55 protein-coding genes (2 of these 55 running past the window's edge) are annotated in these 55,838 nt (G+C 63.7%); 14 read left to right on the top strand and 41 right to left on the bottom strand.

The annotated features are described in order from the left end of the window. The 4 genes from M5C56_RS28860 to M5C56_RS28845 form a co-directional block, all read right to left on the bottom strand. Window positions 1-93, bottom strand: partial view of an amino acid ABC transporter permease/ATP-binding protein gene (locus tag M5C56_RS28860; protein ID WP_103497275.1) — the 5' end (the start) only. The gene continues 1,449 nt to the left of window position 1, outside the view; 93 of the gene's 1,542 nt are visible here — the first part of the coding sequence; it begins with the start codon at window positions 91-93; its stop codon lies beyond the left edge, outside the window. 178 nt (window positions 94-271) lie between these two features. Next, window positions 272-1,060: an ABC transporter substrate-binding protein gene (locus M5C56_RS28855; RefSeq protein WP_103495248.1), complete on the bottom strand. Its 789-nt coding sequence runs from the start codon at window positions 1,058-1,060 to the stop codon at window positions 272-274. Window positions 1,061-1,102: 42 nt separating this feature from the next. Continuing rightward, window positions 1,103-2,161, bottom strand: coding sequence for a 2-oxoglutarate and iron-dependent oxygenase domain-containing protein (locus tag M5C56_RS28850; RefSeq protein WP_103495247.1), 1,059 nt, complete (start codon window positions 2,159-2,161; stop codon window positions 1,103-1,105). 12 nt (window positions 2,162-2,173) lie between these two features. Further along, a complete protein-coding gene (locus tag M5C56_RS28845) occupies window positions 2,174-3,025 on the bottom strand; it encodes a TIM barrel protein (protein ID WP_103495246.1) in 852 nt (283 codons plus the stop codon). A 333-nt stretch (window positions 3,026-3,358) separates the two neighbouring features. On the opposite strand from M5C56_RS28845, the gene M5C56_RS28840 reads away from it, so the two are divergent. From M5C56_RS28840 to M5C56_RS28825, 4 genes are all read left to right on the top strand, one after another. Next, on the top strand, window positions 3,359-3,934 hold the full coding sequence (locus tag M5C56_RS28840) for a YfiR family protein (RefSeq protein WP_103495245.1): 576 nt from the start codon (window positions 3,359-3,361) through the stop codon (window positions 3,932-3,934). After that, window positions 3,934-5,202, top strand: a complete 1,269-nt coding sequence (locus tag M5C56_RS28835; protein ID WP_103495250.1) for a diguanylate cyclase — start codon at window positions 3,934-3,936, stop codon at window positions 5,200-5,202. Before M5C56_RS28840 ends, M5C56_RS28835 begins: the two co-directional genes overlap by 1 nt. A 4-nt stretch (window positions 5,203-5,206) precedes the next feature. Beyond that, the gene (locus M5C56_RS28830; RefSeq protein WP_103495244.1) at window positions 5,207-5,710 is read left to right on the top strand and encodes an OmpA family protein; all 504 of its coding nucleotides are present in this window, start codon (window positions 5,207-5,209) and stop codon (window positions 5,708-5,710) included. A 162-nt stretch (window positions 5,711-5,872) separates the two neighbouring features. After that, the gene (locus tag M5C56_RS28825) at window positions 5,873-6,994 is read left to right on the top strand and encodes a GNAT family N-acetyltransferase (protein ID WP_103495243.1); all 1,122 of its coding nucleotides are present in this window, start codon (window positions 5,873-5,875) and stop codon (window positions 6,992-6,994) included. A 23-nt stretch (window positions 6,995-7,017) separates the two neighbouring features. Here M5C56_RS28825 and M5C56_RS28820 read toward each other — a convergent pair whose 3' ends face one another. Next, the gene (locus M5C56_RS28820; RefSeq protein ID WP_103495242.1) at window positions 7,018-7,893 is read right to left on the bottom strand and encodes a DMT family transporter; all 876 of its coding nucleotides are present in this window, start codon (window positions 7,891-7,893) and stop codon (window positions 7,018-7,020) included. A 100-nt stretch (window positions 7,894-7,993) separates the two neighbouring features. On the opposite strand from M5C56_RS28820, the gene M5C56_RS28815 reads away from it, so the two are divergent. The 3 genes from M5C56_RS28815 (at window position 7,994) to M5C56_RS28805 (ending at window position 10,441) form a co-directional block, all read left to right on the top strand. Then, window positions 7,994-8,779 (top strand): helix-turn-helix transcriptional regulator, encoded by a 786-nt coding sequence (locus tag M5C56_RS28815; protein WP_103495241.1) that lies wholly within the window; start codon window positions 7,994-7,996, stop codon window positions 8,777-8,779. Between the two features lie 84 nt (window positions 8,780-8,863). Then, on the top strand, window positions 8,864-9,229 hold the full coding sequence (locus M5C56_RS28810; protein ID WP_103495240.1) for a PsiF family protein: 366 nt from the start codon (window positions 8,864-8,866) through the stop codon (window positions 9,227-9,229). A 201-nt stretch (window positions 9,230-9,430) separates the two neighbouring features. After that, window positions 9,431-10,441, top strand: a complete 1,011-nt coding sequence (locus tag M5C56_RS28805; protein ID WP_103495239.1) for a hypothetical protein — start codon at window positions 9,431-9,433, stop codon at window positions 10,439-10,441. 152 nt (window positions 10,442-10,593) lie between these two features. Here M5C56_RS28805 and M5C56_RS28800 read toward each other — a convergent pair whose 3' ends face one another. Continuing rightward, window positions 10,594-11,859 (bottom strand): Hsp70 family protein, encoded by a 1,266-nt coding sequence (locus M5C56_RS28800; RefSeq protein ID WP_103495238.1) that lies wholly within the window; start codon window positions 11,857-11,859, stop codon window positions 10,594-10,596. Between the two features lie 309 nt (window positions 11,860-12,168). Here M5C56_RS28800 and M5C56_RS28795 point away from each other — a divergent pair, with 309 nt between their 5' ends. Together M5C56_RS28795 and M5C56_RS28790 are read left to right on the top strand one after the other, a co-directional pair. Next, complete coding sequence (locus tag M5C56_RS28795) at window positions 12,169-13,119, top strand: DnaJ C-terminal domain-containing protein (RefSeq protein ID WP_103495237.1); 951 nt, start codon at window positions 12,169-12,171, stop codon at window positions 13,117-13,119. A gap of 2 nt (window positions 13,120-13,121) precedes the next feature. Then, the gene (locus M5C56_RS28790) at window positions 13,122-13,427 is read left to right on the top strand and encodes a chaperone modulator CbpM (protein ID WP_103495236.1); all 306 of its coding nucleotides are present in this window, start codon (window positions 13,122-13,124) and stop codon (window positions 13,425-13,427) included. 15 nt (window positions 13,428-13,442) lie between these two features. Here M5C56_RS28790 and M5C56_RS28785 read toward each other — a convergent pair whose 3' ends face one another. Next, complete coding sequence (locus tag M5C56_RS28785; RefSeq protein WP_103495235.1) at window positions 13,443-14,582, bottom strand: HAMP domain-containing sensor histidine kinase; 1,140 nt, start codon at window positions 14,580-14,582, stop codon at window positions 13,443-13,445. Window positions 14,583-14,780: 198 nt separating this feature from the next. Between M5C56_RS28785 and M5C56_RS28780 the strand changes: the two genes are divergently transcribed. Next, a complete protein-coding gene (locus M5C56_RS28780) occupies window positions 14,781-15,035 on the top strand; it encodes a hypothetical protein (protein ID WP_103495234.1) in 255 nt (84 codons plus the stop codon). A 29-nt stretch (window positions 15,036-15,064) separates the two neighbouring features. Here M5C56_RS28780 and ureC read toward each other — a convergent pair whose 3' ends face one another. The 24 genes from ureC to cbiE all read right to left on the bottom strand — a co-directional run bounded on the left by ureC (window position 15,065) and on the right by cbiE (window position 39,257). Beyond that, window positions 15,065-16,765, bottom strand: coding sequence for an urease subunit alpha (gene ureC / locus M5C56_RS28775; RefSeq protein WP_103495233.1), 1,701 nt, complete (start codon window positions 16,763-16,765; stop codon window positions 15,065-15,067). A gap of 182 nt (window positions 16,766-16,947) precedes the next feature. Beyond that, a complete protein-coding gene (locus M5C56_RS28770; protein ID WP_100944249.1) occupies window positions 16,948-17,256 on the bottom strand; it encodes an urease subunit beta in 309 nt (102 codons plus the stop codon). Continuing rightward, entirely contained in the window at window positions 17,253-17,786 is a 534-nt protein-coding gene (locus M5C56_RS28765) for a GNAT family N-acetyltransferase (protein ID WP_103495232.1), read from the bottom strand. The genes M5C56_RS28770 and M5C56_RS28765 overlap by 4 nt, the downstream gene beginning before the upstream one ends. Before the next feature lie 5 nt (window positions 17,787-17,791). Next, on the bottom strand, window positions 17,792-18,325 hold the full coding sequence (locus M5C56_RS28760; protein ID WP_103495231.1) for a GNAT family N-acetyltransferase: 534 nt from the start codon (window positions 18,323-18,325) through the stop codon (window positions 17,792-17,794). Window positions 18,326-18,333: 8 nt separating this feature from the next. Then, the gene (gene ureA, locus M5C56_RS28755; RefSeq protein WP_103495230.1) at window positions 18,334-18,636 is read right to left on the bottom strand and encodes an urease subunit gamma; all 303 of its coding nucleotides are present in this window, start codon (window positions 18,634-18,636) and stop codon (window positions 18,334-18,336) included. Window positions 18,637-18,679: 43 nt separating this feature from the next. Beyond that, entirely contained in the window at window positions 18,680-19,519 is an 840-nt protein-coding gene (locus tag M5C56_RS28750; RefSeq protein WP_103495229.1) for an urease accessory protein UreD, read from the bottom strand. Between the two features lie 30 nt (window positions 19,520-19,549). Then, window positions 19,550-20,248, bottom strand: a complete 699-nt coding sequence (gene urtE / locus M5C56_RS28745) for an urea ABC transporter ATP-binding subunit UrtE (protein ID WP_103495228.1) — start codon at window positions 20,246-20,248, stop codon at window positions 19,550-19,552. A gap of 28 nt (window positions 20,249-20,276) precedes the next feature. Further along, on the bottom strand, window positions 20,277-21,137 hold the full coding sequence (urtD, locus tag M5C56_RS28740; RefSeq protein WP_103495227.1) for an urea ABC transporter ATP-binding protein UrtD: 861 nt from the start codon (window positions 21,135-21,137) through the stop codon (window positions 20,277-20,279). After that, window positions 21,134-22,213 (bottom strand): urea ABC transporter permease subunit UrtC, encoded by a 1,080-nt coding sequence (gene urtC / locus M5C56_RS28735; protein ID WP_103495226.1) that lies wholly within the window; start codon window positions 22,211-22,213, stop codon window positions 21,134-21,136. Before urtC ends, urtD begins: the two co-directional genes overlap by 4 nt. Next, complete coding sequence (urtB, locus tag M5C56_RS28730) at window positions 22,213-23,715, bottom strand: urea ABC transporter permease subunit UrtB (protein WP_103495225.1); 1,503 nt, start codon at window positions 23,713-23,715, stop codon at window positions 22,213-22,215. Before urtB ends, urtC begins: the two co-directional genes overlap by 1 nt. 159 nt (window positions 23,716-23,874) lie before the next feature. Further along, window positions 23,875-25,140 (bottom strand): urea ABC transporter substrate-binding protein, encoded by a 1,266-nt coding sequence (gene urtA / locus M5C56_RS28725; RefSeq protein WP_103495224.1) that lies wholly within the window; start codon window positions 25,138-25,140, stop codon window positions 23,875-23,877. 313 nt (window positions 25,141-25,453) lie between these two features. Continuing rightward, a complete protein-coding gene (locus M5C56_RS28720; RefSeq protein WP_103495223.1) occupies window positions 25,454-26,464 on the bottom strand; it encodes an iron ABC transporter permease in 1,011 nt (336 codons plus the stop codon). After that, window positions 26,461-27,411, bottom strand: a complete 951-nt coding sequence (locus M5C56_RS28715) for an ABC transporter substrate-binding protein (RefSeq protein ID WP_103495222.1) — start codon at window positions 27,409-27,411, stop codon at window positions 26,461-26,463. Before M5C56_RS28715 ends, M5C56_RS28720 begins: the two co-directional genes overlap by 4 nt. After that, window positions 27,408-28,196 carry an ABC transporter ATP-binding protein gene (locus tag M5C56_RS28710; protein WP_103495221.1) on the bottom strand — a complete coding sequence of 263 codons (789 nt, stop codon included), beginning with the start codon at window positions 28,194-28,196 and terminating at the stop codon, window positions 27,408-27,410. The genes M5C56_RS28715 and M5C56_RS28710 overlap by 4 nt, the downstream gene beginning before the upstream one ends. A 34-nt stretch (window positions 28,197-28,230) precedes the next feature. Next, entirely contained in the window at window positions 28,231-30,351 is a 2,121-nt protein-coding gene (locus tag M5C56_RS28705) for a TonB-dependent receptor (protein ID WP_103495220.1), read from the bottom strand. A 153-nt stretch (window positions 30,352-30,504) separates the two neighbouring features. Continuing rightward, a complete protein-coding gene (locus M5C56_RS28700; protein WP_103495219.1) occupies window positions 30,505-31,887 on the bottom strand; it encodes a PepSY domain-containing protein in 1,383 nt (460 codons plus the stop codon). 89 nt (window positions 31,888-31,976) lie between these two features. Continuing rightward, window positions 31,977-34,097, bottom strand: a complete 2,121-nt coding sequence (locus M5C56_RS28695; RefSeq protein WP_103495218.1) for a TonB-dependent copper receptor — start codon at window positions 34,095-34,097, stop codon at window positions 31,977-31,979. A gap of 97 nt (window positions 34,098-34,194) precedes the next feature. After that, the gene (locus tag M5C56_RS28690; RefSeq protein WP_103495249.1) at window positions 34,195-34,620 is read right to left on the bottom strand and encodes a DUF2946 domain-containing protein; all 426 of its coding nucleotides are present in this window, start codon (window positions 34,618-34,620) and stop codon (window positions 34,195-34,197) included. Between the two features lie 21 nt (window positions 34,621-34,641). Further along, window positions 34,642-35,136, bottom strand: coding sequence for a copper chaperone PCu(A)C (locus M5C56_RS28685; protein ID WP_103495217.1), 495 nt, complete (start codon window positions 35,134-35,136; stop codon window positions 34,642-34,644). A 48-nt stretch (window positions 35,137-35,184) separates the two neighbouring features. Beyond that, window positions 35,185-35,586, bottom strand: coding sequence for a DUF2946 domain-containing protein (locus M5C56_RS28680; protein WP_103495216.1), 402 nt, complete (start codon window positions 35,584-35,586; stop codon window positions 35,185-35,187). A gap of 146 nt (window positions 35,587-35,732) precedes the next feature. After that, window positions 35,733-36,056, bottom strand: a complete 324-nt coding sequence (locus M5C56_RS28675) for a transcriptional regulator (protein WP_103495215.1) — start codon at window positions 36,054-36,056, stop codon at window positions 35,733-35,735. A gap of 46 nt (window positions 36,057-36,102) precedes the next feature. Next, complete coding sequence (locus tag M5C56_RS28670) at window positions 36,103-36,834, bottom strand: cobalt-precorrin-6A reductase (protein WP_103495214.1); 732 nt, start codon at window positions 36,832-36,834, stop codon at window positions 36,103-36,105. Continuing rightward, a complete protein-coding gene (locus tag M5C56_RS28665; RefSeq protein WP_103495213.1) occupies window positions 36,831-37,928 on the bottom strand; it encodes a cobalt-precorrin-5B (C(1))-methyltransferase in 1,098 nt (365 codons plus the stop codon). The genes M5C56_RS28670 and M5C56_RS28665 overlap by 4 nt, the downstream gene beginning before the upstream one ends. Window positions 37,929-38,054: 126 nt before the next feature. Beyond that, window positions 38,055-39,257 (bottom strand): precorrin-6y C5,15-methyltransferase (decarboxylating) subunit CbiE, encoded by a 1,203-nt coding sequence (gene cbiE, locus M5C56_RS28660; RefSeq protein WP_103497802.1) that lies wholly within the window; start codon window positions 39,255-39,257, stop codon window positions 38,055-38,057. Between the two features lie 137 nt (window positions 39,258-39,394). Between cbiE and cobG the strand changes: the two genes are divergently transcribed. The 4 genes from cobG to cobJ are packed head-to-tail and all read left to right on the top strand — an operon-like array spanning window position 39,395 to window position 43,773. Then, a complete protein-coding gene (gene cobG / locus M5C56_RS28655; protein WP_247263411.1) occupies window positions 39,395-40,720 on the top strand; it encodes a precorrin-3B synthase in 1,326 nt (441 codons plus the stop codon). Then, complete coding sequence (locus M5C56_RS28650; RefSeq protein ID WP_100944274.1) at window positions 40,713-41,339, top strand: precorrin-8X methylmutase; 627 nt, start codon at window positions 40,713-40,715, stop codon at window positions 41,337-41,339. The genes cobG and M5C56_RS28650 overlap by 8 nt, the downstream gene beginning before the upstream one ends. After that, window positions 41,339-42,070, top strand: a complete 732-nt coding sequence (locus M5C56_RS28645) for a precorrin-2 C(20)-methyltransferase (RefSeq protein ID WP_103497799.1) — start codon at window positions 41,339-41,341, stop codon at window positions 42,068-42,070. Before M5C56_RS28650 ends, M5C56_RS28645 begins: the two co-directional genes overlap by 1 nt. Continuing rightward, window positions 42,067-43,773, top strand: coding sequence for a precorrin-3B C(17)-methyltransferase (gene cobJ / locus M5C56_RS28640; RefSeq protein WP_103497797.1), 1,707 nt, complete (start codon window positions 42,067-42,069; stop codon window positions 43,771-43,773). The genes M5C56_RS28645 and cobJ overlap by 4 nt, the downstream gene beginning before the upstream one ends. Window positions 43,774-43,831: 58 nt before the next feature. Here the strand turns inward: cobJ and M5C56_RS28635 are convergent, their stop codons facing one another. From M5C56_RS28635 to accB, 10 genes are all read right to left on the bottom strand, one after another. Beyond that, window positions 43,832-44,431, bottom strand: a complete 600-nt coding sequence (locus tag M5C56_RS28635; RefSeq protein WP_103497796.1) for a MarC family protein — start codon at window positions 44,429-44,431, stop codon at window positions 43,832-43,834. A 116-nt stretch (window positions 44,432-44,547) separates the two neighbouring features. Continuing rightward, entirely contained in the window at window positions 44,548-47,340 is a 2,793-nt protein-coding gene (locus tag M5C56_RS28630; RefSeq protein ID WP_103497795.1) for a hybrid sensor histidine kinase/response regulator, read from the bottom strand. A 99-nt stretch (window positions 47,341-47,439) separates the two neighbouring features. Beyond that, on the bottom strand, window positions 47,440-48,735 hold the full coding sequence (gene purD, locus M5C56_RS28625) for a phosphoribosylamine--glycine ligase (RefSeq protein ID WP_103497794.1): 1,296 nt from the start codon (window positions 48,733-48,735) through the stop codon (window positions 47,440-47,442). Window positions 48,736-48,887: 152 nt separating this feature from the next. Continuing rightward, window positions 48,888-50,495, bottom strand: a complete 1,608-nt coding sequence (gene purH / locus M5C56_RS28620) for a bifunctional phosphoribosylaminoimidazolecarboxamide formyltransferase/IMP cyclohydrolase (protein WP_103497792.1) — start codon at window positions 50,493-50,495, stop codon at window positions 48,888-48,890. An 81-nt stretch (window positions 50,496-50,576) separates the two neighbouring features. Then, window positions 50,577-50,897 (bottom strand): DNA-binding transcriptional regulator Fis, encoded by a 321-nt coding sequence (fis, locus tag M5C56_RS28615; protein ID WP_003186237.1) that lies wholly within the window; start codon window positions 50,895-50,897, stop codon window positions 50,577-50,579. Further along, on the bottom strand, window positions 50,894-51,907 hold the full coding sequence (gene dusB, locus M5C56_RS28610; RefSeq protein ID WP_103497791.1) for a tRNA dihydrouridine synthase DusB: 1,014 nt from the start codon (window positions 51,905-51,907) through the stop codon (window positions 50,894-50,896). The genes fis and dusB overlap by 4 nt, the downstream gene beginning before the upstream one ends. Before the next feature lie 176 nt (window positions 51,908-52,083). Continuing rightward, the gene (locus M5C56_RS28605) at window positions 52,084-53,397 is read right to left on the bottom strand and encodes a DUF3426 domain-containing protein (protein WP_103497789.1); all 1,314 of its coding nucleotides are present in this window, start codon (window positions 53,395-53,397) and stop codon (window positions 52,084-52,086) included. A gap of 30 nt (window positions 53,398-53,427) precedes the next feature. Further along, window positions 53,428-54,306 (bottom strand): 50S ribosomal protein L11 methyltransferase, encoded by an 879-nt coding sequence (gene prmA, locus M5C56_RS28600; protein WP_103497787.1) that lies wholly within the window; start codon window positions 54,304-54,306, stop codon window positions 53,428-53,430. A gap of 139 nt (window positions 54,307-54,445) precedes the next feature. Continuing rightward, window positions 54,446-55,804, bottom strand: coding sequence for an acetyl-CoA carboxylase biotin carboxylase subunit (accC, locus tag M5C56_RS28595; RefSeq protein ID WP_100944284.1), 1,359 nt, complete (start codon window positions 55,802-55,804; stop codon window positions 54,446-54,448). A 17-nt stretch (window positions 55,805-55,821) separates the two neighbouring features. Next, on the bottom strand, window positions 55,822-55,838 hold the 3' portion of the coding sequence (accB, locus tag M5C56_RS28590) for an acetyl-CoA carboxylase biotin carboxyl carrier protein (RefSeq protein WP_100944285.1). It continues 442 nt past the right edge of the window; the window shows 17 of its 459 coding nt (coding positions 443-459); its start codon lies beyond the right edge, outside the window — the gene reads right to left on this strand; it ends in the stop codon at window positions 55,822-55,824.

Genomic DNA, 55,838 nt, shown 5'->3' with positions numbered 1-55,838 from the left:
GGCCAGGGCGCTGAGCTCGACCACTGTGACGCAGGCTTGCCAGAAGGCCGGCATCGAGAACAGCGAAAAGAAATAGGGCCAATCGAATTGCATAGATACCTCGGTGTTGCATTGACGCTGTTACGGCCTCTCTGTTGCAACCCCGGTCTTGTAGGAGCAGGGCTTGCCCGCGAAGCTTTTGGCGGCCTTGAGGGCCTCTTCGCTGGCAAGCCATGCTCCTACAGTCCGTGTGCCTGCAGACAGCAATGGTCTACTCCAGAAACAGCGGTTTTTACTCCGCCGCTTCCAGGCTGTACTTGCTCAGTATGGCCGCGTATTCGCCGCTCTTCTTCGTCTCCTCGAATGCCTTGAGCAGCGCCTGGTACGTCGCGTCATTGCCTTTCTTCACAAAGATCCCGAGGGTCTGCGGATAGACCAGATGTTCGCTGGTCACCACCACCCGGCCCTTGGTCTTCTCGGCGATCAACTTGGCCGCGCCGGCAATTTCCACCTGCGCCTGGACGTTGTTGGACAGCAGCGCCTGGGTCACTTCCGGTGCCGAGGGATATTCATTCACGGTGATTGCGCCCTTGCCCTTGGGCACACAGTAGTCGGTCGACAGCTTCTGGAGCTGTGCGACCCAGGTGGTGCCCTGTTCAAGGCCGATCTTCAGCCCGCAGAGGTCCTCCGGCGTGCCCGGTTTCAGCGTGCTGGCGCTGGGCACCATGATCGCTGCGCCGGTCTTGGCATAGGCAATGGTCATGGCCTGGGTCTGGCGCTCGGGGGTGATGTACATGCCGGAAATGATTGCGTCGTAGTGCCCGGCATTGAGGCCGAGGATCAGGCTCGGGAACTTGGTGTCGACGAACTGCGCCCTGGCGTCCAGGTGCTTGGCCAGGGCCTGGGACAACTCGGGATCGGAACCGACCACGTTCTTGTCGGCGTCATAGGACTCGAAGGGCGGGTAGGTGATTTCCATCCCGACCTTCAATTGGCCAGGGGTGGCCGTCGAGGCGAAGGCGGCACTGCTGCACAGCAGGCCGGCGGCGATCAGGGTCAGGCTGGTTGTTTTCTTATACATGCTCGGTGGCTCCGATATGAAGGCTGGGGTGTGAGGGCTGGGTCAGGACGGCTGCGACTGGTTTTTCAAGTGGCCGAAACTCGACGGCTTGCGAGCTTTTTCCGGCAGGGCGATCTCGCCGTTTTCCACGCGCTTGCGCAGGTACTGGTAGGTTTGCAAGGCTTGGCCGTACATGTGCTCGCCAATGGCGATCTGTTCATAGTCCTGGCCTGCCTCGGCGAAGCCCGGCAGCGGCTGGATCAACGTGTGGAAGTCGCAGGCATAGAACAGCGGGAAGGAATACCGCTCCTCGCTCACCGTGCGCACCCGGTGCGCGGTGGCGACAAAGGCCCCGGCGCTCATCACTTCGAGCATGTCGCCGATATTCACCACGAAGGCTCCCGGCAGGGGCGGCGCATCGATCCACTGGCCCTGGTCGTTCATCACTTCCAGGCCCGGTTTATCCGCCAGCAGAATGGTGAAGCACTCGTAGTCGGTGTGGGCGCCGATGCCGGGGGCATCCTGGGCGGCACCGTCGAAGGGGTAGTGGATCAACCGCAGCTTCGATGGCGGTCGGGTGACCAGCGCATCGAAGGTGTTCTCTTCCAGGCCCAGGGCCAGGGCAAAACCGCGGAACAGCTTGCGACCGAGGGCGAAGACCGCCGCGTAATAAGCCTGCACCGCGTCCTTGAAACCGGGCAGGGTCGGCCAGTCATTCGGTCCCAGCAGCGGTGTGCCGGCCAGTACCAGCGGATCGTCCGCCGGTACTTCGAAGCCGATGTCGAAGGCTTCCTTGTGGTCCGGCTTGCCCTTGGCGTACACCTCTTCGCCTTCCGGGACAAAGCCCTTGTGGGATTCCGAGGTGCCGATGTAATGCCGCATCTTGGTTTCGAACGGCTGGGCGAAATAGTCCTTGGCCGCCTGGCGCAGGTTGTCGATCAACTGCGGATCGATCCCGTGCCCGGTGATGTAGAGGAAGCCCACTTCGCTGGCGGCGGCCCCCAGTTGCTCGGCCACCGCCAGCCGGTGTTCGAGCTCGACGCTGAACAGCCCGGCGATGTTCACCTGCGGAATGCTCTTGAAGTTGGCCTGGGCCGGGCTGTTGGGTGTGTTCTCAGGCATGACGCAAGCACCTCAGGGTTGGGTTGATTGGCTGAAACGCTGGAAATGTTCGCGTTCGGTCCGGGCCATCCAGACATTCAGCGACCACAGGTCGGCGACCGGCACATCGGTGAAAGGCAGGTGATGCAGGTAGCCGTCGGCACCGAACTCCGGGGTCAGCGTGGTGACCGTGTAGCCGCGTGCCTGCTGGGCCCGCCAGATGCTTTCCCAGTGGGCCTGGTGGAAGGCCAGCTCGCGGGCGTACTCCGGGGCGCCGGGGTGCGGCACCTGCGGGCCCTGGTCGTAGCCGACCCGCGCCTGGATATGGTGGACGCGTTCGACAAAGGCGCTGAGGTCATCGGCGGGATCGTCCAGCAGGCGTTCGCAGGTGACGATCCAGTGGCTGATGTCGCTGGTGAAGCGCAGGTCGGGCAGTTGCCTGATCAGTTCCAGGGTGACCCAGGGATTGAACAGCGAGCGCGAGCGATGGGTTTCAAAGGTGCAGAACTGGTCGTGACGTTTCGCCAGGGCCATGGCCTGGCCGAAGAATTCCACCTGTTGCGCCAGGGGCCAGCGGTCGTTGCCGGCCAGCACATTGACGAAACGCGGTTGCAGCTCGGCGGCCCAGGCCAGTTTGCGGTCCAGGTCCTGCAGGTGTTCGGCGGGCGCGGCGGCCTGTTGGGGGAGCACGTCGTAGGCGGTGAAAACGGTGCTGATATAGCCCAGGTGGTTGGCCCGCAGAAAGGCGGCGAACTCGCGGCGTTCAGCGGCGTCCAGCGGCAGCCGCGCCTCCAGGCCGTCGAAGCCGGCGGCCAGCAGTTCTTCAAGGGCCTGGGCCTTGCTCGCGGTATAACCCCAAAGGGTACGGAAAATCTCCAGTTTCATCGGTGCGCCTCAACGAAGCCTTGAACGGTTCGATGCGCGTCACGGTGTGAGGCCGGGACGAGCGGTTACGGCAGTAACAGAGGGCGTTCGTCTAGCCAGTTCTCTGCGGAGCCGGTCTGACATCAGATCAGGGGAGAGCCTTCTCCCCTGCAGGAGCGTGGTGTCGATCTTAGGCAGCCCATGGCACGCAGAAGAATAGGAAAGCTCAAATCCATACTTCAGAGTTTTGTAAACCAATAGTTGGCTATCTAGTGCTTGAGATCCATCCTGGCGATTCAGGGGGTATGCTATTGTTTCGGCTTTATTCCTACGTAGTTTTAAGAGAATTCCTGCATGAACGTGGCTGTCTCGACGACAGGGCGATTTGGGGGGTGGAAGCCGTTCTGCCTGTCTGCCCTTCTCTGTTTGTCGACGCACATCAGCTTTGCTCAGGACGCCGTGCCCAGCGCCGCGGCCGATCAGCGTGCCCAGGCGGTCACCCAGGTGGTGCTGGGGATTCTCAGTTATGCGCGCTGGCCGGTGGAGCCTGCGCAACTGCGCCTGTGCATTGTCGGTCCCACCGAGTACACCGACGATCTGGTCAAGGGCACCACCCAGGCGTCCGGGCGACCGGTGTTGGTCCAGCGCCTGCTGGCGAGCAGCCCGACCCTCGGCAGTGCCTGTGATGCCGTGTATATCGGCAAGCTGAGCAGCGAAGAACGCAGCCAACTCTTCAGTGCCCTGAACGGCCACGCGGTGCTGAGCATCAGCGAAGGCGGCGATCAGTGCACCGTGGGCAGCCTGTTCTGCCTGCGGGTCGCCGATAGCCAGGTGTCGTTCGAGGTCAACCTCGACTCGGTCGCCCGCAGTGGCGTGCGTATTCACCCCAGCGTGTTGCAACTCTCGCGACGCCGGAGTCCCCAGCCATGATCGGCTGGCTCAGGTCCGGCACGCGCCCCAGCCTGCGTTCGGTGCTCGGGCGTGGGCATCTGCTGGCGGCCATGGCCGCCGTTGGCCTGGTGAGTGTTTCGTTGACCTTTCTCGGTGTGCTGGCCCTGCGGGTCTACGCCGACCACAATCTGCACCTGATCGCCCGTTCCATCAGCTACACCGTGGAAGCGGCGGTGGTGTTCAACGACAGCAGCGCGGCCACCGAGGCCCTGGCCCTGATCGCCGAGACGGAGGAGGTGGCCGATGCCGAAGTCTTCGATGCCCGCGGTCAATTGCTGGCGCGCTGGCAGCGGCCGGAAACCGGCCTGCTCTCTGAAGTGGAAATGCAATTGGCGCGGGCCCTGCTGGAACAACCGATCCGCCTGCCGATTGTCCATCAGGATCGCGAGGTCGGCAGCATTCGCCTGACCGGCCATGGCGGTAGCCTGTTGCGTTTCCTGATCAGCGGTCTGCTCGGCATCGTCGTGTGCAGCGTCCTGGCGGCGTGGCTCGGGTTGTACCTGGCGCGGCGCCTGCTACGGGGCATTATCGGCCCGTTACGCAGCCTTGCCGATGTGGCCCACGCCGCGCGTGTCGAGCGTGCCTTCGACCGACGTGTACCGCCGGCGCAGATCGCCGAGCTGGACAACCTGGGCACCGACTTCAACGCCCTGCTCGACGAGTTGGAGTCCTGGCAGACCCACCTGCAGAGCGAAAATGAATCCCTGGCCCACCAGGCCAGCCACGACAGCCTGACCGGCCTGCCGAATCGGGCCTTCTTCGAAGGCCGGCTGATGCGCGCCCTGCGCAATGCCGCCAAGCAGGGCGAGCGGGTCGGCGTGCTGTTTCTCGACAGTGATCGCTTCAAGCAGATCAACGACAACTTCGGTCATGCGGCGGGCGATGCGGTGCTGGTCGCCGTGGCCACGCGGGTGCGGGCGCAGTTGCGCGAAGAGGACCTGGTGGCGCGCCTGGGCGGCGATGAGTTCGCCGTGCTGCTCACGCCGGTGCACAAGATCGAAGACGCCCAGCGCATTGCCGACAAGATCATTGCCAGCATGGACGCCCCCATCCCGGTGCCCGGCGAAGCCCAGGTGCTGACCTCGCTGAGCATCGGCATCGCGGTTTATCCCGATCATGGCGCCACCCCGGGCACCTTGCTCAACGCCGCCGATGCGGCCATGTACCATGCCAAGCGCCTCGCCCGAGGCGGGCAGCACACGGCGGGGTCGGAGCACTCCGCCGCCATTGTTCAGACCAGGAGTTGAACCCTTGTACACATTGACCCGTCGGACCCTGCGTTTTTTCACCCTGGCCCTGTTTACCGCGCTGCTGGCGCTGGCCGGCTGCCAGACCGCGCCGCCCAAAGGCCTGAGCGCGGCCCAGATCGCCGTGCTCAAGCAACAGGGTTTCGAGCTGACGGACGAGGGCTGGGCTTTCGGCCTGTCGGGTAAGGTGCTGTTCGGCAGTGACCTGGAAGTGTTGAACAAGGAAAGCCACGATATCGTCGAGCGCATCGCCAAGGCGCTGCTGGGCGTGGGTATCCAGCGGGTGCGGGTGGACGGGCATACCGATGCGTCGGGCAAGGAGTCCTACAACGAACAGCTGTCCATGCGCCGGGCCAACAGCGTGGCGACGGTACTCGAGCGGTCCGGCATGAAACACGAGAATATCCAGTTGCGCGGCCTGGGCAGCCGCGAGCCGGTGGCCAGCAACGACACGGTGGCGGGGCGTACCGAGAACCGCCGGGTGTCGATTGTGGTGATTGCCGACTGAGTGCCGCAAGTCGCGTGAGCGTTGCCCGGGCGCGGCCTTTGGCAACGTGGCGAACCGCGCGATAGCGGTTGAAATAATTGGCTTCCATCCTTTCTCGATGCACCTGCATGGGGGTATAAGGATGGGCCCTCTCAGGAGGGAGTCGACTGAGAGGATGTTTTAATGCTTCAAGTTCAATGGGCCAGCCACGCTGCGTCTGTTCCCGCCACACTGTGGGAAAGCTGTTTTAGCGGCGTCGAAGGTCGTTGGTGGTATGAAGCCCTGGAAGAGGGCGGGCTTGAAGACCAGTTCGAATTTGCCTACGCCATTCTGGAGAAAGATGGGCAGCTGATCGGCTTGGCGCCCACGTTCATCATGAACGTGCCCATGGAATTGGTCGTTCCGCCGGTGATTGCCAAGATGCTCCGGGTGATCCCGACACTGCGTTACCAGCGCACTCTGTTCGTCGGTTCACCCTGTTCCGACGAGGGCACCATCGGTTTGCTGCCGGGGTATTCGCTGGCGGATATCCTCGGGCCGCTGCAAGACGCGCTGAGCCTGCGGGCGAAAGCCAAGAACGCGGCGATGACTGTCTGGAAGGATTTTGGCGAAGCCCAGAAAGCGGCGTTTGAAGGGCTGTGCGCAACCCGCGGGCTGTTTCCCATGGTGAGTTTTCCGGGCACGGCGGTCGAACTGGCCCCGGGTGGTTTCGAGGGCTATCTCAAGACCCTCAAGAGCCGTCACCGTTATCTGCTGAAAAAGAAGCTCAAACACGGTCTGGTGCCAGGAGCCCTGACGGTCCAGGTCGTGCAGCAACCGGATGAAGCAACGCTGCAAGAGCTGTACAGCCTCTTTCTGCAAACCTACGAGAAGGGCAAGACCAAATTCGAAAAGCTCACCTTCGAGTTCTTTCGCCAGATCGCCCTCAAGCCAGAGTCGCATTTCATCCTGTTGAGCGATGAAAAGACCGGCAAGATGGTGGCGTTCATGCTCTGCTTCCTGCTCGGTGACAAGGCCATCAACAAGTTCATCGGCATCGATTACCAGGCGGGCAAGCAACTGCACCTGTATTTCCAGCTCTGGGAGCAGGCGGTGAAGTGGTCCTGCAGTGTCGGCGCCACGCGCCTGGACAGCGGCCAGACCGGCTACCGGGTCAAGCGTGAACTCGGCCATCACCTGGTGCCGCTGGACTGCTATTGCCGTCATCGCAACCCGTTGCTGCATCGGGTCTTCGGCGCGGTGGCCAAGGGCATCACCTGGCAAAGCCTGGACCCGGATCTGCAGACCATGGCCGAGGAACAGTAGGCGCGGTTGCTGGTATCTCCGCTTCAGGCGCGGCGCAACGCTGTGGTCCAGCGTTCCGAGAGGATCACCCCGCCGAGGGTCAGTGCCCCGCCCAGCAGGTGATACCACGCCAACTCTTCGTGCAGCACCGCGGCGGCAATCAGCGCGGTGATCAGCGGCAGCAGGTTGAAGAACAGCGTGGTCCGGCTCGGCCCGAGGGTGGCCACCGAGCGCATCCACGCCAGCGGCGCCAGCATCGACGCCAGCAGGCAGGCATACAGCACCAGCCCGGCGTTGTGCAGGTTCGGCCCGACCTTCGGCGACATCCAGAACAGCGGGAACAGCACCACCACCGCCACCAGCACCTGCAGGTACAGCAACACCAGCGGTGGCAGGCGCAGTTGCCATTTTTTCAGCAGGGTGCTGTAGACCGCATAGGCCAGGGTGGCGATCAGCATCATTGCGTCACCCAGGTTCACACCGTGGCTCAGCAGCGCCGTCAGGCTGCCGGTCGACACCACCACCAGCACCCCGGCAAACGACAGCACCGCCCCGGCCAAGGCACCGGCGGTCAGGCGCTGGCCGAGGCTGAGGATCGCCAGGGTCAAGGACATCAAGGGCATCAACGACAGGATGATGCCCATGTTGGTGGCCGAGGTCAGGGTCGCGGCGAAGTACGCCAGGCTCTGGTAGACCGCCATGCCGAGCACCCCGAGCACGAAGATCCGGCCCAGGTTCGGGCGGATCTGGCTCCAGTGGGCCTGCACCTGGCGAAACATGAACGGAGTGAACAGCAGGCCCGCCAGCAACCAGCGGTAGAAGCCGATCTCCGCCGGGAAGATTGCGCCGACCGCCATCTTGTTGACCACGGTGTTGCCGGCCCAGATAAAGATTGCCAGCAGGGGAAACGCGTATTGCATAAGGGTTACAACCAGAATCGTCAATGAGGAGGGATTATCCTCGTGTCTGGATGAAAGCCTATACTTCGATCCGGTCAATTTGCGTTGGAATCCGGACAGCATGGGCAAGCACTACATCGACATCCCCGATTTTCCCTCTTTGCCGGCCTCGGTGTACTTCCGCTATGCCGAATTCGGCCCCGATCGCCATGCGGCAGCCCATTGTCATCCCTGGGGTTCGCTCGACTATGTGTCCCACGGTGTCATCCACTACGAAGTGGCCGGCCGGCGCTTCATGTCGCCGTCGCGCTATGCCTTGTGGATACCGCCGAACACCGTGCACAGCTCCCATAACGCCCAGGCGATTGTCTACCGTTCGGTGTACCTGGCCGAGGAGCATTGCCGCGATCTGCCCGCCGAGGCGAGCACCCTGGCCATCAGCGATATTCTCAAGTCGATCCTCAATGACTTCGCCCGGCGCGATGTGAAAATCCCCGACTCCCCGGCGGATGTGCGCCTGGCGCAGGTGTTGGTGGACCAGTTGCACCAGGCCAGGGTGCAGCACTGTTACCTGCCGTATTCCGATGACCCGGCCTTGCTCAGGGTGCTGGAGGGCTTGCAGCAGGCCCCGGCGGACAACCGCCCGCTTGTGCAGTGGGCCGAGCAGTTGCACGTCAGTGAGCGAACCCTGGCCCGCCTGTTCGTCCGCGAGTTGGGGATCGGCTTTGGTGAATGGCGCCAGCGCCTGCGCTTTATCGGCGCGCTGCAGGCGTTGGAAACCAGTCGCGGCGTGCAGGAGATCGCCTTCGACCTGGGTTACAGCACCGCCTCGGCGTTTATCGCCATGTTTCAGCGCCAGGCCGGTTGTTCACCGGAGCAATACCGGCGTCAGGCGCGCATGGCCTAGCCTGGCCTCGCTGGATGTGTAACAGCGTTTGTCTACACTGAAAGCATGCCGTGCCCTTCGGTACGGTAACAAGGAGAACACTCCATGAAGATGCTCCGTATCCCATTGTTGTTGATCGGCTTGTTACTTTGTTCGCAGGGGTTTGCGGCGACGGCTCAGCAAAGCAAGATGAGCACTTGCAACGCGGACGCCAAGGCCCAGAATCTTGCGGGTGACGCGCGCAAGGCCTTTATGAGTAATTGCCTGAAAGCCGCGCCCGCCGCCACTCCCGCGGTCACCCCTGCCGCCACACCGGCCATGCCCGCGAGCAAGGCGGCGACCACGGCGGCACCGGCCAAGGTGCTGACCCCACAACAGCAGAAAATGAAGGACTGCAACGCCAACCGGCCCCAGGGGCTCAAGGGCGATGCGTACAAGACCTACATCAGCAATTGCCTGAAGAAGAAGTAGTTTTGACGCTCTACCGGAGCAGGGTTTGCTCGTGATCCGGGCAAGCCCTGCTGCCGCGAAATTTCATGATGCTGCGTCGCCTGCCTGTCACAACTCTTCATTAAGATGCCAGGCCACCGTCCTTCTGGCGCCTGCCGCTGGTCCTCCCAAGAGAAGGCTGGCAGACTGCCTGTCTTTTAGCGCCGTTCTTTTTGAGGCTGTATGTCAGCGTTTTCCCAGCGTTACGTAGTCCTGGCCAGTTTGATCCTTGTTTTCGGTGGGTTGTTGCTGGCATTGCCGTTGCGGCTGCTGCCCAGTCTGCTGGCCGGTTTGTTGGTCTTCGAGCTGGTCAATATGCTCACGCCCAAGCTTGAGCACCTGATTGCCGGACGGCGTGCGCGCTGGCTGGCGGTGGCGTTGCTGGGCACCTTGATCGTCAGTGTGCTGAGCCTGATCTTTGCCGGGGCCATCAGTTTTCTGCTGCACGAAGCAGAAAACCCCGGCGCATCCCTAGGCAAATTCATGGTGGTGGTGGACAAGGCGCGCGGGCAGTTGCCGCCGTTTATCGACGCCTACCTGCCGGCCAGTGCGGCGGAGTTCCAGGTCGCTATCGGCGAGTGGCTGACCAAGCACCTGAGCGAGTTGCAGCTGGTGGGCAAGGACGCGGCGCATATGTTCGTGACCCTGCTGATCGGCATGGTGCTGGGGGCGATCGTGGCCTTGCAGCATGCCTCCGACATCACCCTGCGCAAGCCCCTGGCGGCGGCGCTGTTCGACCGCCTGCGGCTGCTGGTGCAGGCGTTCCGCAATATCGTCTTCGCGCAGATCAAGATCTCGGCGCTCAACACCGCGTTCACCGCGATCTTCCTGGCGGTGATCCTGCCGCTGTTCGGGATCAAGCTGCCGCTGACCAAGACCCTGATCGTGCTGACCTTCCTGCTCGGGCTGTTGCCGGTGATCGGCAACCTGATGTCCAACACCCTGATCACCATCGTCGGCCTGTCGCTGTCGATCTGGGTCGCGGCGGCGGCGTTGGGCTACCTGATGTTTATCCACAAGCTGGAGTACTTCCTCAACGCGCGGATCGTCGGTGGGCAGATCAGTGCCAAGTCCTGGGAGTTGCTTATGGCGATGCTGGTGTTCGAGGCCGCCTTCGGCCTGCCGGGCGTGGTGGCGGGGCCCATCTATTATGCGTACATCAAGAGCGAGCTGAAGCTCGCCGAGTTGGTCTGAGGTTTGTCTATCGCAGCAAGGTATCGTGTGGCCATGAAACCTTGTGGGAACTGGCTTGTCGGGGCGCCGCATCGCAGCGATGCTGCCCGTGAGCCTTGCGGCGGCCATTTGGACGCCATCGCCGGCAAGCCGGGCTCCCACAAGGAAGGGTGTCAGCCGTAGCGCTTCTTCGCTTCGATCGCCAAACCGCTGCCGATGCTGCCGAAGATATTACCTTCCACATGCCGGGCATTGGGCAGCATCGCCGAGACGCTCTGGCGCAAGGCCGGAATGGCGCTGGAACCACCGGTGAAGAACACCGTGTCGACCTGCTCGACACCCACCCCGGCGTCGCCGAGCAACTGGGTGACGCTGTTGCGGATACGCGTCAGCAGGTTGTCGATGGCTGACTCGAACAATGCCCGGCTCAACTCCACGCTCAAGCCCGGCTCGACGCGATCCAGCGGCACATGGCGCTGTTCGGCATGGGTCAGTTCGATCTTGGTTTCCTCGATCTCCATCGCCAGCCAGTGGCCGGCACGCTGTTCGATCAGCTTGAACAGGCGATCGATGCCGCCGGTGTCCTCGATGTCGTAGCGCATGCTGCCCAGGGCCAGCTGGGTTTTCTGCGAGTACACCGAGTTGATGGTGTGCCAGGTCGCCAGGTTCATGTGGTGGCTGGTAGGCATATAGGCGCCACTCTTCATCCGGCTGCCATAGCCGAACAGCGGCATCACGCCGGCCAGCGAAAGTTGCTTGTCGAAGTCGGTCCCGCCGATGTGCACGCCGCCGGTGGCGAGGATATCGTCGTGGCGGTTGTCCAGGTCCCGGCGCTCCGGCGACAGGCGCACCAGGGAGAAGTCCGAGGTACCACCGCCGATGTCGACGATCAGCACCAACTCTTCACGGTCCAGGGTCGACTCGTAGTCGAAGGCCGCGGCGATCGGTTCGTACTGGAAGGACACTTCCTTGAAACCGAGCTTCTTCGCTACTTCCGCCAAGGTGTCTTCGGCTTCCTGGTCGGCGGCCGGGTCTTCGTCGACGAAGAACACCGGGCGGCCCAGCACCACTTGCTCGAACTCACGTCCGGCAGTGGTTTCGGCGCGTCGCTTCAACTGGCCGATAAACAGCCCCAGCAGGTCCTTGAATGGCATCGCGGTGCCGAGCACGCTGGTGTCGTGCTTGATCAGCTTGGAGCCCAGCAGGCTCTTGAGCGAGCGCATCAGTCGGCCTTCGTAGCCTTCCAGGTACTCATGCAGGGCCAGCCGGCCATAGACCGGACGGCGCTCCTCGAAATTGAAGAAGACCACCGACGGCAGGGTGATCTTGTCGTCTTCCAGCGCGATCAGCGTTTCCATGCCGGGACGTATCCAGCCGACGGTGGAGTTGGAGGTGCCGAAGTCGATACCGCAGGCACGGGCTGGAGAGGCGTTGTTCATGGTGTTCGGGTTCCGGTTGCAAAACGGCCGCGCAGTGTATGCCAGTCGCGCACGGATTCGAAGGCCGGCGATCCGTTAAATAGCGGTTCTTGTAACGGCTTGGACTTGAAAGGTGGGCAATCGTCCCCAAACTTGCACTCATTGGTTCTGCCTGTTGCCGTCGATGACAAGAAATTCCGGCAACGGCCGATAAACTTCTGCAGCGCCCCTGAGTCACAGCCTTGAGATCGGTCAATCTTTGTCGCGCCGATGCGCGCATGCTGTGTCTTGCCGAGCGGCGCGATATCGATAACGGATGGTGATCCTTAGATGGACTTCAAAGACTATTACAAGATCCTGGGTGTGGAGCCGACGGCGGACGACAAGACCATCAAGGCCGCGTACCGCAAGCTGGCGCGCAAGTATCACCCGGATGTCAGCAAGGAAAAGGACGCCGAAGCGAAGTTCAAGGACGCGTCGGAAGCCTATGAAGCGCTGAAAAGCGCCGACAAGCGCGCCGAATACGACGACTTGCGCAAATACGGCCAGCACGGCCAGCCGTTTCAGGGCCCGCCGGGTTGGCAGGGCCGTGGCGGTTTCGGTGGTGGCGGCGCGGACACAGGCGACTTCTCGGACTTCTTCAGTTCGATCTTCGGCTCGCGCGGCAACGGTTTTGGCGGTGGACAACCGGGCCGCAGCGCCGGCCGGCGAGGGCAGGACGTGGAGCTGGAACTACCGATTTTCCTGGAGGAAAGCCTCTCGAACGAGTCGAAGAAGGTCAGCTTCCAGATTCCGCAGCACAATGCCGCCGGGCAGCATGTCAGCAACACCAGCAAGAGCCTGAACGTGAAGATTCCGGCCGGTGTCACCGACGGCGAGCGTATCCGCCTCAAGGGCCAGGGCGCACCGGGTGTCGGCGGTGGGGCAAATGGCGACCTGTACCTGACGATTCGTTTCGCACCTCACCCCAAATTCGATGTCGAAGGAGAGAACCTGATCATCACCCTGCCGCTGGCGCCCTGGGAATTGGCGTTGGGCGCGGAGATCGCGGTACCGACCCTGACCGGCAAGATCAACCTCAAGGTCCCGGCGGGCAGCCAGAACGGCCAGCGTATGCGGGCCAAGGGCCACGGCCTGCTGAACAAGGCCGGGCAGCGCGGATATCTGTTCGTACAACTCAAGGCGGTGATGCCACGGCAGAACGACGATGCCGTCAAGGCGTTGTGGCAGGAACTGGCGAAAAAGGCCGCCTTCGACCCGAGAGAGCAATGGAGTAGCTAATCATGAGCAGCCCCTTGAACGTTCAACTGGATATGCAGGCTTTTTGTGAGGTGACCCAATTGCCGGTTGCCTACGTGATCGAAATCGTCGAACACGGCATTCTTGAACCTCAGGGGCGCTCGCCCGAGGCCTGGCGTTTTGGCGATGAAGCGCCGGGTATTGCCCGCCGCGCGGTGAAGCTGCATCGGGATCTTGAGCTGGAGTGGGAAGGCGTCGCCCTGGCGCTGGACCTGCTGGCGGAAGTGCAGCTGCTGCGGGCGGAGAACCAGATGCTGCGCCAGCGCCTGGGGCGCTTTGTGCACGAGTGAATACAGGCCTGGGCCCTAGGCCCGAGAGATTCTGGGCAGGACCACGGTAAAACGTGTGCCGTCTTCGGCGCTGGAGCTGACCTCTATCGTACCCTGATGGGCCGTCACCACTTCCTTGGCGATATACAGCCCCAACCCCAGGCTGGTGGCGGTACCCGGCTGGCCGATCTCTTCATCAGCGCCGCGCACCAACGGATCGAAGATCGTCGCCAGGGCTTCCTGGGGGATCGGCGTGCCGAAGTTGTGCATGGTCAGGCGAACCCTGTCCGTGCCGCCGTCCAGGCTCAGGGTCAGTGGCCGATGGTTGGCACCGTGCTGCAAGGCATTGCCGATCAGGTTTTGCAGCAGTTGCTCGATGCGCCCGCGATCCCAGACCCCATGGACATCACCTTCCACCTTCAGCAACGGCAGGCAATCCGGCTGCCCGGCCCAGGCTTCATTGATGGCGGCTTTCGCCGCACTGCTCAGGTCCATCGGTGCCGGGTCGATGGGCAGGCTGCTGCCCAGGCGGCTGCGGACAAACTCCAGCAAGTCGCTGATCATGCTGCTCATATGACGGGTGCCACTTTTGATATTGGCGACATAGACCAGGCCGTCGGCATCGAGGCGGGTCTTGCGCACCAGCATTTCGGTGGACATGGTCACGGCCTGCAAGGGCGCTCGCAGGTCATGGCCGAGGATGGCGAGGAAAATATCCCGTGAACGGTTGACCTGCTCGGCGTAGGCGGCGGTGGATTCGGTCAGGGCTTCGTCGATGGCTTCGTTGAAGCGAATCATCTCCTGGAAATGTGTCAGCTCCGGCGACACCAGGCTATTGACCCAGCGGCGAATCACGCAGGCGCGCAGGTGACGGAACTCCGAGGTCATCTGCATCAGGTCGAAACCAGCGGTGTGGCGCAGTTCGCCGTGGCTGGCCGCCGCGATGTCCAGGCCGGGGCTGCTGTCCAGGCTGTCGCCCTTGGACTTAGCGGTCTGTTGGCTGGTGCTCTGGCTGGTTTCCATATCCCGGGCGGCGGCCAGCAGGATCGATTTGGCGTGGTCACGCAAGGCGACCCGGCCCATGGTGTCCGCCGCCGGGGTCAGGGTCTTGGCGAACTGTTCCCACTCATCGACGATGCTGTCGACCTGCTGCACGATAAAGGTTGATAGGTGCATGCTTGTTGCCTCGAAGGGAGGATCGCTCTTTATGAGGGCTAGCTTAGCGCTTTTCAGTCCCTTTTGAGGGGTGGGTTTCAGGTGGCCTGACTCATCTATACCTGTCATTTCTGACAGTAGACGCTACCTCCCGGCAGGCTTAGTGTGAATTCGTGCTGTATTCACTCAAAGCAGTACCTCTTCAAAGGAGCGACTGTCATGAACAAAGCAGATCTGTTGAGCAACACCGAAAGCCAGATCAACCAGGCGGCACTGAGCATTGCCGACGGGAAAAAGGATATGGCCAACGACAATGCCGTCGGCAAATTATTGTTCCTGTGTGCCTTGCATCGTGTGCTGGACGGCAAGCCCCATCCGGGTGACCTCGGGATGATGGATGGGATCAATGACTGCCTGCAGCAGTTGGGGCTGGTCGAGACGTCGAAAACCTTCTTTGCCGCCATCCAACCCTGACGGCCAAGCCATCCATGGCTGGCCTGGGCTCAGAAGAGGAAGTAGCGCTGCGCCATCGGCAGCACGTCCGCCGGTTCGCACCATAGCAGTACGCCATCGGCCTTGACCTGGTAGGTCTGCGGGTCGACGTCGATCTGCGGCAGGTAGTCGTTGTGGATCAGGTCGGTTTTCTGCACATCGCGGCAGCCTTTGACCACCGCAATTTTTTTCTTCAAGCCCAGGCTCTGGGGAATCCCCGCGGCCTGCGCCGCCTGGCTGATAAAGGTCAGGCTGGTGGCGTGCAATGAGCCGCCGTAGCTGGCGAACATCGGCCGGTAGTGCACCGGCTGCGGCGTCGGGATCGAGGCATTGGCGTCGCCCATCAGGCTGGCGGCAATCGCCCCGCCCTTGAGGATCAGGGTCGGTTTCACACCGAAGAACGCCGGGCGCCAGAGCACCAGGTCGGCCCATTTGCCCACTTCGATCGAGCCCACTTCATGGCTGATGCCGTGGGTGATCGCCGGGTTGATGGTGTATTTGGCGATGTAGCGCTTGACCCGGAAGTTGCTGTTGCCGTCCCCGTCGCCCGGCAGCGGGCCACGTTGTTTCTTCATTTTGTCGGCGGTCTGCCAGGTGCGGGTGATGACTTCACCGACGCGGCCCATGGCCTGGCTGTCGGAGCTGATCATCGAGAACGCGCCGAGGTCGTGGAGGATGTCTTCGGCGGCGATGGTTTCCCGGCGGATACGGCTTTCGGCAAAGGCCACGTCCTCGGCGATGCTCGGGTCGAGGTGATGGCAGACCATCAGCATGTCCAGGTGTTCGTCGATGGTGTTGCGGGTGAACGGCCGGGTCGGGTTGGTCGAGCTGGGCAGCACATTGGGGAAACCGCAGGCCTTGATGATGTCCGGCGCATGGCCGCCGCCCGCGCCTTCGGTGTGATAGGTGTGGATGGTGCGGCCCTTGAACGCTCCGAGGGTGGTTTCGACAAAACCGGATTCGTTGAGGGTGTCGGTGTGGATCGCCACCTGCACGTCGTACTGGTCGGCCACGCTCAGGCAGTTGTCGATGGCCGCCGGCGTGGTGCCCCAGTCTTCGTGGAGCTTGAGGCCGATGGCGCCGGCCTCGACCTGCTCGATCAGCGGCAGTGGCAGGCTGGCGTTGCCCTTGCCGGTGAAGCCGATGTTCATCGGGAAGGCATCGGCGGCCTGGAGCATGCGCGCCAGGTGCCAGGGCCCGGAAGTGCAGGTGGTGGCGTTGGTGCCGGTGGCCGGTCCCGTGCCGCCACCGATCATGGTGGTGACGCCGCTCATCAGCGCTTCTTCGATCTGCTGCGGGCAGATGAAGTGGATATGGGTGTCGATGCCGCCGGCGGTGAGGATCATGCCTTCGCCGGCGATGACTTCGGTGCTGGCGCCGATGGCGATGGTCACGTCGGGCTGGATATCCGGATTGCCGGCCTTGCCGATGGCGGCGATGCGCCCATCCTTGAGGCCGACGTCGGCCTTGACGATGCCCCAGTGGTCGATGATCAGGGCGTTGGTGATCAGGGTGTCGACGACCTCGGCGGCCAGCAGCTGGCCCTGGCCCATGCCGTCGCGGATCACCTTGCCGCCGCCGAATTTCACTTCTTCACCGTAGGTGGTGAAGTCCTTTTCCACTTCGATCCACAGTTCGGTGTCGGCCAGGCGCACCTTGTCGCCGACGGTGGGGCCGAACATGTCGGCGTAGGCTTGTCTGGAAATCTTCATTGTGGGTCCTTAAAAAAGGGCGAGCATTCATCCGGTGTCAGGCGAATTGGTGATGGCGAACTTGAGTCCGTCTTCGCGGGCAAGCCCTGCTCCTACAGATTTATGTCGTACGCAGAATTTGTATTCGACGCAGAACTGTAGGAGCAGGGCTTGCCCGCGAAGGCGTCGGTACAGGCAACACCTCAGTCAAGGTCGCCCATCACCCGCCCGGCAAACCCGAACACCCGCCGCAACCCGGCCAACTCCACCAATTCAACGTCCCGGCTCTGCCCCGGTTCGAAGCGCACGGCGGTGCCGGCAGGGATATTCAGGCGCATGCCACGGCTGGCGGCGCGATCGAAGCTCAAGGCGTCGTTGGTCTCGAAAAAGTGATAGTGCGAACCGACCTGGATCGGTCGGTCGCCGCTGTTCGCCACATTCAGGCTGAGGGTGCGGCGACCGACATTGAGTTCGATGTCGCCGGGCTGGATCTGATATTCACCAGGAATCATTCGGGTTGTCCCAGGGTCTTGAAGTAAATGGCGGTGGCCTTGTAGCGACCATCCGGTGTCGCGCAGTAGTTCGGCAGTTCGCCGACCCGGGTGTAGCCCAGGGCGCTGTAGAAGGCTTCGGCTTCGGAGCCGGCCTCGGTGTCGAGATGCAGCAGGCCACGCTTGTGCTGTTTTGCCGTCTGCTCCAGGGCCTGGATCAGTTGCTGGCCGAGACCGCGATGGCGGGCCTCGCTGTACACCAGCAGCTTCTGGATTTCGGCGCGGTTCAGGCCGTTGGCCTTCTGGCACAGGCTCAGTTGCACGCTGGCCAGCACCTGTTCGTCACGCACCACCACCCAGAGCAGCAGGCTGCCGTCCTGCAGCGCGGTTTGCACCGTATCGAAGTAGTCGCGGGCCTGGCCGGCATCGAGATCGGCCATGAAACCTACACTGGCGCCGTGCCGAACGGCGTCAAGCAGCAAATCGATCAAACCCTGGCGGTAGTGCGCAAAGCTTTCGTTATTCACACGACGCAGTTGGGCGGCGTTCATGGCGGTTACTCCTGGTTGACGGCGGGCGGCAGGGCACCCGGATTCAGAGTCAGTTGCATAAAGGTCAGGTCCAGCCAGCGGCCGAACTTCACCCCCACCTGGGGCATCTGCCCGGTGATGGTGAAACCCTGGCGTTCATGCAGGCGAATGGAAGCGGCGTTACCACTTTCGATGGCGGCGACCATCACATGTTTGCCGCAGTCACGGGCGCGCTCGATCAGCACCGCCATCAGTTGCGGGCCGAGGCCATTGCCGCGCTGGTCGCTGCGCACATAGACCGAGTGTTCGACGGTGTGGCGGAAGCCCTCGAAGGGCCGCCAGTCGCCGAAGGAGGCATAGCCGAGGACGCTGTTGTGGCTGTCGACGATCACCAGGATCGGGTAAGCCTGGCCTTGCCGGGTGCTGAACCAGGCCTGGCGATTGCCCAGGTCCACCGGTTGTTCGTTCCAGATCGCCGTGGTGTTGAGCACCGCGTCGTTGTAGATGTCGCGGATCGCCGGCAGGTCGGCGTGGACGGCATCGCGGATTACGTAGGACATGCTCGGCCTCAGGCGATGGGTTGGTGGACGGTGACCAGCTTGGTGCCATCGGGGAAGGTGGCCTCGACCTGGATCTCCGGGATCATTTCCGGGATGCCTTCCATCACTTGTTCGCGGTTGAGCAGGGTGGTGCCGAAGTGCATCAGCTCGGCCACGGTCCGGCCATCGCGGGCACCTTCCAGCAGAGCCGCCGAGATATAGGCCATGGCTTCCGGATAGTTGAGTTTCACCCCACGGGCCAGGCGCCGTTCGGCCACCAGACCAGCGGTAAAAATCAGCAGTTTGTCTTTTTCGCGGGGAGTCAGGTCCATGGTTCGGAGTCCGTTGGCAGGCAGTAAAAGAAGGTTGGCATATTCATGTGTTCCAGATCCTCGGCGGCACGGCCTCGCGCCCCAGCAGGGCCGGGCGCAACAGCCGCCACAGCTCGATCAGCCAGGCACGGGCATGCAGGGCCTCGCCGGCCAGGCAGCGGGCCACCAGCAGGCCGGGCAGTTGGGTGAGGTCGCCGCGCACCCGGGTCGGCACTGAACGGCAGCGTTCGAGCAGCTCGCTGTCGATCTCGCCGGTCACCAGCAGGGTGGCGAAGACCGGCTGGCCGTCGAGGCCGATGGGCGAGTCGAGCAGACCGTCGTCGCCCTGGATGCGTTGGCGTTCGTGCCAGAGCAGTTGGCCGTCGCGACGGATATCCAGCTGTGACTGGAAATGCCCGCGATCAAAGCGTTCACCGCTGGCGGGGCGCCCGAGGGCGACCATATCCCAGTAGAGCAAGCGGGCGTCGCCTTCAAGGTCAATGCGGGTGTTCAACTCGGCCTGGGCCGCGCTGAAGACGATGGTTTCCTGGGGCAGCCATTCCAGGGTCGCGCCGGCGGCGACCTTCAGGTCCAGGGTCTGGTAGGCCGGCCCGTTGGCGCGATACCACTTCGCGGCGCCGGGGCTGGTCAGTTGCGCCCAGGCATCGGTTTCGACGCGGGCGCTGATGGCCAGCCGGTCACCGCCGGCAATCCCCCCGGGCGGGTGGACGATAATGTGCTGGCAGACTTGCGGACCTTCGGCATACAGGTGTTTCTGCACCCGCAACGGGCCCAGGTGGCGCCGGGTGACCGGGCGCGTGCAATCGCCGAAGCGGGCGTAGCCGAGTTCGAGCTCGGCGTGCCAGCTGGGGGTGAACAGGGCGTGAGTGACAGTTGAATTCATGGTTTCTAATTATCGTCGTGACGCTACAGGTTAGATCGTAACCAGTCCGCGCACACCTTCGGCTTCCATATTTTCTCCGCGACCTTGCTGGACAATCTCGCCCCGGGACATCACCAGGTACTGATCGGCCAACTCGGCGGCGAAATCGTAGAACTGCTCCACCAGCAGGATCGCCATATCGCCACGGGCGGCGAGTTTCTTGATCACCGCGCCGATCTCCTTGATCACCGAGGGCTGGATGCCTTCGGTGGGTTCGTCGAGGATCAGCAGGCGTGGGCGGCTGGCCAGTGCCCGACCGATGGCCAGCTGTTGTTGCTGGCCGCCGGAAAGGTCGCCGCCACGGCGTTGTTTCATTTGCAGCAGGACCGGGAACAGTTCGTAGATGAACGCCGGCACTTCCTTGGCTTCGGCGCCAGGGAAGCGCGAGAGGCCCATCAGCAGGTTTTCTTCCACGCTCAGGCGGCCGAAGATTTCCCGGCCCTGGGGTACGTAGGCAATGCCGGCGTGGACCCGTTGGTGCGGTTTGAGGTTGGTGATGGGTTTGCCTTCCCACTGCACCGCTCCTTCCTTGGCCGGCAGCAGGCCCATCAGGCATTTGAGCAGGGTAGTCTTGCCCACCCCGTTGCGGCCCAGCAGGCAGGTGACTTCGCCGACTTTCACGTCAAAGGACAGGCCCCGCAGGATGTGGCTGCCGCCGTAGTACTGGTGCAGTTTGTCGACTTGGAGCATGGTTGTGTTCCTGAGATGTGGGGTGCCTTCAGCGACCGAGGTAGACCTCTATCACTCGTTCGTTTTCCTGCACCTGCTCCAGCGAACCTTCGGCCAGCACGCTGCCCTGGTGCAGCACGGTGACATGGTCGGCAATCGCGCCGACAAAACCCATGTCGTGCTCCACCACCATCAGCGAATGCTTGCCGGCCAGGCTCTTGAACAGCTCGGCGGTGAACTCGGTCTCGGCATCGGTCATGCCCGCCACCGGTTCGTCGAGCAGCAACAGTTGCGGGTCCTGCACCAGCAACATGCCGATCTCCAGGAACTGCTTCTGGCCATGGGACAACAAACCCGCCGGGCGATTGACCGAGCCGGTCAGGCGAATGGTCTCCAGGACCTGGGCAATCCCGTCCTTCTGCTCACCGCTCAAACGCGCCCGCAGGCTGGCCCATACCGATTTGTCGGTCTTCTGCGCCAGCTCCAGGTTCTCGAACACCGTCAACGCCTCGAACACCGTCGGCTTCTGGAACTTGCGGCCGATCCCGGCCTGGGCGATCTGCACTTCGCTCATCGCCGACAGGTCGAGGGTTTCGCCGAACCAGGCCTTGCCATGGCTGGGGCGGGTCTTGCCGGTGATCACGTCCATCAGGGTGGTCTTGCCCGCGCCATTGGGGCCGATGATGCAGCGCAGCTCGCCGACGCCGATGTACAGGTTCAGGTTGTTCAGGGCCTTGAAGCCGTCGAAGCTGACGCTGATGTCTTCCAGGGTCAGGATGGTACCGTGGCGGGTGTCCAGGCCGTCGCCCTTGGCCTGGCCGAGACCCAGGGCGTCACGGCTGCTGCCGGCATCCTTGTTGGGTTCGAGGATCGGTTCGAGCATGAATTCGGCGGTCGCGGTGACTCTCATTGTTCGCCCCTTTTCTTCAGCAGCCCGATCACGCCCTTGGGCAGGTACAGGGTCACGACGATAAACAGTGCGCCGAGGAAGAACAGCCAGTACTCAGGGAAGGCCACGGTGAACCAGCTCTTCATGCCGTTGACCATGCCCGCGCCGAGCAGCGGGCCGATCAGGCTGCCGCGCCCGCCCAGGGCCACCCACACGGCGGCCTCGATGGAGTTGGTCGGCGACATTTCGCTGGGGTTGATGATCCCCACCTGCGGCACATACAGCGCCCCGGCCAGGCCGCACAACACGGCGCTCAAGACCCAGACGAAGAGCTTGAAGCCACGGGGATCGTAGCCGCAGAACATCAGCCGGTTTTCCGCATCGCGCAGCGCCGTCAGCACCCGCCCGAACTTGCTCCTGGCCAGGCGCCAGCCGCTGTAGAGGCTGGTCACCAGCAAGACCACGGTGGCGAAGAACAGCACCGCGCGGGTGCCCGGTTCGGTGATGCCGAAACCGAGGATGCTGCGGAAGTTGGTAAAGCCGTTGTTGCCGCCGAAGCCGGTTTCGTTGCGGAAGAACAGCAGCATCCCGGCGAAGGTCAGGGCCTGGGTCATGATCGAGAAGTACACGCCCTTGATCCGCGAGCGGAAGGCGAAGAAGCCGAACACCAGCGCCAGCAGCCCCGGCGCCAGCACCACCAGGCACAGGGCCCAGAGAAAGTGGCTGGTGCCGGTCCAGTACCAGGGTAGTTCGGTCCAGGACAGGAAGGTCATGAACGCCGGCAGCTCGTCGCCGGACGCCTGGCGCATCAGGTACATGCCCATGGCATAGCCGCCGAGGGCGAAGAACAGGCCGTGGCCGAGGGACAGCAGGCCGGCATAACCCCAGACCAGGTCCAGGGCCAGGGCGACGATGGCGTAGCAGAGAATCTTGCCCACCAGGGTCAGGGTGTAGGCCGAGACGTGGAACAGGTTCTCCGGCGGCAGCAGCGACAGCAGTGGCAAGGCCAGGAGCAGCGCCAGCACGATCGCGCCGACGGCAATGGTCAGGCCGGGCCCGGCTTTTTGGCTCGCGGTGAGCATCAGGGGCTGGTTCATCAGTCGATCACCCGTCCTTTCAGTGCGAAGAGTCCTTGCGGGCGTTTCTGGATAAACAGAATGATCAGCGCGAGGATCAGGATCTTGCCCAGCACCGCACCGATCTGCGGTTCGAGGATCTTGTTGGCGATGCCCAGGCCGAAGGCGGCCATGACGCTGCCGGCCAACTGGCCGACCCCGCCAAGCACCACCACCAGGAAGGAGTCGATGATGTAGCTCTGGCCCAGGTCCGGGCCGACGTTGCCGATCTGGCTCAGGGCGACGCCGCCCAAACCGGCGATCCCGGAGCCGAGGCCGAAGGCGAGCATGTCCACCCGTCCGGTGGGCACGCCGCAGCAGGCGGCCATATTTCGGTTCTGGGTGACGGCGCGGACGTTCAGGCCCAGGCGGGTTCTGTTCAGGAGCAGCCAGGTGAGGACCACCACGAACAGCGCGAAGGCGATGATCACCAGGCGGTTGTAGGGCAGGACCAGATTGGGCAGCACCTGGATGCCGCCGGAAAGCCAGGCCGGGTTGGCCACCTCGACGTTCTGCGCACCGAATACCAGGCGGACCAACTGGATCAGCATCAGGCTGATACCCCAGGTGGCGAGCAGGGTTTCCAGTGGACGCCCGTAGAGATGGCGGATGATCGTGCGTTCCAGGGCCATGCCGATCCCGGCGGTGACGAAGAACGCCACCGGCAGGGCCACCAGCGGGTAGAACTCGATGGCCTGGGGCAGGAAGCGCTGGAACAGCAACTGCACAACGTAGGTGGCGTAGGCGCCGAGCATCAGCATTTCGCCGTGGGCCATATTGATCACCCCGAGCAGGCCGAAGGTGATCGCCAGGCCGAGGGCCGCCAGCAACAGGATCGAACCGAGGGACAGGCCGCTGAAGGCCTGGCCGAGCCATTCGCCGATCATCAGCTTGCGTTTGACTTGCGCCAGGCTGGTTTCGGCGGCGGTGTGCACGCCGGCGTCGGCTTCGACCCCGGGTTGCAGCAGGCCTTCGAGGCGGGTGCGGGCCAGCGGGTCGCCACTGTCACCGAGCAGGCGCACGGCGGCCAGGCGGACGGCCGGGTCGCTGTCGACCAATTGCAGATTGGCCAGGGCCAGGCTCAGGGCGGCGTGGACATCGGTGTTGGTTTCTCCGGCCAGTTGCTGGTCGAGGAATTTCAGCTGCGCCGGCTTGGCGCTTTTTTGCAGTTGCTGGGCGGCGGCCAGGCGCACCTTGGCATCGGCGGCGAGCAGTTGCTGGGCGGCGACGGCGGTGTCGATCAGGCCGCGCAGGCGGTTGTTCAGGCGCAGGGTCTTGGTTTCGCCATTGAGCGTCAATTGGCCACTTTGCAGGGCGTTGATCAGCTCGATGCGTGCCGGTTCCGGGTGCGCGGCCCAGGTTTCCAGCAGGGCGGCCTGTTGGCTGGAGTCGGCGGCGACGAAGTCTTCGGCGTCCCCGGCGTGGGCGGCCATCGGCAACAGCAGTGCCAGGGCGAGGAGAAAGCGGTATAGGGCAGTGGGCATAGCAATGGCCTTGCATAAGACCTTGTAGGAGCCGGCTTGCCGGCGATGAGGCCCGCAAGTCTTGTATCGACCGTCCGGCCGCCATCGCCGGCAAGCCGGCTCCTACAAGGGGATTGGGTCGGCCCGCGAATACCTGCCGGGCCGACCGTCAGCGATTACTCAGTTGCTCTTCACCGCATAATCCGGCTTCTTGTCGTTGCCCGGGATAAACGGGCTCCATGGCTGGGCACGGATCGGGCCCTTGGTCTGCCAGACCACGTTGAACTGACCGTTGGCCTGGATCTCGCCGATCATCACCGGCTTGTGCAGGTGATGGTTGGTCGGGTCCATGGTCAGGGTGTAGCCCGACGGTGCGGCGAAGGTCTGGCCGGCCAGGGCTGCACGGACTTTGTCGACATCGGTGGACTTGGCTTTTTCCGCCGCCTGGGCCCACATGTGGATGCCGACGTAGGTGGCCTCCATCGGGTCGTTGGTCACGGCCTTGTCGGCGCCCGGGAGGTTTTTCTTCTTGGCGTAGGCTTTCCAGTCGGCGACGAATTTCTTGTTCACCGGGTTATCCACCGACTCGAAGTAGTTCCACGCCGCCAGGTTGCCCACCAGTGGCTTGGTGTCGATGCCGCGCAGTTCTTCCTCGCCCACGGAGAAGGCCACCACCGGTACGTCGGTGGCTTTCAGGCCCTGGTTGGCCAGTTCCTTGTAGAACGGCACATTGGAGTCGCCGTTGACGGTGGAGATGACCGCAGTCTTGCCGCCGGCGGAGAACTTCTTGATGTTGGCGACGATGGTCTGGTAGTCGGCGTGGCCGAACGGGGTGTAGACCTCTTCGATATCCTTGTCCGCGACCCCCTTGGAGTGCAGGAACGAGCGCAGGATTTTGTTGGTGGTGCGTGGGTAGACATAGTCGGTGCCGAGCAGGAAGAAGCGCTTGGCCGCGCCGCCGTCTTCGCTCATCAGGTATTCCACCGCCGGGATCGCCTGCTGGTTCGGCGCGGCACCGGTGTAGAAGACGTTCGGCGACATTTCCTCGCCTTCATACTGCACCGGGTAGAACAGCAGGCCGTTGAGTTCCTCGAACACTGGCAGCACCGATTTACGTGACACCGAGGTCCAGCAACCGAAGACCACGGCGACCTTGTCCTGGGTCAGCAACTGCCGGCTTTTTTCGGCGAACAGCGGCCAGTTGGACGCCGGGTCGACCACCACCGGTTCGAGCATCTTGCCGTTGACCCCGCCCTTGGCGTTGATCTCGTCGATGGTCATCAGCGCCATGTCTTTGAGCGAGGTTTCGGAGATGGCCATGGTGCCGGACAGCGAGTGCAGGATGCCGACCTTGATGGTCTCGGCGGCCTGGACGGTCCAGGTCATGCCCATGGCGGCAATGGATGCCGTCAGTGTGAAAGCCTTGATCAAGCTACGACGCTTCATTGGTGCGATCTCCAGATGTTCAAAGTTTTTTTGGTTGGCAGATGCAGACACTGAAGGGGCTTTTGCAAAGGCTGTGCCCAGTCGGGGAAAGGCAGGAAACCGTCGTGTTTGAGCGGTACTGGTCTGAACAGTCGCACCAAGCGGGGGCGACATGGGCGTTGCGGTGCGCAGAGAGTGCCAGATTGGTGCTGATACCGTCTTCGCGACGGTCCGGGGCTCCGACAAGTTCTGCTCCTACAGTGTCAGTGTCGAGCAACTATATTTGTGAACGACGCAGAACCTGTAGGAGCAGAGCTTGCTCGCGAAGAGGCCCTCACCGGCGCCGCATCAGCCCGATAAAAAACAACCCGCCAATGGCCGCCGTGGCCACCCCGATTGGCAAGTCTTCGGGCGCGATCAGGGTCCGCGCCGCGACATCGACCCAGACCAGGAACAGGCTCCCCAGCAGCGCCGACACCGGCAGCAGGCGCCGGTGTTCCGCGCCCACCAGGTAACGGGCGATATGCGGCACCATCAGGCCGACAAAACCGATGGAGCCGCTGATGGAAACCAGCACGCCGGTCATCAGCGAGGCGATCAGGAATACCTTCAGGCGCACATTGCGCGCACTCAGGCCGAGGGTCACGGCAGTCTGCTCGCCAGCCATAAGGGCGTTCAATGGCCGGGCCATGCTCACCAGCAGCACCAGCCCCAGCAGCACGCTCGCCGCCGGTATCGGCAGCAGCTCCCAACGCGCCAGGCCGAGGCCGCCAAGCATCCAGAACAGCACCGCGGAGCTGGCCCGATGATCGCCGAGAAACAGCAGCAGGTTGGCCAGCGCCATCATCACGAAGGACACCGCGACCCCGCACAGCAGCAGCCGGTCGCTCTCCAGCCGACCGTTGCGACTGGCGATGGCGAGCACCGCCAGCATACTGGCCAGGGCACCGATAAAGGCGGCGATGGGCAAGGTCAGCAGGCCGACGATCTCGCCCACATGCAGGACCACGATCACCGCGCCGAGCGTCGCCCCGGAGGTTACGCCGAGCAGGTGCGGATCGGCCAGGGGATTGCGCGTGACCGCCTGCAGGACCGCGCCGATCAACGCCAGCCCGGCGCCCACCAGCACGCCGAGAAGCATGCGCGGCACTCGGATCAGCCAGACGATATGCTCCTGCCCGGCGCTCCAGTTCACCTCGCCCAGGCCCAGCACCTTGTACGAGAGAATCCGCCACACGACATCCACCGGCACCCGTGCCGGGCCGAAGCCCAGGGAGAGGACGCAGGACAGTAGCAACAAGGCGCCGAGGGCGGCCAGCAACGAGCCATAGCGGCGGTTCATCATTGTGGGTGAAAGGCCTTGGCGAGGGTTTCGATGGCCTTGACGTTATCGATGCCCGGCGTCGCCTCGACATAGGGAATCACCACGAAGCGCTTGTTGCGGATAGCGTCCACCGACTGCAGCGCCGGGTTGGTCTCCAGGAAGTGCTGTTTCTGTTCGGCGGTGACTTCGCTGTAGTCGACGATCACGATCACCTGGGGATTCTTCTCCACCACGCTTTCCCAGTTGACCCGGGTCCAACTGGCATCGACGTCGTCGAGGATATTGCGTCCGCCGGCGGCTTCGATCAGCGCCTGGGGCATGGCCAGGCGGCCGGAGGTCATGGCGCGGTCTTCGCCGCTGTCATAGAGGAACACTCGTGGATGATCGGCCGGCAGGTTTTTCCGCACGGCGGCCACCCGCGCCTGCATCTCGCCGATCAGGGCGTCGGCACGGTCCTGCACGTCGAAGATCTTGCCCAGGTTGCGCAGGTCGTTGTAGGTGTCGTCGAGGCTGGCACCCGCGCGTTTCATCACGAAGGCACAGGACTCGGTCAGCTCGTAGACGTTGATGCCCAGGGGCGTCAGTGTCGCCGGGGTGAGGGCGCCGCCGACCGTCATGCCGTAGTCCCAGCCGGCGAAGAAGAAATCGACGTTGGCATTGAGCAGGGTTTCCACCGACGGGTACTTGGCCGCCAGTTCCGGCAGGCCGTCGAGGGTTTTCGCCATTTCCGGGGTGACTGATTTCCAGCCGCTGATCCCGCTATAGCCGGCCATGCGTGGCTTGAGGCCGAGGGCGAGCATCATCTGGGTCATGTTGATGTCATGGCTGACCGCGTGTTTCGGCGCCTCCTTGAAGGTCACCTCGCGGTTGCAGCTCTGGACCGTCAGCGGGTAGTGCGTCGATTCGGCCAGGGCGGCCATGGACGTGAACAGTGAACCGAGGCAGAGCGCCAGGTGCCGTAGCTTCATGGTTGGGTTATCCAGGTGATTCGCGGGTAGCCGGAGAGTGGGTGGGTATCGATCAGCGCTTCGACGCCGAAAACTTCGCGCAGCAGCTCGACGGTCAGGACCTCGGCGGGTGTGCCGCTGGCGACGATGCGCCCGTGCTGGAGCACATACAGCCGGTCGCAGAAGGCCGCGGCGAGGTTGAGGTCGTGGATGCTTGCCAGGGTGCCGATCTTCAGTTGCCTGACCAGGCGCAACAGTTCCAGCTGGAAGCGCGGGTCGAGGTGGTTGGTCGGTTCGTCGAGGATCAGCAGTTGCGGTTGCTGGGCCAGGGCGCGGGCGAGGATCACGCGTTGTTTTTCACCACCGGAGAGGGTGGCGAAGGCGTGCTCTTCGAAGCCCTGCATACCTACTGATTCAATGGATTGACGAATCAGTCGGCGGTCGGCCTCGGTGTCGCCGTCGAAGAGTTTCTTGTGTGGGGTGCGGCCCATGGCGACCACTTCGTCAACGGTCAGGCCAAAGGCATCGGGGAATTCCTGGAGCACCACGGCGATGCGCTGGGCGCACCAGCGTGGCGATTGTTTCCAGACGTTCTGGTGTGCGAGCAGGACCTCGCCGTGTCCCGGTTGGCTGAAGCGGTAGGCGCAACGCAGCAGGCTGGTCTTGCCGCTGCCGTTGGGACCGATCAGGCCGACGAACTCACCGGCCGCCACCCGCAGGTTGGCATCACGCAGTTGGAACTGGTGTTGGCAGCGGTCATGGCCGGGAGGTACCCAGGCGAGGTCGGTGAGGGTCAGCGAGGTCATTCGTTACTCATTGTTGTTGCACTCGGTTCTGTCTTTAAAAGGTGTAGTCCGCCGTCACAAAGACCGACCGCGGCTGCCCCATGATCCATTGCTGGCCGTCATTGTATTGGCTCAGGGCGTATTGGCGATCGAACAAGTTGTTCAATTGCAGACCCAGCGTTGTATTGCGCAAGGCTTTCCACGAGACATTGGCGTCCACCACGGTATAGCTCGGCAGCTCGACGGTATTGGCCAGGTCGGCGTAACGCGCATCCACATAACGTACGCCCGCCCCGGCGCGCACGTCATCGGTGATCGCCTTGCTCAGCCAGAGGTTGGCGGTGCGACGCGGGACATCCGTAGGGCGGTTGCCCGCGTAGGAGACGACGGCGTTACCGACGTTCTGGTCGAAATCATCGTATTGAGCCCGGACAATCGACGCATTGGCCTGCAACTGCCAGTCGTGGGCCAACTTCAGGTCGAGACTGGCTTCCAGTCCGTCGGACGATTGTTGCCCCACTTGCAGTTGGTTCTGCGAGTTGGTCGGGTCGACGGTGAGCAGCTTCTTTTTAACGATGTGATAGGCCGCCAGGGTCCATTCGCCGCGCTGGTCCCAGAATATCTGCTTGAGACCCAGTTCGCTCTGCTTGGCTGTGGACAGGCCGAATTGCTGGTTGCCCGGGCTCAGTGAGATCAGGCCATTGAGGCCATCAGTGCTGGTGGAGTACTGACCGTACAAGGACGTGTCTGGCGTCAGGGCATAGACCAGACCGACCTTCCAGTTGTTACCGGTCAGGGATTTTTCGGTTTGGCTGCCATTGACCAGGTTGTCACGCTCCAGATGCACATAATCGCGACGCACCCCGGTTACCAACGACCACTGCTCATTCAGCTGGGTGCGGTTTTCCGCGAAAATCGAGAACTGGCGTGTCGTGCTCTTGTACTGGTCACGGTATGGGTCGGCGCTTTCAAAGACCCCGGGGGGCGGATTGCTGATGTCGATGGGCTGGCCATCGGGCAACACATCGTTGTACGGCGAGTTGCTGGTGTCCTTGAAACGGATGCGGTTGACGTCCACGCCCGTCAGGGTCTGGCTGTCGAGGCCGAACAGACTGTGCTTGAAGGTGAAGGTCTGGCGGTCGCCTACCTGTTCCTCGTTGTGCCCGATGCTCAGGAAACTCTGCCGCAGCAACTGCTGGCTGGCGGGGTCGAAATTGTAGTTTTCGGCGTTCTGCCAGCGACGCTGGGCCTTGAGGTAATACAGCTCGTTGCTGGAACTGACGGTATCGGAGATCTGCCAGTCGGTGCGCAGGCGCGTCCACTGGTCGTTGTAGTGCAGCTTGTCGTCGCCGACGTTGTAGTTCTTGAAGCGCAGGTTTTCCTGGTAGTGGCCGTTGATCAGCGGCACGCCGAAGTAATCGGTGGGCTCCTGGTCGCCGTAGTCGCTGGAGAGGGTGAACACCAGGTCATCGTTGGCCTGCCAGCGCAAGGCGCCGCTGAAGAAGTTGCTGCTCGAATCGCCACGGTCGACCCAGCCGTTGCTGCTCAGGCGATTGAGATTGAGGCGATAGCTGAGGGTGTCCGTCAGCGAACCGCCGCTGTCCAGGGCTTCTTGCTGACTGCCGTAGGAGCCATAGCCCAGGCGCACATGGTTTTCGATCTCGCCTTCGAACGGCTTTTTCGGAAGGGTGTTGATCACCGCGCCGGTGGCCCCTTCGCCATACAGTACCGATGCCGGCCCACGCAGCACATCGACGCGCTCCACCGACCAGGTGTCCACCGGGAAGGTCACGGTGCCGGCACCAGCGTACATCCGGGTGCCATCATACAACTGCATCACCGAGTTCTGCCCGGTAAAGCCCCGCGCCTGCAACGAGGTGCCGCCATCGCCCGGGTTGCCGGTACGGCTGATCCCGGCGCTGCGCGATGCGGCATCCTGCACACTCATATCGCCGCGCTGGCGAATCTGTTCACCGCTCAGGCTGTCGGTGCTTGCGGGGGTTTCCAGTGCCGTCAGGCCCAGACGTGAGCCGGCGGTGGTCGGGGTCTTCAGGTCGATGCGCTCGTCGTCGACGGCGGGTGCGGTAATGGTGCCGGTGGGCAGGGTCAGGGTGCCGTCGGCCTGGGCGTGGTTCAACGCCAGCAGGCAGAGGCCGGGCAAGAGGTACTTGTTCATCGGGACAGGGAGTCGCTTATCTTCAGAGGCGATACCCGCAGCCAGGGACTGCGAGTAGGGATGTCGCATATTGTTATATTATAACAATATGCAATTGCAACATATTCTCGTCAAAAGTCTACAGACTCCTCTGGAATGCGCCTCTCAACCTGTTCAGGTTGAAGATGAGGCCGATTCAGGTTGGCCCTTGAGACGCGACAGCAGCGCCCAATCCAGCAGCCAGACGACGATCAGCGAGACCCCGACCAGGGGAAACAGGATCGCCAGGGCGAACATGATCACCAGGGCGGTTTTCCAGCGTGGCAGGTCGTGGCGCAGCGGCGGTACACCGAGGCCACCTTGCGGACGACGCTTCCACCACATCACCACGCCGCTGACGGCACTGAGCAGGATCATCAGGCACACCAGCAGCATGACCAGCTGGTTGATCGTTCCGAACAGCTTGCCTTCATGGAGCATCACGCCCATTTCCGTGGCCCGGGCGACATTGCCGTAGTGCTGCCAGCGCACATCGGCCAGGACCCTGCCGTTGTACTGGTCGACATGCAGGGTGGCGTCGTTGCGCGGGTCGTCGGCGAACACGGCGATGGTGAACACGCCTTCGGCGGTGGTCGGCAGGGTGATGCTGTAGCCGGGTTCGACCTGGCGCGTGGCGGCGATGTCCACCACCTGTTGCAGGCTGATGCCCGGTGCTGCCGGGCCGCTTGAGGTGGCGCCGTGGTTCATGTGTTCGGCATGGTCGCCGGACATCGGCATCGGCGTGTTTTCCAGGGCCCAGGGCACGGTCTGGCGGGTCGCGTCGTTGAGGCTGCGGGCCTCGAGGTCGGACTTGGGCATGTTGTTCCACATGGCATCGGGAAATCTGTTCCAGACCTCGGCGTACTGCTTGCCCCAGACCCCGGTCCAGGTCATGCCGCTGAGCAGCATGAACAGCAGCAGCCCGGCGCCCCAGAACCCAGTGACGGCGTGCAGGTCGCGCCAGACGATGCGTCCGCGCTGGCTCAGGCGTGGCCAGAGCACGCCGGCACTGGAACGGCCCCGTGGCCACCAGAGATAGAGGCCGGACACCACCAGCATCACGCCCCAGCCGGCGGCCAGTTCCACGAGGCGATCGCCGAGGGTGCCGATCATCAGTTCGCCGTGCAGGGCGCGGGCGACGGCTTGCAGATTGAGCTTGGCATCCTGCTCGCCGAGTATGTTGCCGCGATAGGGGTCGAGGAACACGTTGAGCTCGCGACCGTCGCGAATCAGCACGAACTGAGCGCTGCGTTCGGCGTTGATCGGCGGCAGGTACTGTTTGATCCGCACCTGTGGATAAGCCATCTCGATGCGGCGCATCTGATCGTCGGCGTTGAGGCGGTGATGACCGGCCTGGACCGTTATCAGGTCGCTGTACAACAGCGGGTCGAGTTGCGGTTTGAACAGGTAGATGATCCCGGTCAGGGCCAGCAGGACCATGAACGGCGCAACGAACAGCCCGGCATAGAAATGCCAGCGCCAGGCCAGGTTGTAGAAGGAGATTTTAGGTTGGCTCATCAGGAGCGCTCCGCAAGGTATCAGTCATTGGATATACGGTGACAGTGCGGCGAGCGGGCTTGTCGGGACGCCGCTCGCCACAGTTACGGTTAGAAACTCATATCCACCTTGGTCCAGAACGTGCGCCCCGGTTCGTTGATGGCTTGCGGGTCATTGGCCGGGTAGCCGAACCCGGCGTTGCCCGCCAGGTTCAGGTGCTCGGCGTATGCCTTGTTGAACAGGTTGTCGACGCCGCTGCTGAGCTTCACGTGGCTGTTGATCCGATAGGCGCCGTTGAGGGAGAACACGCCGAAGCCGGCACTTTTGGAAAAGTCCTTGCCGACCACATTGCCCTCGTTCAGATCGATGCGGTTCTGTCGCGCAACCACTCGCCACAGACCTCCGGCACTCCAGTTGTCGCGGCTATAGGTGAGGCCCAGGCGGGTGTCCAGGGGCGGCATCTGCGGCAGTGCCTTGCCGTCGCTGGTGTTCTTGCCCCAGGCATAGGCCAGGCTGGCATCGGCTTTCCAGTTGGCCGTCAGCCGATAGGCCGCGCCGAGCTCGCCGCCCATGATCCGCGCGTCGATATTGCGCGCCTGGGAGGTCGTGCCCATCATTCCCGGCTGGTAGTTGAACAGGATGAAGTCACGCACCTGGCCGACATAGCCCGAGGCCCAGGCCTCCAGGTCCTCGGTCTTGTACTGCAGGCCGACATCCAGCTGGGTGGTCTTCTCCGGCTTGATGGCATCGAAGGCGTTGAGCGAACCACTCGGGCCCTGGTCGGGGGAGAACAGTTCCCAGTAGTCCGGGAAACGTTCGGCGTGACCGAGGCCGGCGTACAGCGTGGTCGGGCTGTCGGCCAGGTCATGCTCGTAGCGCATGAAGCCACTGGGCAGACTGTCTGCACGGGTCTGGCCGGCGGTCGGATTGGGCTGGGCGCTCATCCCGGAACCGATGCGCTGGCGAAAGTCCTTGGCCGAGGCGCGGTCCAGCCGCGCGCCGCTGATCAGGCGGTCACGCTCGGCGGCGTACCAGGTCAGTTCGCCGAAGACGCCGTAGTTGTGGAACTCGGCATCCCGGTTGCGTGGCAGGCTCTCGTAAGTGTCGATGCCCATGCTGCTGCGCTGGCGGTGTTCGTCGGTCTGCCCATCGAGGCCGCCGATCAGTTGCCAGTCGGCCCAGCGCCAGGTGGCCTTGAGTCGCGCGCCGAGGGTGCGGCGGTCGACATTGGAGGCCATGGGGCCGGCCATCATCCCGGTGCCGGAGGGCTGGCGCAGGCTGTAGTTGTCCATCACATGGTCGGCGTAGTTGTAGTAGACCTGGGCCTCGAGCTTGTCGAGCACTTCGCCGAGGTTCGACCTTTCAAAACGCAGGCCGAGGCTTTCGCGCTTGAACTGCGAACCGTCCATGCCGCGCCCGGCGTAGCGGGCTTCACCGTCGCCCTTGCCGGCGGTCAGTTCCAGCAGGGTGTCGGCATCCGGCGTCCAGCCCAGGGCGACGTCGCCGTTCCACTTGTCGTAGCGCGAGGGCACGCGGTCGCCATTGCCGTCCTTGTAGTCGCCGGCGCGCGCCTGGTTGCCGATCGCCCGGACATAGCCCGACGGGCCGCCAGCGGCGGCATCGACGACTTTGTCGAAACGCCCGTTGGAGCCGGCCAGCACGCTGGCATTGACCCGCGTGCCGAGTTCGCCGAAGTGCTCCGGCTCACGGTCGAAGAGGATGGTCCCGGCCGAGGCGCCGGGGCCCCAGAGTACGGTTTGCGGCCCTTTGATCACCGTCAGCTTGTCGTAGGTTTCCGGGGAAATGTAGGAGGTCGGCGCGTCCATCCGGCCCGGGCAGGCGCCGAGCATCTGGCCGCCATTGGTGAGGATGTTCAGCCGCGAGCCGAACATGCCGCGCAGCACCGGGTCGCCGTTGGTGCCGCCATTGCGTACCAGGGCAAAGCCGGGGATGGTCTTGAGGTAGTCGCCGCCGTCACTGGCGGGGACCGGCTGGCGCGGGTCCTTGGGGTCGGTGATCACCGTCAACGGCGAGCTGGGGGCGATGGCGGTAATGACTGTCGGGGCGATTTCCCGGGCGGATTCCTCTGGCGTGTCGGCGGCGAAGACGGCAGGGGCGAGCAGGGCGCCGCACATCAGCGCGGTGCCCTGGCGCAGGCGGGCGCGGGCCTCGTTCAGGGCGAACGGGGAGGACGCCCGGGCAGCGCGCAGGCGAGTGTTTGCAGTGGACATAAGCGTTCCATCATTCAAGCGAATACAACACGGCAGCCGCTTTGGAACTGCGGGTTACAGTCCAGGCGGGCCGGGTGAGAGGGTAGTGGGTCGCTGCTTAATGGAGCGCGGGCGGGGCGCGGGTGCGGGCACCGGGAAAGGTGGTTTGCCGGGCATGGCCCAGGCGGGTCTGGGTGGCGACGGCGGTCGTCGGCCTGGGGCCGTCAAGGGCGGCGAAACTCGGGTTCTGCGGCAGGGCCGGGCAACTGAACAGCAGGGTGCAATAGCCGCATTTTTCCCATAGCGCATGGTGCTCGGCGCTGGGGGCGTGGTGCTCGTCGGCGCTGGGCGCCATGGCCTCGCCTGCCTGCCCGGGCATCTCCATCGACATGTCCATGCCCATCGACATGGGCATGCGGTGATCCATCGGCATCGCCTGGGAAATCAGCGGTCCGATAAAGATCATCAGCATGGCGAACAGGCTCAGCCAACTGCCGCGTACTTGGGCGCGGGAGGGGGGTGACCTGAGGCGTGCGGCGTGCATGGCGTTCACGGGCGTCGTCGATTATTGAACGGGCGCGTGATCCATGTGGCTCATCTCATTGGTCCCGGCAGGCGGCTGTTTCTGTACCGATACCTCGACGGTCACGTCGCCGGCTTTTTCAAAGTGCAACGTCAGCGCAAAGTGCTTGCCATCCTGCAAGAGGCTGCGGTCTTTGAGGTCCAGCAACATCACATGAAAGGCCATGGGGGCGAACTTCACTTCACCGCCGGCGGGTACCTCGACACTGGCGACTTGCTGCATTTTCATCAGGTCGAGCTGCATCACATGTTCATGCAGTTCGGCCTTGCCGGCGATGGGACTGTCGACGCCGGTCAGGCGGTCGGCCGTGCTGCCCGGGTTGTGGATCACGAAATAGGCCGCCACCGTCGGGGCGTTGGGCGGCAGTTCCTGGGACCAGGGATGGGTGATGCTCAGGTCACCGGCCTTGAATTCATGGGCATGGGCAAAACAGGCGGGCAGCAGCAGGGCGGCCAGCAACAGGGCATTCTTGAACATGGTGGTTCTCCATAACGATTCATGACGCACACAGACTGTGGGTGTGAATCAGGCTAGCGGAGAAGCCCTGGGATTGAGCGAAGGCCACTGCTGGCGCGGGGTGGGGATGTCGATCTGGGTGACGGGGCGTGCCGGGCGGGTTTCGTCCTGGGCCACCGGCAACTGTGGAACATGGCCGGGTAACGCCAGCAACGAGGCGAAGCCCGCACAGCACCAGCAGTGCTGCATATTGGAATGCTCGTCGTTCTGCGGGGTTTGCTGTTCCAGCTTGCCGAGGTCGATGGCCACCAGGCGGGTGCCACTGGCCGAGCAGAAACTGCCCCACAACAGTTGCTCCGCGATCGAGTCTTGCGAGGCTTGCGCCATGGCTCCGGACATCGGCATGGCGAGCAGATTGAACAGCACTGCAAAGCAGGCGATCCAGGCAATGGCTAGCCGTTGTCGGGGCATGGAAAGGATTTCCGTGAGTGTTTTCAAACAGATGGGTTATTTAGCCTGAACGTCCTTCATAAGTAAAAGCGTGAGCTGCGGTGAAAGGTCGCAAGCTTGTGTAGGCTTTGTCGGTGATCCTGGTGCACAAGCGTAGCAGGATGCCGTCACAGGGTCGGAACGGCATGGACCTCAATCTTCACGCCCAGGGTGGCGCGAATCACACTGAAGATAGCGGCCAGGTTGTCCATGCTCGGATTACCCTTGGCCGAAAGCATGCGGTGCAGGCTTTTGCTCGGCTTGTCGGTTTCCTTGGCCAGGCCCTCGAAGCCGACGGTGGCGTTGACCAGATCACGCAAAATCACCCGTGCAATCTCTGGCTCGCCATTGAGAAACAGGGTGGCGGCTTCATCCAGCAGAGCCTGGGCGAATGCCGGGTCACGCTGTGCCCGCTCGGCGATGGTCTGTTTGAAGCTGCGAGTAAGGGTCATGAGATTTTTCGACATTGATCATTGCGCTTTGAAGGTAACCTTTAGGTTACTTTTGTGGCAGATACTTTGCCAACGCAGCAAGTGTTTCAGTGAGCGTCTGGAACTCCCGGTCTACCGGCGGCAATGCCGGGCGCTGGAGAATCAGCACCGGTATCCCGAGTTCCCGGGCCACCTGCAACTTGGGTTCGGTTGCACTGCTGCCGCTGTTCTTGCTGATCAGCACGTCGATGGCGCGGCGCTTGAACAAGGCGCGCTCGTCTTCCAGCAGGAACGGGCCGCGTGCGCCGATCACTTCGCAGCGGGCATTGCCGGGATACTCGTCGAGGGCACGCAGGGTCCAGAATTGCCCGGAGGGAATTTCTTCCAGATGTTGCAGCGGCTCGCGGCCGAGGGTGAACAGCGGGCGCTGGAAGGGCTTGAGGGCTTCGACCAGTGCGGCCCAGTCGGCCACTTCGCGCCAGTCGTCGCCAGGTTCCGCAACCCAGGCCGGACGCCGTAGCGCCCAGCAGGGAATACCGCTCAAGCGCGCGGCCGTGGCGGCGTTGCTGCTGATTTGCGCGGCGTAGGGATGGGTGGCATCCAGTAGCAGGTCGATGCCTTCTTCCTGAATAAATTGCGCCAGGCCCTCGGCACCGCCATAACCGCCGACCCGGACCTGGCACTGCAAGTCCGTCGGTACCCGCCCGACTCCCGCCAGGCTGTAGATATGCTCGGGGCCCAAGGTCCGGGCAATCGCCAGAGCCTCGGTGACGCCGCCAAGCAGCAACAGGCGTTTCATAACTGCACTCCGGCATGACCAACGACACCGCCCTGGCGGTCGATGGCGAAGACTTCCACTTGCACTTGCCTGGGGACCACGCTGCGGGCGAAGTCGCGGGCGCGCCGGCAGACCGCGTCACCCAGGGCGATGCCCGCCGCGCTGGCCATGGCCAGTGCCTGCTGGCTGGTATTGGCCTGGACAATCGCGTCCTGCAAGGCCTGGTCGGCGCCGACCTCGGCCGCCCATTCGGCCAGTTGCGGCAGGTCGATGCTTGAGTGCCGGCTGTGCAGGTCCATATGCCCGGCCGCCAGCTTGCTGATCTTGCCGAAGCCACCGCACAGGCTCAGTTTGTCCACCGGGACCTTGCGCAGATGCTTGAGCACGGCGCCGACGAAGTCGCCCATTTCGATCAGGGCGATTTCCGGCAGGTTGTAGACGCGGCGCATGGTGTCTTCGCTGGCGTTGCCGGTGCAGGCGGCGATATGCAGGTAACCGTTGGTCTTGGCGACATCGATGCCCTGGTGGATCGAGGCGATATAGGCCGCGCAGGAAAACGGCCGGACGATACCGCTGGTGCCGAGGATCGACAGCCCGCCGAGAATCCCCAGGCGCGGGTTCATGGTTTTCAGCGCCAGGGCCTCGCCGTCGCGGACATTGACGGTGACCGAGAAGCCGCCGGTGTAGTCCAGTTCAGCGGCCAGTTGTAGCAGGTGGTCAGTGATCATTCGGCGCGGCACCGGATTGATCGCCGGTTCGCCGACGGCCAGGACCAGGCCGGGGCGGGTGACGGTGCCGACGCCTTTTCCGGCATGAAAACGTACGCCGGGTTCGGCGATCAGCCGCACTTGCGAGTAGAGCAGGGCGCCATGGGTGACATCCGGGTCGTCGCCGGCATCCTTGATAGTGCCGGCCTCGGCGCCGTCGTCATGGCGGCGACAGAACTCCAGGCGCATATCCACACGCTTGCCCTTGGGCAGGGTGATTTGCACCGCATCGCAGCTGATGCCGCTGAGCAGCAGGCGTGCCGCCGCCAGGGCGGTGGCGGTGGCGCAGCTGCCGGTGGTCAGGCCGCTGCGCAGAGGGGCGGGCTGTTCGGCGGTTTCATCGCGCATGACGATTGCTCTTTGTAGGAGCGAGCTTGCTCGCGATGGTAGTCCAGGCACCGCTGGGTATCAGCCTCCCCGCGTTATCGTTGACGCCCATCGCGAGCAAGCTCGCTCCTACAGTGCCTGAGGGGGTCAAGGCTTGACCACCTCGAGCAAGGTGATCGGCAAGGCCTGGCGCCAGGTGTCGAAATCCCCCAGCGGTTGGGCCTGGGCGATGTGAATGCGGGTCAGTTCACCGCCATGGACCTGGCGCCAGTTCATCAGCAGCATTTCACTTTGCAGGGTCACGGCATTCGCCACCAGCCGGCCTCCCGGCTTGAGCTGCGCCCAGCAACTGTCCAGCACACCGGGACGGGTAACGCCGCCACCGATAAAGATCGCATCCGGCGGCTCCAGTCCTTCCAGGGCCTCGGGCGCACTGCCGCGAATCAATTGCAGGCCCGGCACACCGAGGCTGTCCCGGTTACGCTCGATCAAGTGTTGGCGCCCGGCATCGGCCTCGATGGCAATGGCCCGGCAACTGGGGTGCGCGCGCATCCATTCGATGCCGATGGAGCCGCTGCCCGCGCCGACATCCCACAACAGTTCACCGGGCACCGGGGCAAGGCGGGCCAGGGTGATGGCGCGGACATCGCGTTTGGTCAGTTGTCCATCATGCTCGAAGGCGCTGTCCGGCAGCCCGCCGATACGCGACAGACGTGGCGTGCCTGGAGCGGCCAGGCATTCGATGGCCACCAGGTTCAGGTCAGCCACCGGTGGGTCGCTCCAGTCATCGGCCAGTCCGTCGATCCGCCGTTCCGCCGGGCCACCGAGGTGTTCCAGCACGCTGATCCGGCTCGGACCGAAACCCCGTTCGCGCAACAGCGCGGCAATCGCGGCGGGACTCAGGCCGTCATTGCTCAGCACCAGCAGACGCACACCGCTGTGCAGATGGGCATTGAGAGCCGCCAGCGGACGGGCGACCACCGAGAGCGTCACCACATCCTGCAAGGCCCAACCCAGTCGGGCAGCAGCCAGTGAACAGGAGGACGGCGCGGACAACACCTGCATTTCCTCGGCGGCCACTCGCCGCGCCAGACTGGCACCGACGCCGAACAGCATCGGGTCGCCACTGGCCAGCACGCAGGTCGGCTCACCGCGCAGGGCCAGCACGGGCTCCAGGGAAAACGGGCTCGGCCAGTCCAGACGCTCGGCGCGGACGGAGTCCGGCAGCAGGTCAAGCTGCCGTTGGCCGCCGAATACCCGCGAAGCTGCCGACAGAGCTGCCTGGGCCTGCTGACCCAGGCCACTGAAGCCGTCTTCACCGATTCCCACGATTGTCAGCCAAGGCACCATCTAAAATCCTCAAAACACAGCGGTTCCGACGGGCAGGCTTTTCATGCCATCGGACAAAGCAGGCATAATACCGTGCCTTCGAGGGCGAAATGCTCTTCGATAACAGCCTATACCTTTCCTTTACTGCCGGTTGCCCCTTGAACCAACGCCCGCCCGCCACTGCTATTCGCCCCTCGGCCTGTCCGGGGTTGTTGCGCATCGTCCCGGCGCTGGACGGCGGTATCTGCCGGATCAAGCTGGCCGGCGGGGTGATCGGCAGCGCCCAGGCCCAGGCCGTGGCCCGGGCGGCCGCACGTTATGCCGGTGGCGTGATCGAGGCCACCAACCGGGCCAACCTGCAGATTCGCGGTATCGGCGAGCAACAGGCAGCGTTGATCGACGAATTGTTGGCCGCAGGCCTCGGACCGACCACGCCCGCGGGCGATGATGTACGCAACCTGATGCTCAGTCCGGGCGCGGGTATCGACCGTCAGTTATTGATCGATACCCGGCCCCTGGCCGAGCAGATCCTGGCGAGCTTGCAGACTCATCCACGCTTTCATGAGCTGTCGGCCAAGTTCGCGCTGCAACTGGATGGCGGCGAAGCCCTGGCGATGCTGGAGCATTCCCATGACCTGTGGCTGTCGGCGTTGCTGCTGGACGATCAGCCATACCTGGCATTCGGCCTGGCCGGCTGTCCGGCCGATGACCTGCCCCTGGCCGCCGTGCCCCTGGCCGAAGGGCATTCGCTGGTGGTGGCGGTGCTGGAGCTGTTCCTCGATCTGGCCCGTCCCGAACAGACACGCATGCGCCATCTGCTGGCTGAAGTCGTGCCCGCTGAGTTTCTTGCTCGGTTGACCCTGCGCCTTGGCTACGAACCGGCGGCAGTCCCGTCCTGGCACCGACCAGCCTCTCCCGGTCTGCTGCATATCGGCACTTATCCACAGCGCCAGCCGGGGCGTGTGTACGTGGGGGCTGCGACGCCCCTGGGCCGACTCGACGCTGCGATGCTCGACGGCGTGGCCCGACTGACCGATGAGTTCGGCGATGGCAGCCTGCGCCTGACGCCCTGGCAGAGCCTGTTGCTGCCCAATATCCGTGCCGAAGATGCGCTCGCCGTTACCACCCGGCTGCAACACCTCGGCCTGTTATGCGACGCCGCCGACGCCCTGGCGCAACTGATCGCCTGCACCGGCTCGGCCGGTTGCGGCAAGGGCCTGGCCGACACCAAGGCCGACGCCCGCCGCCTGGCGCTGCACCTGCAAGACCAGCCCCAGGGCGTGCACCTTTCCGGCTGCACGCGATCCTGCGCGGCGGCCCATGTCGCGCCCGCCACTTTGCTGGCGGTTGCGCCCGGTCATTACGACCTTTATTTCCGCGATGTCGCGCATCCGGGCTTCGGCCGGCTGCACGCCCGCCACCTTACTATTGATGCGGCGGGCGCCCTGCTGGCAGCCCGCTCACGGAGCAACACCGATGATTGATTACATCCGCGACGGTCAGGAGATCTATCGCAACTCCTTCGCGATCATTCGCGCGGAAGCCAACCTGGCACGGATTCCCGCGGATCTGGAAAAGCTCGCCGTGCGGGTGATCCACGCCTGCGGCATGGTCGATGCCATCGACGGCCTGCAGTTTTCCCCAGGTGCCGGCAAGGCCGGGCGCGAGGCCCTGGCGGCCGGCGCGGCGATTCTCTGCGATGCGCGGATGGTCAGCGAGGGCGTGACCCGTGCGCGCCTGCCGGCCAACAACCCGGTGATCTGCACCCTGCGTGACGAGCGCGTGCCCGAGTTGGCCCAGGAGCTGGGCAATACCCGTTCGGCGGCGGCACTGGAGTTGTGGCGGCCCCATCTGGAAGGCAGCGTGGTGGTGATCGGCAATGCACCGACGGCGCTGTTCTACCTGTTGGAAATGCTCGATGCCGGCGCGCCGAAACCGGCGTTGATCCTCGGTTTCCCGGTGGGTTTTGTCGGTGCCGCCGAATCCAAGGCGATGCTCGCGGCCGACAGCCGCGGCGTCCCGTTCGTGATCATGCAGGGGCGGCTCGGTGGCAGCGCCATGGCCGCCGCCGCCGTGAATGCCCTCGCTACGGAGATTGAATGATGCAGCAGCCTGGACGTCTGATCGGCCTCGGCGTGGGCCCCGGTGACCCGGAACTGATTACGGTCAAGGCCCTGCGCCTGCTGCGCGAGTCGCCGGTGGTGGCGTACTTCGTCGCCAAGGGCAAGAAAGGCAACGCGTTCGGTATTATCGAGGCGCACTTGCAGGAGGCCCAGGGCCTGCTGCCGCTGGTCTACCCGGTGACTACCGAGGCACTGCCCGCGCCCCTGTCCTATGAGCAGGTGATCAGCGACTTCTACGACGGAGCCAGCCTGGAAGTGGCCGCGCACTTGGATGCCGGTCGCGATGTGGCGGTGATCTGCGAAGGCGATCCGTTCTTCTACGGCTCCTACATGTACTTGCACGATCGCCTGGCCGAGCGTTATGAGACCGAAGTGATTCCCGGCGTGTGCTCGATGCTCGGCGGCGCCTCGGTGCTCGGCGTGCCGCTGGTGTACCGCAACCAGAGCCTGTCGGTATTGTCCGGTGTGCTGCCCCACGACGAACTCAAGCGCCGCCTGGCCGACGCCGATGCGGCGGTGATCATGAAACTGGGGCGCAACTTCCCCAAGGTTCGCCAGGTGCTGGAAGAGTTGGGCCTGGCCGACCGGGCGCTCTATGTGGAGCGCGCGACCATGGCCAACCAGAAAATCGTCCCGCTCGATAAGGTCGAGCCGATGTCCTCGCCGTACTTCTCGCTGATCATCGTGCCCGGCGAACGGTGGCAGGGATGAGCCGCGCGCAACCGGCCATTGTCATCCTCGGCAATGGCAGCCTGGCGACGGCCCGACGACTGCAACAGATTTATCCGGATGCGCTGGTCTACGGACTGGCGGAGCGGGTCGACGGTGCGGATCGGCTGTATCAGGAGTTTGGCGCGACCCTGCGCCAGCTCTATCAGCAGGACACCCCGATCATTGCCCTGTGCGCCGCCGGTATCGTGATCCGCACGCTGGCCCCGGTGCTCTTGGAGAAAGGTGCCGAACCGCCGGTGCTGGCCGTGGCCGAGGACGGCAGCGCCGTGGTGCCGCTGCTGGGCGGACTGGGCGGGGTGAATGTCATGGCCCGGGAAATGGCCGCCGGCCTCGGTGTCGCGGCGGCCATCACCACCAGCGGCGAGCTGCGTTTCGGCACCTGCCTGCTGAACCCGCCGAGCGGTTATGCCCTGGGCGACCTGGAACTGGGCAAGCGTTTTGTCTCGGACCTGCTGGCCGGTGAAAGCGTGCGCATCGAAGGTGCGGCGCCGTGGCTTGCGCAGGCGCATTTGCCGGAAGATCGACAGGCGCGCTTGTCGATTCATGTCGGCAGCGCCGAGCGTGCGCCGGCGGCCAATGAGTTGCTGATTTATCCGCGTAGCGTGCTGGTGGCAGTTGCGGCCCGTGTGCCGGAACTGGCCAGAGCAGTGCGCGATGCCTTGCACGGCGCAAACATCGCCCGGCAGTCGCTGGCCTGCCTGTTGGCGGCGGACAGCGAGATGGCCAATCCCGCGTTGCGAGAAGCGGCTGTCGAGTTGGGCGTGCCGTTGCGGTTTGTCGCCTCGACCGGTTCTGTCGCTGAAATGGCGCAACAGGCGATACCGCAGTTGCTGCCGCCGATCTCTGTCGGTGAGGGCTTGGCGATCGCGGTCGCCAGTCAGCCACTGGAGCCTGAGCGCATCGGTCGTCCTCGCGGGCGGCTGGCGGTGATCGGCCTCGGTCCCGGTGCCGCCGAACTGATGGTGCCGGCGGTGAAGGCCGAACTGGCCAAGGCCAACGACGTGCTGGGTTATGAAACCTACGTGCGCATGGCCGGTCCGTTCCGTGCGGATCAGGTGTTGCATTGCACCGATAACCGCGAAGAGATGCAGCGTGCCCGACACGCCTTTGAACTGGCGGCCGAGGGGCGTTCGGTGGTGGTGGTGTCATCCGGTGATCCAGGCGTGTTCGCCATGGCGGCGGCGGTGCTCGAAGCCCTGCATGAGTCCACTGACCCGCGCTGGCACAGCGTCGATCTGGAAATCCTGCCGGGGGTTTCCGCCTCGCTGGCGACGGCGGCCCAGGCCGGTGCGCCGCTGGGGCATGATTTCTGTGTAATGTCGCTCTCGGACAACCTCAAGCCCTGGAGCATCATCGAGAAGCGCCTCGACCTGGCGGCCCGGGCCGATCTGGCCCTGGCCTTCTACAACCCTATCTCGCGCTCGCGGCCCTGGCAGTTGGGCCGGGCCCTGGAGATAGTCGCCGGACACCGCACGGCACAGACGCCGGTGGTACTGGGACGGGATATCGGTCGGCCGGGACAGACCTTGCGGGTGACCACCCTGGGTGAGTTGACGCCGGACCAGGTGGACATGCGCACCATGGTCATCATCGGTTCGTCCACCACCTGTGTCTTTCCCCGTACCGAGGGTGGCGAATGGGTCTACACCCCGCGCTGGTACGGTGAAAAGCCACGGTCTTGAGGGGCTTCGGGCTCAACAAGGACGGCGTCTATAATTCTCTATAATCGTCTATAAAAGACTATAAAGGCACCAGATACCCACGCACCCCGGTAAAGATGATCTGCGCCGCCAGGGCGCAGACGAACAGCCCCATCAGGCGGCTGACGATCTGCAGGCCCTGGTCGCCGAGGATGCGTTCGATCCGGTGGGACAGGTACAGCACCACGCCGACGGTCAGGCTCGCCAGCGCAATGCTGACGATGGCCGAGAGCTTGTCGTCCCAGTGCGGCTGGCTGACCCCCATGACCAGCAGGGCACCGATGGTGCCGGGGCCGACGGTCAGGGGGATGGTCAGCGGGACGATAGTCACGTCCTGCTGCAGGTTATCGGTCTGCACCGCCGATTTACCCTGGGCCATGCCCAGCGCCGAAATAAACAGCACGCTGCCCGCGCCGATGCGGAAGGCATCCACGGTGATGCCGAACACGCTGAAGATCACCCTTCCGAACAGATACAACAGCACACTGGACACCAGCGTCGCCAACGCGACCTTCCAGGCCAGGCGTCGCCGCTCCCTGCTGGAGTAACCACGGGTCAGGCTGATAAAGCAGGACAGAACGAAGAACGGGCTGTAGAGCACCAGCATCTTCAGGTAAACGCTGAATAACACGTGGAGCATGGTGTGGGCTCGCAACGGAGGAGGGCGACGGCAGTCTATCAGGGGTTGCGTACGCTGTCGGCTTTGTCCGGGAACGGGCCGGGCGGATTCTCACGGGGCGGTTTTCTGTCCCGATGTCAGGGCGTCGGAACCTGGGCCTGCTGCTGCGCACGTTCGGCCACCCAGTGCTCCACCAGCTCACGCAACTGCGACAGTTCCACCGGCTTGGCCATGTGCCCGTCCATCCCGGCCTGGCGCGCGCGCTCCTTGTGCTCGGTGAGAATGTGCGCGGTCAGTGCCACCACCGGGGTGCGTACCCGCTGGTTGCCGACTTCCCAGGCACGTAGCTGCTGGGTGGCGGAAAAACCGTCGAGGATCGGCATCTCGCAGTCCATCAGCACCAGGTCGTAGCGCTGGGCTTTCATCGCCCGCAGGGCCTCTTCGCCGTTGCTCGCGGTGTCGGGCTTGAGATTGAGCTTGCCGAGCATGCCGCGTATCACTTTGGTGGAAATGCTGTTGTCCTCGGCCACCAGGATACGGAAGTCGCTCGGTACGGTGATCGGTTCCACCGGCTCGGGACTTGCTGTTGGCGTCGGTGCTGGCCCGTGCCCGTGTCCTGGCCTTTTGTCGCGTTGGGCCAGTTCGTCGGCCAGGGTGGTCTTGAGGGTGTAGCCGGCCACCGGCTTGGCGAGGATGCGCTTGACCCCGGCATTGCGCGCGATGATCTTGCTCGGCGCGTTGCTGATGCCGGTGAGCATGATCAGCAGGATGTCGTGGTTCAGGCTCGGGTCTTCCTTGATCTTCGCCGCCAGCTGCATGCCGGTCATGCCGGGCATGTTCTGGTCCAGCAGCACCGCGTCGAAGTAGTCGCGCAGGTGGGCCTTGGTCCGCAGCAGCGCCAGGGCCTCCTTGCCCGACGGCACGGCACTGACGTTCAGGCCCCAGGCGCTGCATTGCTGTACCAGCACCTTGCGGCAGGTGTCGTTGTCGTCGACCACCAGGACCCGCGCACCGCGCAGCGGACCGTCGAGGTCGGAGGTCGGGTTCTCCAGGTGCAGCGGGTCCAGCGGCAGGGTCAGCCACAGGGTGCTGCCCTGGTGGGTGCCGCTCTTGATGCCGAACTCGCCTTGCATCAGTTGCACCAGCTGGCGGGCGATCACCAATCCGAGGTTGCCCCCCAGGCGGGTGGCGGCGAGGAAGTTCTTGCTCTGCAGTTCGGCGTGGAGCAGGGCGTCGCGTTCTTCGTCGCCCATCGGCACGCCGCTGTCCTGGACCGCGATGCGCAGGCGCGGCTGGCCGCTGCGTTCGTCGAGGGCGACGACAATCAGGATCTCGCCCTCGTCGGTTTTCTTCAGGGCGTGTTCCAGCAGGCTGAGCAGGGTCTGGCGCAGGCGCGTCGGGTCGCCGCTGATCACCCGCGGCACTTGCGGTTGGATAAAGCTGATCAGCTCGACATTCTGCTGCTCGGCCCGGGCCCGGAAAATACTCAGGCAGTCATCGATCAGGGCATTGAGGTCGAACTGCACATCATCCAGTTCGATCTGCCCGGACTCCAGCTTGGAAATGTCGAGGATCTCGTTGATCAGGGTCAGCAGCTCGTTGCCGGCGCTGTGGATGGTCTGCACGTAGTCGCGCTGCTTGACCGACAACGGCGTGCCGAGGAGCAGTTCGGTCATGCCCAGCACGCCGTTCATCGGCGTACGGATCTCGTGGCTGATCTTCGCCAGGAACTCGGCCTTGGCGGCGATTTCCGCGTTGCTCGCGGCCAGGTCGCGGCTGAGGCTGAATTGGTCTTCGGTGATGCTGCGACGGCGTTCGCCCAGGGCCACGCTCATCAGCAGGCCGCTGATGCAGATAAACACCAGCAGCGCGATGATCAGGCCTTGCGGTGCCACCAGGGTCAGCCCCAGCAGCGCGGGCAGGATCACCAGCGTGCCGATGTTGAAGATCACCATGGCCACCACGAACAGCCGCGCCGGACGGTAGCCCTTCTGCCAGTGATAGGCGGACACCAGCAGGATGCTCAGGCTCGCCAGGCCCACCAGGCCGTAGGTCATGATGTTCAGGGGCAGGGTGTCGACGAACAACAGCAGCAGGCCGCCGAGGCTGATGATCAGGATATCGCCCAGCAGCAGCTTGTTCAGTGGGTGCGGGCCCAGCTGGGAAAAGAACGAGTAGGTGAACATCAGCCCGCAGGGCGCGGTCAGCAGCAGCGCCACATAGGAGGCGGGGGTCTGCGCGCCATGCCAGTCAGGCATCCAGGGACCGATCAGGTTCAGCAGGAACAGCGCGCTGAGCAGCAGGAAGCCTTCGCAGGCCGCCAGCCACAGGCTGCTGCGCGAACGGGTATAGGCGAAGCGGATCAGGTTGTGCAGGATCAGCATCGTCAGGCAGCCGAACAGCAGGCCATAGAGCAGTGATTGGTTCTGGTCGGCGGCGACCGCGATAGCCGGCTCCAGGGTGATGTGCGGGCGAAGCTCGTGCTTGGAGACCAGCCGGAGATAGATATCCAGCGGCCGGGTGCTTTGCACCAGTGGCAGCATGAAGTCACTGCTGGGCAGCGGGCGTTCGGCCTGGGGCAGGTCGTTGCCGGTGCGCACCTGGGCGATCAGGTTGTCGCCGTCGAGGGTATAGAGGTCGAGGCGCGCCAGGTCGGGGGCGAAGACCCGCAGGACTTGTTCATGACTGCCCGGTTGCAGGCGAAAGCGCAGCCACAAGGCACCCTCGGGCTGGGCGGCGGTCAAGCGTTCGAGCTCGACCGGACTGAATTGGTTGGTGAAGCGTGAAGAGCGGATATCGCTCAATTGCAGGTCGGCCTGGTCGTCAAGCAATGACGCCCAGCCAATGCCTTGCGAGGCCTGGGCCGGAGCAAGGCAGAGCAGGGTCAGCAAGCTGACAGTGAAACCTATGGCGATCCTGAGCCAGCGCACGGCGAAATCCCTTCGTAGGTTGATGCCCGGTGATAACTATGCGCAGGGCTGGAATAGTTCGGCAAGGGCTGACGGCCCTTGCCTATCCCTTCGGATAGTTTATTCCTTTGAGTCTGCGCGTTCGCGTGCAATTGCACGATAGCCGATGTCGCTACGGTAGAAGCAGCCGTCCCAATCAATCTTAGCTGCGAGCTTGTAAGCTTGCTGCTGTGCGGCGTCAACGCTGTTGCCCAGGGCGGTGGCGCAGAGCACCCGACCGCCGGAGGTTACTACCTGGCCGTCCTTCAGTGCGGTACCGGCGTGAAAGACTTTGCCTTCCAGGCCCGCGGCCGCATCCAGGCCGTTGATCACTGCGCCCTTGGCGTAATCGCCAGGGTAACCGCCGGCCGCGAGGACGATGCCCAGGCTCGGACGCGGGTCCCATTGTGCTTCGATCTTGTCCAGGGCCTGGGCCAGTGCGGCTTCGATCAGCAGGATCAGGCTCGATTGCAGGCGCAGCATCACCGGTTGGGTTTCCGGGTCGCCGAAGCGGCAGTTGAACTCGATGACTTTCGGGTTGCCGGCCTGGTCGATCATCAGCCCTGCATACAGGAAGCCAGTGTAGACGTTGCCTTCGGCCGCCATGCCGCGCACGGTGGGCCAGATCACCTGGTCCATGACCCGCTGGTGCACTTCGGCGGTGACCACTGGCGCCGGCGAGTAAGCGCCCATACCGCCGGTGTTCGGGCCGCTGTCGCCGTCGCCGACTCGCTTGTGGTCCTGGCTGGTGGCCATGGGCAGGACGTTCTTGCCGTCGACCATGACAATGAAGCTGGCTTCTTCGCCGTCGAGGAACTCCTCGATGACCACCCGCGAACCGGCTTCACCGAAAGCATTGCCGGCGAGCATGTCGCGTACGGCATCTTCGGCTTCACCCAGGGTCATGGCGACGATCACGCCTTTGCCGGCGGCCAGGCCGTCGGCCTTGATCACGATCGGTGCGCCTTTTTCACGCAGATAGGCCAGGGCTGGCTCGATCTCGGTGAAGTTCTGGTAGTCGGCGGTAGGGATCTTGTGGCGCGCCAGGAAGTCCTTGGTGAAAGCCTTGGAACCTTCGAGCTGGGCGGCACCGGCGGTCGGACCGAAGCAGTCCAGGCCACGGGCACGGAACAGGTCGACCACGCCGGCCACCAGCGGCACTTCCGGACCGACGATGGTCAGGGAAACGTTTTTCTCGGCAAAGTCCGCCAACTGCTCAAGGGCCAGGACGTCGATGGCGACGTTCTCGCACTTGGCCTCGATGGCGGTGCCGGCGTTGCCCGGGGCAACGAAGACTTTCTCGACACGCGGGTCCTGCGCCACTTTCCAGGCCAGGGCGTGTTCACGGCCACCGCTGCCGATGATCAAAACATTCATTTCAAAAACCTCGATGACGCTGAATTCTGGGAGAACTGCGACGCCGCCGTTCTGTAGGAGCAGAGCTTGCTCGCGAAGGGGACCTTGAGGTCGCCAAAGGCTTCGCGGGCAAGCCCTGCTCCTACAGGTGAGCGGCGTTTACACACTTGTCTTTAGTGACGGAAGTGGCGCATGCCGGTGAACACCATCGCGATACCGGCTTCATCAGCGGCAGCAATCACTTCATTGTCACGCATCGAGCCGCCCGGCTGGATCACCGCGGTGACACCGGCCTTGGCCGCATTGTCGAGACCGTCGCGGAACGGGAAGAACGCGTCCGAAGCCATGACCGAGCCCTGTACCTGCAGGCCAGCATGCTCGGCCTTGATTGCAGCAATACGAGCGGAGTTGACGCGGCTCATCTGGCCGGCGCCGACACCGATGGTCTGGCGGTTCTTGGCGTAGACGATAGCGTTGGACTTGACGTACTTGGCGACTTTCCAGGCGAAGATCAGGTCGTGGATCTCTTGCTCGGTCGGTGCGCGCTGGGTCACGACTTTCAGATCGTCGCTGCCGATCATGCCGATATCGCGGCTCTGCACCAGCAGGCCACCGTTGACGCGCTTGTAGTCCCAGGCCGGGGCGCGGTTGGCGTCCCACTGGCCGCAGACCAGCAGGCGCACATTGACCTTGGCGGCCACGATGGCGCGGGCTTCTTCGCTCACGGAGGGGGCGATGATCACTTCGACGAACTGACGCTCGACGATGGCCTTGGCGGTTTCGGCATCCAGTTCGCGGTTGAAGGCGATGATGCCGCCGAAGGCCGATTCAGTGTCGGTGGCGTAGGCCAGTTCGTAGGCCTGGCGAATACCGCCTTCGGCGTCCGGGCTGACCGCCACGCCGCACGGGTTGGCGTGCTTGACGATAACGCAGGCCGGCTTGACGAAGCTCTTCACGCACTCCAGCGCGGCATCGGTATCGGCCACGTTGTTGTAGGAGAGTTCCTTGCCTTGCAGCTGGGTGGCGGTGGCGATGCCGACTTCGGCGGGCTTGGCTTCCACGTAGAACGCCGCGCTCTGGTGCGGGTTCTCGCCGTAGCGCATTTCCTGGGCCTTGATGAACTGGCTGTTGAAGGTCCGCGGGAATTCGCTGCGGCCTTCTGTGCTCAGGGTCTCGGCGGCCTGGTTCACGGTGCCCATGTAGTTGGCGATCATGCCGTCGTAGGCGGCGGTGTGTTCGAACGCCTTGAGCATCAGGTCGAAACGCTGGGCGTAGGTCAGGCCACCGGCCTTGAGGCTTTCCAGGACCTGGGAGTAGTCGCTGGCGTTGACCACGATGGCCACGTCCTTGTGGTTCTTGGCCGCCGAGCGGACCATGGTCGGGCCGCCGATATCGATGTTTTCGATGGCGGTCGGCAGGTCACAGCCAGGTTTGTTGATGGTGGCTTCGAACGGGTAGAGGTTGACGGCCACCAGGTCGATCGGCTTGATGCCGTGCTCGTTCATGATGGCGTCGTCGATGCCGCGACGACCGAGGATACCGCCGTGGATTTTCGGGTGCAGGGTTTTCACCCGGCCGTCCATCATTTCCGCGAAGCCGGTGTAATCCGCGACTTCCACTGCGGCTACGCCGTTGTCCCGCAGCAGCTTGAAGGTCCCGCCGGTGGAGAGGATCTCCACGCCCAGGGCTTCCAGTTCCTTGGCGAATTCGAGGATCCCGGTCTTGTCGGAAACACTGATCAAGGCACGGCGGATCGGCAGGCGGGTGGTCTGGTCGGTCATCTCAATTTCCATCAAAAGCAAAGGAGTCAGCAAAAAAGGCGACCGGTTCTACGCGGGCGCCTTTCTGGTTTGATTGAATGCTTACAGCAAATCGTACTGTTTGAGTTTCTTGCGCAGGGTGCCGCGGTTCAGCCCGAGCAGCTCGCTGGCCTTGGTCTGGTTGCCCTTGACGTAGTTCATCACGCTTTCGAGCAAGGGCGCTTCGACTTCCGAGAGCACCAGGTTGTACACGTCCGTGACGGCCGCGCCCTCAAGGTGGGCGAAATAATTGTGCAGCGCCTTCTCGACACTCCCGCGAAGGGTCTGGCCTTCTTCGCTCGGCGTGTTGAGGTGCTGTTTCAAATTGACGTTGTCGCTCACGGGCGTTGTTCCACTCACTAAAGTCTCGGTCATCATCGTCATGCGGCCACCCCTCTCCCTTCCCCTGTTACCAGGCTCTTGTAACGCTCGGCGAAAAACTGACGAACGTTGGCGCACTGTGCTTCCGTTTCTTCCACACGATTGAAGTGGGCGCGAAACTCCTTGGCGCCCGGCAAGGTTGCGAGATACCAGCCGACGTGCTTGCGGGCGATACGTACACCCATCACCTCCCCATAGAAGGCATGCAACGCGGCCAGATGCTCTAGCAGAATACGTTCCACCTCGAACAGCTCCGGTGCCGGGAGGGTTTCGCCGGTACGCAGAAAATGCTCGATTTCACGAAAAATCCATGGCCGCCCCTGGGCGGCCCGGCCGATCAACAGGCCATCGGCACCGGTCGCGTGCAGCACGTGCCGGGCTTTCTCGGCCGAATCGATGTCGCCGTTGGCGAAGACCGGGATCGACACCGCCTGCTTGATCGCGGCAATGGTGTCGTACTCGGCTTCACCGGTATACAGGTCGGCACGGGTTCGCCCGTGCACCGCCAGTGCCGTGATTCCCGCCTGTTCGGCAATTTTTGCCACCGTCAGGCCGTTCTTGTTCGCCCGGTCCCAACCGGTGCGGATCTTCAGGGTGACCGGGACGTCCACCGCCGCGACCACGGCGTGGAGGATCTCGCTCACCAGTGCTTCGTCTTTCAGTAACGCGGAGCCGGCGGCCTTGTTGCAGACCTTCTTGGCCGGGCAGCCCATGTTGATATCGATAATCTGTGCCCCCAGCTCGACATTGGCCCGGGCCGCCTCCGCCAGCATCTGTGCGTCGCCACCGGCGATCTGTACCGAGCGGGGCTCGGGATCGCCTTCGTGGATCATGCGCAGACGCGATTTGCGGCTGTTCCACAAGCTCATGTCGCTGGTGACCATTTCCGAGACTACAAGACCCGCGCCCAGGCGTCGGCACAACTGACGAAAGGGCTGGTCGGTGACGCCCGCCATGGGGGCGAGAATCAAGCCGTTCTGCAATGTATATGGGCCGATGCGTACCGCCGACATAGGACTTCCCTGGTGTGGGGCCGGATCATGAGAGTTCGAAAAAGGGTTGGCATGATACCCGCTCTCGATGACTGGATAAAGGCAAAATTGGATAAAATCTGAACAGTTATTCGCTTATCGCTGGCGGTTTGGTTGCCGCCAGAAAAGTGCCGCCCCGCCGGGCAATGAGTGCCGGGTTACTCGGGCGAGTGGAAGCTCAAGCTGTAGTTCACGGCCTTGGCACCCGGGTCGAGGATGTCCAGGGCGATATGGATCGGTGTCTGTGGTGGCATTTCACCCTGGCCGGCCAGGTCGCCGCTCAGGTACTCGGCGGGTTTGAAGCGGCGGCTGGCGATCAGATGGCCGTTGAGATCGGCGAAGCGCAGCTCCAGCAGCGGAAAGGGCTGGGAGAACGGCGCGCGGTTGTAGATGATCGCATCCACCACTAGGGCGCCGGCGAAGTCCGGGTGGCTACGGACCACCAGGTTGCTGCTCTTGATTCGGGCGATATCGACTTTTGACGGCACCTTGCAGCCGATTTCCGGGCACAGTTGCTGGAACCAGGGGCGGTACTGGTCCTGGCGCGCCAGTTCGTCGAAGTGATAACCGACGTATTGGCCGACCAGGGCGCCGGCGGCCAGCAGCACCAGCAGCAGCCAGAGCAGGCGCCGGCCCCAGGGCGAGCGGCGGCGTTGCCAGTCGAGCTGGATCGGGTCGTCGACCAGGTCCAGCAGCACGTCGTCGTGCAGGCCGGGCTCGTTGCGCTCGCGCTTGGCCTTGGGTTTCCTGTGTTCTTCTTCGGCGGGCGCATCGTCGGCCGGTTCAGGGGCCGGTGGGGCATGGAAGGTGTCGTCTTCCAGCTCATCGTGCTCAAGCTGCAGGCGCGGGACTGGTGGTTCGTCGTCCAGATCGGCGAGATCGAAGGACAGCGAAGGCTCGGTGCGCGCTGACTTGGGTTGTTCTGGCTTCTTTTCCGGTGCCTTGGCCGGGGCTGTTTCGCCCTCGTCGGCCAGGGTGGCGTCGACAGGCTTGCCCGGCGGTTCGCTGAACAGGCTGTCGGGCCATTGCTCTTCTTCCGTGTCCGGGCCGTCGCGGCGGGCGCTGAGGGACTCGCCCTTGCCGCCGCGGTCCTGGCCGAACGCCTTGGTTGGCTGGATTTCCCGCTGTTCCAGGCGCGCCAGTTCTTCGTCCAGGTCGAGGTTGTCCAGGTCCAGCTCTTCGGCCGACCATTGTCGCTGGCTGATGGCCCGTGGCTGTTGCGGCGGTTCTGGAGGCGGTGGCGGCGGTGCGGGTGGTACTGGCGCCGGCACCGGCTTCGGCGCTGGCGCGGCAACACCGGCGGCGCTCGCCGCTTCCCGGGCTGCGCGTTGTTCGAGCAGTTGTCGCGCAGCGTTGAACACCTGCAGGCAGGAGCCGCAACGAACCACACCACGGGCCACGCTCAATTGAGCGTGGCTGACGCGGAAACTGGTCTGGCAATGCGGGCACTGGGTGACGAAGCTGTCGGTCATGCGGCGATCCGGTTCATGCAGGCGCCCATTCTAGCGCCGACGACCACTGATGCGCACCCAGCCATCGCGATCGGCAATCGGGTCGAGATCGAAGTCCTGGGCATAAGCAGCAGCGACTTGCGCGCCCTGTTCGGCGAGGATCCCCGAGAGCGCCAGGCGACCGCCGGGCTTGACCAGGGTGGACAGTTGCGGTGCCAGGGACACCAGCGGGCCGGCGAGGATATTGGCCACCAGCACGTCGGCCGGGACCTGGGGCAGGTCTTGCGGCAGGTACAGCGGGAACAGCGCCTCGTCGATATGGTTGCGCCCGGCGTTATCGCGGGAGGCTTCCAGGGCCTGGACGTCGATATCGGTACCGACCGCTTCCTTGGCGCCCAGCAGCAGGGCGGCAATCGCCAGGATCCCCGAGCCGCAGCCGAAGTCCAGGACGTTGCAGTCCTTGAGGTCCTGGCCGTCGAGCCATTCCAGGCACAGCGCGGTGGTCGGGTGGGTGCCGGTGCCGAAGGCCAGGCCCGGGTCGAGCAGCAGGTTGACCGCTTCCGGTTCCGGCGCGGCGTGCCAGCTCGGGACGATCCACAGGCGGCGGCCGAAGCGCATCGGCTCGAAGTTGTCCATCCAGCTGCGTTCCCAGTCCTGGTCCTCGATCACTTCGCTGTGGTGCTCGGGCAGTGGTGCGCCGGTCAGCAGTTCCAGGTGTGCGAGCACGCTGGCCGCCTCGGTGCCGCCTTCGAACAGCGCCAGCAGGTGGGTGTGGGACCACAGCGGGGTGGTGTTGAGTTCCGGTTCGAAGATCGGTTGATCTTCGGCATCCATGAAGGTGACCGAAACGGCGCCGACTTCGAGGAAGGCGTCTTCGTAGGTTTCGGCTTGTTCCGGGCTGATGGCCAGGCGTACTTGCAGCCAAGGCATGGCGGGGCACCTTTGCAAAAATGGAGTGTGCAACCGCGGGGGCTGCGAGAAACGCGCAAGTCTACTTGAGCAGCGCCTTGGGCGGTATTCAAAAACAACAAGGCCGCAATTAAGCGGCCTTGTCTATGGGATCACGCACTCACTGGTTGGCGAGCTTGTGTTCCAGGTAGTGGATGTTCACACCACCCTTGCAGAAGCCTTCGTCGCGAACCAGGTCGCGGTGCAGCGGGATATTGGTCTTGATCCCGTCCACCACGATTTCGTCCAGGGCGTTGCGCATGCGCGCCAGGGCTTCGTCACGGTCCTTGCCGTAGGTGATCAGCTTGCCGATCAACGAGTCATAGTTCGGCGGTACCGCATAACCACTGTACAGGTGCGAGTCGACGCGAACGCCGTTGCCGCCCGGTGCGTGGAAGTGCTTGACGGTGCCCGGGCTCGGAATGAACTTCTTCGGGTCCTCGGCGTTGATCCGGCACTCCAGGGCGTGACCGCGGATCACCACGTCGTCCTGGGTGTAGGACAGCGGGTTGCCGGCGGCGATGCTGAGCATCTCCTTGACGATGTCGATGCCCGTGACCATTTCCGATACCGGGTGTTCCACTTGCACGCGAGTGTTCATCTCGATGAAGTAGAAGTTGCCGTTCTCGTAGAGGAACTCGAAGGTGCCGGCGCCACGGTAGTTGATGTCGATGCACGCCTTGACGCAGCGGGCGAAGACTTCCTGGCGGGATTTCTCATCGATGCCCGGGGCCGGAGCTTCTTCCAGTACCTTCTGGTGGCGACGCTGCAGCGAGCAGTCGCGGTCACCCAGGTGAATGGCGTGGCCCTGGCCGTCGGACAGTACCTGGACTTCCACGTGACGCGGGTTGGTGAGGAATTTTTCCAGGTACACCATCGGGTTGCCGAACGCTGCACCGGCTTCGGTGCGGGTCAGTTTGGCCGAGGAGATCAGGTCTTCTTCCTTGTGCACCACGCGCATGCCGCGACCACCACCACCACCGGCGGCCTTGATGATCACCGGGTAGCCGACTTCACGGCCGATGCGCAGGGCTTCTTCCTCGTCTTCCGGCAGCGGGCCGTCGGAACCGGGAACGGTGGGGACGCCGGCCTTGATCATGGCGTGCTTGGCCGAAACCTTGTCACCCATCAGGCGAATGGTGTCGGCTTGCGGGCCGATGAAGGCGAAACCGGATTTCTCGACCTGTTCGGCGAAGTCGGCGTTTTCCGCGAGGAAGCCGTAGCCCGGGTGGATCGCCGTGGCACCGGTCACTTCCGCGGCCGCGATGATGGCCGGGATGTGCAGGTAGGACTGGGCGGCAGGCGCCGGGCCGATGCACACGGATTCGTCCGCCAGGCCCAGGTGCATCAGCTCCTTGTCGGCCTTGGAGTAGACGGCGACGGTCTTGATCCCCAGCTCCTTGCACGCGCGCAGGATCCGCAGTGCAATTTCACCGCGGTTGGCGATCAGGACTTTTTCCAACTTCGCAGGATTCGACATCGTTGGCTCTCCGCGCTTCAAACGATGGTGAACA

It is taken from the genome of Pseudomonas sp. MWU13-2862, assembly GCF_023242495.1.
Lineage (GTDB): Bacteria > Pseudomonadota > Gammaproteobacteria > Pseudomonadales > Pseudomonadaceae > Aquipseudomonas > Aquipseudomonas gingeri_D.
Note: the sequence above shows the minus strand (reverse complement) of the source record. Positions and strands in the feature narration are given on the sequence as shown.

Coding starts and splice junctions, on each gene's coding strand:
- M5C56_RS28855 (WP_103495248.1), bottom strand. CDS start 1,060: ATGTATAAGAAAACAACCAGCCTGACCCTGATCGCCGCCGGCCTGCTG.
- M5C56_RS28850 (WP_103495247.1), bottom strand. CDS start 2,161: ATGCCTGAGAACACACCCAACAGCCCGGCCCAGGCCAACTTCAAGAGC.
- M5C56_RS28845 (WP_103495246.1), bottom strand. CDS start 3,025: ATGAAACTGGAGATTTTCCGTACCCTTTGGGGTTATACCGCGAGCAAG.
- M5C56_RS28840 (WP_103495245.1), top strand. CDS start 3,359: ATGAACGTGGCTGTCTCGACGACAGGGCGATTTGGGGGGTGGAAGCCG.
- M5C56_RS28825 (WP_103495243.1), top strand. CDS start 5,873: ATGCTTCAAGTTCAATGGGCCAGCCACGCTGCGTCTGTTCCCGCCACA.
- M5C56_RS28820 (WP_103495242.1), bottom strand. CDS start 7,893: ATGCAATACGCGTTTCCCCTGCTGGCAATCTTTATCTGGGCCGGCAAC.
- M5C56_RS28815 (WP_103495241.1), top strand. CDS start 7,994: ATGGGCAAGCACTACATCGACATCCCCGATTTTCCCTCTTTGCCGGCC.
- M5C56_RS28810 (WP_103495240.1), top strand. CDS start 8,864: ATGAAGATGCTCCGTATCCCATTGTTGTTGATCGGCTTGTTACTTTGT.
- M5C56_RS28805 (WP_103495239.1), top strand. CDS start 9,431: ATGTCAGCGTTTTCCCAGCGTTACGTAGTCCTGGCCAGTTTGATCCTT.
- M5C56_RS28800 (WP_103495238.1), bottom strand. CDS start 11,859: ATGAACAACGCCTCTCCAGCCCGTGCCTGCGGTATCGACTTCGGCACC.
- M5C56_RS28795 (WP_103495237.1), top strand. CDS start 12,169: ATGGACTTCAAAGACTATTACAAGATCCTGGGTGTGGAGCCGACGGCG.
- M5C56_RS28790 (WP_103495236.1), top strand. CDS start 13,122: ATGAGCAGCCCCTTGAACGTTCAACTGGATATGCAGGCTTTTTGTGAG.
- M5C56_RS28785 (WP_103495235.1), bottom strand. CDS start 14,582: ATGCACCTATCAACCTTTATCGTGCAGCAGGTCGACAGCATCGTCGAT.
- M5C56_RS28780 (WP_103495234.1), top strand. CDS start 14,781: ATGAACAAAGCAGATCTGTTGAGCAACACCGAAAGCCAGATCAACCAG.
- ureC (WP_103495233.1), bottom strand. CDS start 16,765: ATGAAGATTTCCAGACAAGCCTACGCCGACATGTTCGGCCCCACCGTC.
- M5C56_RS28770 (WP_100944249.1), bottom strand. CDS start 17,256: ATGATTCCTGGTGAATATCAGATCCAGCCCGGCGACATCGAACTCAAT.
- M5C56_RS28765 (WP_103495232.1), bottom strand. CDS start 17,786: ATGAACGCCGCCCAACTGCGTCGTGTGAATAACGAAAGCTTTGCGCAC.
- M5C56_RS28760 (WP_103495231.1), bottom strand. CDS start 18,325: ATGTCCTACGTAATCCGCGATGCCGTCCACGCCGACCTGCCGGCGATC.
- ureA (WP_103495230.1), bottom strand. CDS start 18,636: ATGGACCTGACTCCCCGCGAAAAAGACAAACTGCTGATTTTTACCGCT.
- M5C56_RS28750 (WP_103495229.1), bottom strand. CDS start 19,519: ATGAATTCAACTGTCACTCACGCCCTGTTCACCCCCAGCTGGCACGCC.
- urtE (WP_103495228.1), bottom strand. CDS start 20,248: ATGCTCCAAGTCGACAAACTGCACCAGTACTACGGCGGCAGCCACATC.
- urtD (WP_103495227.1), bottom strand. CDS start 21,137: ATGAGAGTCACCGCGACCGCCGAATTCATGCTCGAACCGATCCTCGAA.
- urtC (WP_103495226.1), bottom strand. CDS start 22,213: ATGAACCAGCCCCTGATGCTCACCGCGAGCCAAAAAGCCGGGCCCGGC.
- urtB (WP_103495225.1), bottom strand. CDS start 23,715: ATGCCCACTGCCCTATACCGCTTTCTCCTCGCCCTGGCACTGCTGTTG.
- urtA (WP_103495224.1), bottom strand. CDS start 25,140: ATGAAGCGTCGTAGCTTGATCAAGGCTTTCACACTGACGGCATCCATT.
- M5C56_RS28720 (WP_103495223.1), bottom strand. CDS start 26,464: ATGATGAACCGCCGCTATGGCTCGTTGCTGGCCGCCCTCGGCGCCTTG.
- M5C56_RS28715 (WP_103495222.1), bottom strand. CDS start 27,411: ATGAAGCTACGGCACCTGGCGCTCTGCCTCGGTTCACTGTTCACGTCC.
- M5C56_RS28710 (WP_103495221.1), bottom strand. CDS start 28,196: ATGACCTCGCTGACCCTCACCGACCTCGCCTGGGTACCTCCCGGCCAT.
- M5C56_RS28705 (WP_103495220.1), bottom strand. CDS start 30,351: ATGAACAAGTACCTCTTGCCCGGCCTCTGCCTGCTGGCGTTGAACCAC.
- M5C56_RS28700 (WP_103495219.1), bottom strand. CDS start 31,887: ATGAGCCAACCTAAAATCTCCTTCTACAACCTGGCCTGGCGCTGGCAT.
- M5C56_RS28695 (WP_103495218.1), bottom strand. CDS start 34,097: ATGTCCACTGCAAACACTCGCCTGCGCGCTGCCCGGGCGTCCTCCCCG.
- M5C56_RS28690 (WP_103495249.1), bottom strand. CDS start 34,620: ATGCACGCCGCACGCCTCAGGTCACCCCCCTCCCGCGCCCAAGTACGC.
- M5C56_RS28685 (WP_103495217.1), bottom strand. CDS start 35,136: ATGTTCAAGAATGCCCTGTTGCTGGCCGCCCTGCTGCTGCCCGCCTGT.
- M5C56_RS28680 (WP_103495216.1), bottom strand. CDS start 35,586: ATGCCCCGACAACGGCTAGCCATTGCCTGGATCGCCTGCTTTGCAGTG.
- M5C56_RS28675 (WP_103495215.1), bottom strand. CDS start 36,056: ATGACCCTTACTCGCAGCTTCAAACAGACCATCGCCGAGCGGGCACAG.
- M5C56_RS28670 (WP_103495214.1), bottom strand. CDS start 36,834: ATGAAACGCCTGTTGCTGCTTGGCGGCGTCACCGAGGCTCTGGCGATT.
- M5C56_RS28665 (WP_103495213.1), bottom strand. CDS start 37,928: ATGCGCGATGAAACCGCCGAACAGCCCGCCCCTCTGCGCAGCGGCCTG.
- cbiE (WP_103497802.1), bottom strand. CDS start 39,257: ATGGTGCCTTGGCTGACAATCGTGGGAATCGGTGAAGACGGCTTCAGT.
- M5C56_RS28650 (WP_100944274.1), top strand. CDS start 40,713: ATGATTGATTACATCCGCGACGGTCAGGAGATCTATCGCAACTCCTTC.
- M5C56_RS28645 (WP_103497799.1), top strand. CDS start 41,339: ATGCAGCAGCCTGGACGTCTGATCGGCCTCGGCGTGGGCCCCGGTGAC.
- cobJ (WP_103497797.1), top strand. CDS start 42,067: ATGAGCCGCGCGCAACCGGCCATTGTCATCCTCGGCAATGGCAGCCTG.
- M5C56_RS28635 (WP_103497796.1), bottom strand. CDS start 44,431: ATGCTCCACGTGTTATTCAGCGTTTACCTGAAGATGCTGGTGCTCTAC.
- purD (WP_103497794.1), bottom strand. CDS start 48,735: ATGAATGTTTTGATCATCGGCAGCGGTGGCCGTGAACACGCCCTGGCC.
- purH (WP_103497792.1), bottom strand. CDS start 50,495: ATGACCGACCAGACCACCCGCCTGCCGATCCGCCGTGCCTTGATCAGT.
- fis (WP_003186237.1), bottom strand. CDS start 50,897: ATGACGATGATGACCGAGACTTTAGTGAGTGGAACAACGCCCGTGAGC.
- dusB (WP_103497791.1), bottom strand. CDS start 51,907: ATGTCGGCGGTACGCATCGGCCCATATACATTGCAGAACGGCTTGATT.
- M5C56_RS28605 (WP_103497789.1), bottom strand. CDS start 53,397: ATGACCGACAGCTTCGTCACCCAGTGCCCGCATTGCCAGACCAGTTTC.
- prmA (WP_103497787.1), bottom strand. CDS start 54,306: ATGCCTTGGCTGCAAGTACGCCTGGCCATCAGCCCGGAACAAGCCGAA.
- accC (WP_100944284.1), bottom strand. CDS start 55,804: ATGTCGAATCCTGCGAAGTTGGAAAAAGTCCTGATCGCCAACCGCGGT.